The following is a 43458-nucleotide window of genomic DNA, read 5'->3' on the forward strand; positions in this document are numbered from 1 at the left end:
ATGCTCCAGCGCGCCTTGCCTGGCGTTGTCGAGAACGCCGAGGAAGGTCGCGAACTGAATGTCTGGATTCATTTGCGGCCGCTCCGAAAACAGCTGCGCCGCCGCCGACAGCCTGTCGTACTCGGCCTTGTCGCTCCATAGCCGCCTGACCGCGGCGACCCAGTCGTCGAGCGGTGCGTCATAGTCAAGTACAACGCCGCCGGCGCCGATCGCTTCCGGCAAGCCGCCGCGGCGGGACCCGACGACCGGAATGCCGCTGCAATGGGCCTCGGATGCCACGCGCCCCCAGGCCTCTTCCCATTTGCTGGGCGCCAGCAGGATCTTGGTGCGGCCATAGACCGTCTTCATGTCGCTGGTACGGCTTTCCAGCCTGACGTTGCGCAGCGGCGCGATGGTCCGTTCGATCTGCGCCCGGTGGTCGTCGTCGAGCTTCCAGCTTTCGACGAACAGAAACGGGATTTCGGGGCATTGGCCGGCGATGCGCACGGCGAGTTCGAACCCTTTTTCATTGTAAGGGTTGATCAGCGTGACGAATTCGCCGGTCGTCGGGGTGCTGTAGAGCCCGGGATTGATGGTCGGCGGAATCACGGTCGAGTCGATGCCGAACCTTTCCTTATAGGTGCGCGCGGTGAATTCGGAGTTGGCGATATAAAGCGCCGAATGCAATTCGCGCAGGTCGCCGGCCAGCTCGTGGAATTCGACGTTCCGCAGATAGACCACCAGCGGCACGCCGAGCGCCTGCAGCGCCTTTCCGATCGGCACCGATTTGTGGCACTGCACGACGGCGACATCGGGATCGAGCCGTTCGACCGCGAAGCGCGCCGCCTCCCAGGGAAACCACGCCCGCACGACCGGATAGCCGGGATAGCTGTCGATGACCGCACGCTGGCGAAGCAGTTTCATCTTGGCGCGCGCCTTGAAGCCGAACATGCCATCACCGAACAGTGCCGCCAGGACCGAGGCGTCATGACCGTGCTCGCGCAGCTGCTCGACCAGATGGTGCGTGCTCGACTGAACGCCACCGCTGAACTGCGGCGTGTAGCCGTTGCCGCCTGCAAACAGAACTTTCATGGACCTGGCTCCTTGCTGGACCGCCCTATCGTCACGCCGCCATTCTGCCGATGCTGTGGTATTCGATGCCGTGGCGGGCGATGACCTTGGGGTCGTAGAGGTTGCGTCCGTCGAAGATGACGGGCGTGGTCAGCGCGTCCTTCAATGCATCGAAGGACGGCGCACTGAAGCTCTTCCACTCGGTCACGATCAAGAGCGCGTCGGCACCTCGCACAGCGGCCTCTTTGGTGCCGCACAGCTGCAGGTCGTCGCGCAACCCGTAGATCGCCTGGCATTCCTGCATCGCCTCGGGATCGTAGGCCTGCACATTGGCACCGGCGGCCCAGAGCGCCTCCATCAGCGTGCGGGACGGGGCTTCGCGCATGTCGTCGGTATTGGGCTTGAAGGCCAGGCCCCACAGCGCAAAGGTCTTGCCCTTGAGATTGCCCTTGAAATAGCGGTCCACCTTCTCGAACAGGACCGACTTCTGCTGGTTGTTGCGCTCCTCGACGGCACGCAGCAGCTTGGCGTCGAACTTGATGGCTTCGGCGGTCTTGATCAGGGCGCGCACATCCTTCGGGAAGCACGAGCCGCCATAGCCGAGGCCCGGATAGATGAAGTGGTAGCCGATCCGCGGGTCGCTGCCGATGCCCTTGCGGACCTCCTCGATGTCGGCGCCCAGTTGCTCGGCCAAATTGGCCATTTCGTTCATGAAGCTGATCTTGGTCGCCAGCATGCAATTGGCCGCGTATTTGGTAAACTCGGCACTGCGCACGTCCATCACGATCATCTTTTCGTGGTTGCGGTTGAACGGCGCGTAGAGCTCGCGCATCACCGCCTCGGTGTCCTCGTTGCTGGTGCCGACGATGATGCGGTCGGGCTTCATGCAGTCGCTCACAGCGGACCCTTCCTTGAGGAATTCCGGATTGGAGGCGACGTCGAAAGCCAGATCCTCGCGCCCGCGCGCCCTCAGCGTCTCGGCAATCCTGGCCTTTATCCTTTCGCAGGTACCGACCGGCACGGTCGACTTGCCGACGACGATCTTGGGCGCGTCCATCTCACGACCGATGGCCTCGGCGACGGCCAGCACATATTTCAGGTCTGCCGAACCATCCTCGCCCGGAGGCGTGCCGACCGCGATCATCTGGATCTGGCCATGCTTGATCGCCGCGGCGGCGTCGGTGGTGAACTTGATGCGGCCGGCGGCATGGTTCTCCTTGACCATGTTTTCGAGCCCAGGCTCGAAGATCGGGACATGACCCTGGTTGAGCCGCTCGACCTTTTTTGCATCGATGTCGACGCAGACCACCTGATGGCCGACTTCGGCAAGCACCGCCGCCTGTACAAGACCGACATAGCCGATTCCAAAGACAGTCAAATTCATTCGGTTTCATTCCTGTTCAAGGCTTCGGGGCCTGTTCGAGCTTCGGGCTCGGACCACCTTCGGCCCGGCGGGTTCAGATGCGCTTCTAGTTCGTTTTGCATGCCAGCGATTCCGGGAATTGGCAGGGCTGGCCGAGTGCGGTGAATGCAACGCGGTCCACTTGCATGGCGAGCTTGCGGCCCGGATCCGAGAACGGCCCCATCCAGCCCTTCATCGTATCGCTGCCCCACAGGCTGAAATAGATTCTTTGCGAATGGGTGGGCAGCTTCGCCGGATCGGTGATCTCGTGGACAAGCTTGCCGTTGACGTACCAGCGCAGCCGGTCCTTTTCCCAGACGAAGGCGTAGTCGTTGAAGGCCTTGTCGGTGCCCCCGGCGACGTCGACCAGCTTCTCGTTCTTGCCCTTGCCGGCTATGTAGGCGTTGACCTGGACCTTGGACGTGTCCTTGGTCAGCACCTCGAAGTCGATTTCATCATGCGGCTGCTTGTCGGCATCGCCGACGAAGCTGAAGAATGCCGCGTTGACGCCGGAGCCCGTGTCGGTCTTCATCCGCGCCTCGTAGGTGCCGTAGCCGAAGCGCTGCTTGGTCTGGATCTCGGCGCAGGCGAATTCGCGATCCTTCAGCTTGCGCTTCTCGAAACCGAGCGTCAGCATGCCGTCGGAAAGGCCGATCAGGCTTTTGGACCAGGTGCAGTTCTGATGCTTGCCGTTCGTCCAGCCGTCGGAAATGTACCAGCGCGCGCGACTGAGGCTGGTGAAATCATCGACAAAGGACGGCGCGGTTGGGAGATCCTGGGCGCGGACGGGCACCAGGCCCGCAACCAGGCTGCCGAGAACGATCAGCAGAAACGCGCCGTCTGAACGGAGCCGCCGCAGCTTGCCTGGGATCGGGCGCGTGAACGGGGTGCCGCCGGTTGCCGGGGTGGACGTGCTTTTAGGATCTGCGTTCATATCAAACTCACCTTTGTGCTGTGCGCCCCCAAAGCGATCGTTCGAACCGTGACGAAACAAGCTAATCTTGACCTCTGTCGCTCCTAGGCTCCGTGTAGCGTGCCCAAAACCATTGCGCCGACTCCGGGATATTCGCTCAACCTGTGCCGGGACCGGCGGGTTTCACAAAATCGGTCCTTATGTCTGGGCCGTTCTGCCGATCCTCCTCGAAGATTTCATCCAGCGAATGACGGAGATCCTTCATCATCTGCTTCTGGCGCGAGAGCGCAGCGATGCGCCGCTCGCAATTCAGGATCGACCTGGTCAGTTCGCCAACTTCGGAAGACCTGCGGGAGGAGACCGCCCCGTTTTCCATGGCCTCGACCAGGAAGGCGGCATTGGTGGCCGTTGTCCTGTAGCGGTTCTCAAGTCCGTTCTTCTCCGCCTCGACCTCGGCCGCGATCTGGTCCAGCAGCTTCGCCAAGCGATCGAGTCGCGCGGTGTCGGTCTGCGTGTCGCGCGCCGGATCTCTCGATCGGAAGCGAAAGATCGAGGCCATGCAGTCAGCGCCCCATCATCGTCGAGATGATGACCGGCCTTGGCGCCCGTCCACGTTCAAAAGACATTTCTCGCATCGTCCAGCTCCTCTGACAGGGGATGTCTCGGGCCAGTTCGGTTGGCCGTCCAAAATTGCTGCACCGCAACATAGATTGCCATTCCCCGCGCGCATAGGCAACCACCTAGATCGTAAACTCATAAATCGCGTCGAAATGGTGCGAGCCGACCGAGGTAAGGCGATCGCCACGTTGACGAGCCTAGCTTTCGCCGGCTGTGCTGGTTCCGGCCATGAGGAAGCGCAGCGGCGGCACATGCTGACGCTTAGCGGCGAAGCCAGCGCGGCGAAACAGCGCATCCAGCTTGTCGGAGGCAACGCCGCGGACGACGGCCGTGAGGTTGGACGAGCCGGCCAAGGCATAGGCCACAGCCGGCGCCAGCCCGCGCTCAGTCTTCACGTCTAAGAACTTCCGCAACCGGTATTTGTCGCGAATGTGCCGCTCGTGCCTTCTCAGCGCAGCCTTCGATGCCTCCGGCAAACTGTCGATCGCAAGCAGTGCCAGGTCGGCATCGGCCAGATGCTTCAGATCCTGGGTGTTGTGCCGTCCGCTCAGCGAATCGGCGCGCACGATCGCGCCGTAGCCACAGGATTTGATGACCTTGAAGCGCGCGCCATGCGCAACCGCGCGCGCATAGAGTTCATAGTCTTCGCCAAGGCGCAGCTTCTCGTCGTAGCGCAGCTCATGCCGATCGAGGAAGGCGCGGCTGATCACGGGTTTGAGGAAGCCCAGTTCCCCTCGTTGCACACGGCGCCTGGAGATGTTGGCGTCGATGAAACCCTCGAAATCGAGGAATTCCGGCTCGGGCGAAAACGGTGGAGCGACGATTTTCGAGACGTCGGTTGCCGCGTCATCCCTGACAAGCATGATGTTGTCTGCCGCGAAATCCCAATCGGTGCTGGCGAACAGTCTGTGAAACCTGCCTTCGAAAAAGAAATCATCAGCGTCCAGGATGCTGATGAACGGCGACCTGGAACCGGCTATCGCGGCGTTGCGGGCAAAGGAGGGGCCGCGATTGACGTCGAAGCGGATGACGGAAAGGCGGCCCGTGCCGTCGTCGGCTGCATGGGCGACTTTCGCGGTATCGTCGGTGGACGCGTCGTCGACGACGACGACTTCCGCAACCTCCGGCTCGCGCAATGCCGATGCAATGGCAGCCGGGATTGTCCGCGCCGCGTTACGGGCAGCGATGATCACGCAGACTTGGGATGATGTCATGGACATGCCTCTCGATTGCAGAAATCGTTGCGGATTTCCTCGCCCTCCCCGCTCAATGCCTCACCGCCCGTCTGACATGCATCGGCCCAAATGCCTATGCTGCAAGTGCGAAGCAAGCATCGCCAAAATCATCGGCGCCGTCCAGTTTTTCATTTGGCTGGGTGTCATGACGCGGCTGGGCAGGCGGCGAGCCGCAATCGGGATAGCTCCCGAAAGGCGCCGCTTGGCAGAGCCGCTCCTGCACGGCCCGGATCAAGCCACTGGCGCGCTCAGTTGGCCAACCAGTCACTGCCGAGTAGGTCGTGGCGATGGAGAGCGGCCGCTTGGTGGAGGCCGGGAGCATCGAGGAATTGAAGAAACGGGATGCCGACTTGCGGCGTGTTGCTGGAGGCCAACGCCCGAAATCAGTGAAGGCCTCTCCTGGCGCTTAATTTCTCGCCTTCGGCCGCTTCGTTCGAACTCAGCTTTCGTTCTGCGTCGCGAATTTTGTCGGCCGAGGTCGGGGCATTTCTTGCGACCATGGCAAAGACCAGCAGAAAATAACCGAGTTGGATGACTATGGCGCAGCCGATGACGCGAAAAAGCGTCGTGCCGAGCGAGGCGCCGCCCAAATAGGACCAGACGACCACGATCGCCAGCGCAAAACACATTCCGATAATGAACTTTGGCAGTGACATACCCGATAGCCCATCAACCGGCTCGGGAAAAAATGTCGACAAGCCCACCCCGAGCACCTCCCTTAAACTCTGCGAGCTTGTTTAGGTTGCCCGCTTCTGGCCGGTTGCTTCCGGCCTTGCCCAATCTGTCCATACTCCGACAGAAACAATTTGCAACTCTATTGAGGCGAGCAATAGGCGGCAAGGGCAGCTACGGAATAATTTTAAGCGAATCCTCAGGATCGCCTCTGCCATGGTGCAATGCACACGTCGGCATCACCACTGATTGACGGATATCGACTCGCTCCAGTAAGATTTATAATATTGACCAGTATCTTATCATAACATCAGTCGATATTTTGAACTTCTAAATGACGGCAAAGCTCCATAACCGGGTATAAAGAGCGATTCGCCCAAAATCAGCCCCAAAATTGGACTAGATTTTCCAAAATTGCCCATAATCTGTCCCCTTTGCGACATAAAGGCAAAATTTTGTGCAGGACGAGTTCATTATTTAGTCAGTTCATGACGCGACTATTACAGCCGGCTGAGAAATTGTGTGTTGCGCTGCAACATTTTTTTGGTATCGTGCGCTAAACCATCCGTTCAACGTATGGAGTTTACGCATGAGGGACGTAGCCAAGCCGGCCGACGCGGATTTTTCGCAGGCCGGCGTCGATTTTCCGCCGCCGATCGGCGGCCTGCTCAAACGCAGCTTCGATATTGCCGGTTCGCTGATCGGCCTGGTCGCTCTCAGCCCGCTGTTCGTGATGATAGCGCTGCTTGTCAGGTTTTCCGATGGCGGGCCGATTTTCTATGGTCATAGCCGGATCGGCCGCGGAGGACGGATTTTTCCGTGCCTCAAGTTCCGCACTATGGTTCCAGACGGCGAGCGGGTGCTTGCTGCCTATCTCGCCGCGAATCCGGAGGCCAACGCCGAATGGATAGCGACCCGCAAGTTGAAGAACGACCCGCGGATCACGCGCGTCGGAGCGGTGCTGAGGAAGCTCAGCCTCGATGAGTTGCCGCAGATCATCAACATCCTGCAGGGGGATATGAGCCTGGTTGGGCCTCGTCCCGTGGTACGCGATGAGTTGGAGATCTATGGCAATTCGGCCGTCTATTACCTGAAATCGCGCCCCGGCCTGACCGGGCTCTGGCAGGTTAGCGGACGCAACGATGTTTCCTACGACAGCCGCGTCGCGTTCGATCGACACTATGTCGAGAACTGGTCGATGTTCGAAGACATTCGCATCATCATCAAGACCGTACCTGCGGTCTGGATGTCGCGAGGCTGCTACTGACGGCCGCTTGCTGGCCGTGCATCGAGGAGCGACTGTCCAGAATTCGAGCCCGGAACTCAGGCCCCGGGACTCAGGCATCGGGCGGGGCAAACCAGATCGGAAACGCTCAGTTGAAAGCAGATATAATCGATATCTTTTGCACCGGCATTCTCTCCAGACGCATGCGGCGAGTACGACTTTTGACGACTTGCCTCACGCTGGCGACCGGCCTGTCGCTGGCCCTGCCGCAGTTTGCCTTCGCCGATGACTATCGGCTTGGAGCACAAGACAAGCTAACCATCCGCGTAGCGGAATGGCAGACCGTCGAAGGCACGTTCCGTGACTGGTCGGCCATCAATGGAGAATACACGGTCGGGCCGGCAGGAACCTTGTCGGTGCCGTTCGTCGGCGAGATGCCCGCATCCGGCAAGACGACCTCGGAGATCGCGGCATCGCTCGGCGAGGCGCTACAGCGTAAGCTCGCCCTGGCTGACAAGCCCGAGGCTTCCGTCGAAATGGCGCAGTACCGGCCGTTCTATATTTCTGGCGAGGTGCAATCGCCCGGACAGTATCCTTGCGTGCCTGGGCTGACGGTGCTGAAAGCGATGAGCATTGCCGGCGGAACGCGGCGGAACTCGGAGAGCGGGCAGCGCTACGACCGCGACCTGATCAATGCCAAGGGCAATTTCGACGTACTTCAAGACCAACAGGTCAGGCTGATCGTCAAGCGCGCCCGCATCGAAGCGGAACTGGCGAACAAACCGTCATTCGAAGTGCCGAAAGAAGTGGCCGACGATCCGAAGCTGCCCAGCATCGTTGCCGATGAGACGGCGATCCTGGCGGCCGACCAGAAGAAACTCAACCTACGCTTGCAGGCGCTCGACGACTTGAAGGCGCTGCTGCAGAGCGAGATCGATTCGCTGCAGAAAAAGATCGTCAACCAGCAGAAGCAGGTCGATCTGGCGAAGGAGCAGCTCAACGGTATCGGCTCGCTGGCGCAAAAAGGCCTGGTCGTCAACACCCGGGTTTTGAATTCCCAGCAAACCATCGCCGACCTCGAAGGCCAGATACTGGATTACGAAACGGCGATTCTCACGGCCAAGCAGTCGATCAGCAAGGCCACTCAGGACGCTATCGATCTGGAGAACACCCAGAACTCCACCCTCGCGACCGACCGGCAACAGACGGAAGCCGACCTCAACGAAGCGACGCTGAAGCTGAATATGGAAAAAGGCTTGATGACCGAAGCCCTGTCGGGCAACCCCATGCCGCAATTCTATGGCAACAACGAACCAGCCGCCATGTCGTTTTCCCTGGTGCGGGTGGTCGACGGCAAGACCAGCGAAATCACCGCCGACGAAGACACGCCGGTGCTGCCCGGGGACGTGATCAAGGTCAAACCGGCGCCCCTGGCCATCCAGTAGCTTCTTTCCACCGGAGCGAAGCACCCACCTCGCAGGCGGCGGCCTGCGGGGTTTTGGGCTTCGTATTTTATGGATCAGAAAACAAGGCGGCCTTTGGGCGACGAACAGCCCGGATCGGCCCGCTCTAGCCTCGCACGGCGTCCGGTTCCTCGAGATGGTTCGCGGCGCTCCACCGGGAACGGGCGACGGACGGCACCTTCACCAGCTTGAAGTAGCTGTAATACAGCAGGAACGATCCCATGATGTAGGGATTGAGGGTCTCGACCTCGACGAAGGAGCGGATGAACAAAAGCACCATGACGCCTGCGAGAATCACAGACTCGGCTTGCCATGTCCTGAATATCAGCGCCGAGACGTGCCCCCAGAGCGTGCGCAGGATGATCAGCGACAGCAGTGTCGCTCCGACGAAGCCGAGTTCCACCAAGGTCTCGATGTAGGTGTTGTGGAAGTGGAAGCCGCTTCGGGCGGCGATGTAGAATTCATTCCACAGCCGCTCGGCCTCGGAGAAGCCCTGCACCCAATACGCCGCGTAGCCGACGCCGAGGATGGGCGATTGCTGCGCGGCATTCCAGCCCTGCTGCCAGAGGTAGGTTCGTCCGGTGAGCGTCGAATCCTTGCCGAAGAGGCCAAGGACAAAGTCCATTAGCCCGAGATTCAGCGCAATCACGGTGCAGGCGACCAGCCCGCCTGCACCGATCACGAAAATAACCCGGCGATGGCGGAGCGAAAGCAGCTTGCCCATGGAAAGCAGCGCGACCAGGGCGAGAACCGCCGGGGTCGATGCCATCGAAGTGGCCGAATGCGACACGACCAGCAGATAGCCCGACAGAAGGACGATTGGTACAATCAACAAAAAACCTATGCGGCCGCGCCTGAGAAAGGCCAGGTAGACAACGCAGAAATAGATGCCAAGCGATGCGACAAAGCCGATCTGGTTCTTGGAGCTGAAAGCGCCGACGAAATTGTATGTCCCGTCGAGAACGTCGTAGGAATAACTCGCGACCTTGAGCGAGTAGAGCAGGACGACGAAAATCCCTATTAGGGCGCCTATGGTCAAGGTCCGGACGCTGACCGTGCGCGCGGCAATGTAGGCGCATGCGATATGGGAACAATATTGCACGGCCGTCCTTGCCGTGGTGCCGGGAGCTGCCGACCAGAACACCGAGAAGCAGACATAGGCTGCAAACGCCAGCGGAAGCCAGGCGCTGGAAGCGTGCCTTAATATTTTCCGGTAGTCGACCAGGATGAGCGGCAGCCAGACTGCATAATAGGCCAGGATCATGGCCTGGCCGAAAATGGTCGAGTAGGAGAACGCCCAGATCGAGACGGCAACGGCAAAGCTGCCATAGACCGTGTTCTTGTCCGGATCGATCAACAGAGATTTTGGAATCTTCATCTCGGTATCGGTTTTCCGCCCTTGCAGCTCAATGCCGATTTCATGGGCCGCTCATGGGTCGATTCATTGGATCGATGGGAGCCTCGCCTGCAGGCGCTCGCATTGTGCAGTGCAATATAGCGCATCCGGCGCCGCATGTCACCTGGATGAACAAACTGGGCGAAGTCGTTCCTGCAGTTCTCCCATGCCGGACGAGACGATTTGGCCAGGAGGCAGTGCCGTTCAATTGCCTGGTGCTGGCCCATCACGAAGCTGTTCGGAGGCTGCAAGTCCGCGCTTGAACTTGTCCGCCGTTGACTTCACATTCGCCGCCGATTGGGAGGAAGACCACATGCCGATGAGTTTCGCGGGACGATTTGCCGGACGATCTGCTGTTATCACCGGCGGCGCCTCAGGCATCGGCCTTGCCGTCGCGCAAAGGATCACTAAGGAAGGCGGGCGTGTTTCGGTCTGGGATCGCGATGCCGCCCAGATCGAGCAGGCCAAGGCCATTGTTCCAGGCCTGCACAGCGTCACCTTAGACGTCGCCGACCCCATAGCGGTCGAAGCCGCCGCCCGAGAGACGATCGAAGCGATTGGCGCAGTCGATGTCCTTGTCACCAGCGCTGCCATCACCGGACCGAACATGACGACCTGGGAGTATTCCGTAGAGGATTGGCGCCGGGTCATCGACATCAACATCAACGGCGTCTTCTTCTGCAACAAAGCGCTGGTCCCGCATATGCTCGAACGCAATTACGGCAGGATCGTCAACATCGCCTCGATTGCCGGCAAGGAAGGTAACCCGAACGCCTCGGCCTACAGCACCTCCAAGGCCGCGGTGATCGGCATGACCAAATCGCTTGGCAAGGAACTGGCCAAGACCAGGGTAACGGTGAACTGCGTCACGCCGGCGGCCGTGCGCACCGCGATCTTCCAGCAGATGAGCCAGCAGCACATCGACTTCATGCTGTCCAAAATACCAATGGCGCGGTTCGGCGAGGTCGAGGAGGTGGCGGCGCTGATTTGCTGGATCGCGTCCGAGGAATGCTCGTTCACGACGGCGGCCGTCTTCGACGTCTCCGGCGGCCGGGCGACCTACTGAGGCCGGCCGGACGCAAACCGCCCGACCGGATCGCGGCGCCTCAGTCGTGGAGCTGCCGCGAGATCGGCGGGCCGATCGAAAAGTCGCTGAATGTGACCTCGAAGCCCTCGCGCTGCGGCGAACAGCACATCATGCCGACATCGACCGTTTTCGAGGGTGGGAAATAGGCAAGCCGCACCGGCTTCCAATGCTTGTCGGACGCGTCCAGATACTGGACACGGATCGTCTCGGCATGACGCGTCAAGCGGATCCTGACGCCGTCCGGGTCGGCCGGAATATTGGCCAGCGACCAGTCGGAGGCATCGTTGGTGACGACGACGGAAAAATACATCAGCCCGTCGGTGTATTCGATGCCGGCCTTGATCCAATGGGTCTCGCTCAGGCGGACCATAAGCCCGGCTTGGTCGTAAAGCACCTCATAGTGCCCCTTGACCGTGACTTCGGCGCTGAAATCGCCCTCGACCTCACGATAGAGGAAATGGCCATTGTCACGCCAGAAGCCGTAGAACGTCTCTCGCCAGAAGTCGGTCTCCTTGCCGGTCCGCACATGCACCGTATTGTCGCCGAACTCGTGGTGCGGCGGCGGATTGAGCCAGGTCAGGTCCGTATTTTCAGATGCCATCGATTTGCTCGCCTGCCTGGCTGGTCCCGGATGAGTGCCGCCGTGATCAGCCAGCGAATGTATAGGCGGTCTTCACGGTGGTGTAGAATTCCGCGGCGTAGCGGCCCTGCTCGCGTGGGCCATAGCTCGACCCCTTGCGCCCGCCGAAAGGCACGTGGAAGTCGACGCCCGCCGTCGGCAGGTTGACCATGACCATGCCGGCTTCCGAATTGCGCTTGAAATGCGTGGCATGCTTGAGGCTCGAGGTGCAGATGCCGGACGTCAGCCCGAACGGCGTGTCGTTGGCCACCGCCAGCGCCTCGTCGTAGTCCTTGACGCGGATGACGTTGGCGACAGGTCCGAAAATCTCCTCACGGGAAATGCGCATGGCGTTGGTGGTTTCGGTGAACAGCGCCGGTTGCAAATAGAAGCCGCGGGTTTCGCGATCGAGCCGCCCACCGCCGAAAGCGAGATCGGCACCTTCCTGACGTCCGATGGCGATATAGTCCTCGTCCTGTTTGAGCTGGCTCTGGTCGACCACCGGCCCGATCTGGGTCTTGGCATCGAGAGCGTCGCCGATGACCAGCTTGCCCAGGCGATCTTTCATCGCCTCGACGAAGCGGTCATGGATGCCGTCCGTCACCACCAGGCGGGACGACGCCGTGCAGCGCTGGCCGGTCGAGAAGTAGGCACCGTTGATGGCGCAATCGACGGCGACGGCAAGGTCGGCATCATCGAGCACGACAAGCGGGTTCTTGCCGCCCATTTCGAGCTGGAACTTGCGCATGTGCTCGACGCTGGCAGCGGCGACGCGCTTGCCGGTGCCGACCGAGCCGGTGAAGGTGATGGCGTTGAGGTCAGGGCTGTCGAGCATGGCCTGGCCGACCACCGAACCTTTGCCCATGACCAGGTTGAGCACGCCCTTCGGCAGGCCGGCGCGATGCAGGATGTCGACAATGGTCCAGGCGCTCTCCGGAACGAGTTCCGCCGGCTTGAAGACGATGGTGTTGCCGTAGGCCAGCGCCGGAGCGATTTTCCACGCCGGAATGGCGATCGGGAAATTCCAAGGCGTGATGATGCCGACCACGCCGACCGCCTCCCGGGTGATCTCGACACCGACGCCGGGCCGCACGCTGGGCACCAGCTCGCCCGACAGGCGCAGCGTCTCGCCGGCGAAGAAGTCGAATATCTGGGCGGCGCGGACAGTCTCGCCGGTGCCCTCGACCAGCGTCTTGCCTTCCTCGCGCGCCAACGCCCGGCCGATTTCATCTTTCCGCGCGGTGATCTCGTCCGACGCCTTCCTCAGCACCGCATGGCGTGCCAGCAGGCCCGATCGGGACCATGCCGGAAATGCCGCCTTCGCCGCCGCGATGGCCTGCCGGGCGTGCTCGGCGCCTCCCGATGCATATTCGCCGACCACGTCGTCGAGATTGGACGGGTTGATATTGCGGGAGCCGGCATCGCCCACCCACTCGCCATCGATGAGGTTCTTTCGAAACGGGATCATGTCGCTGTCTTCCTTGTCGTCCTTCGATCGCCGTCTATCTGGACCACCGACCGCCACACCGCAAGGCCGAAAGGCGGGCAAACTTCTCCTCCTCGACAGGCATGTGATAGGGGTCGGGCTGGAAAAGATGATTCCAGTATGGTGCGTCGTGGATCGCACGGGAGGAAAAGTATCATGTCCGACAACGCGTTGCCGCTGGTGATCAGCGCACCCCATCCACGCACGCTCGACCTGATCTTCACGCCGGCTGCGCTGACGAAATTTCGGTCGAAATACCGCATCGTCGAAACATCGCCCGAAGGTGTCGCGGCGCTGCCGGCCGATACCCTTGGCGAGGCGCGCTACATTGTCGGCCAGCCGCCGATCGCGCCAGAGACACTGGAAAAAATGAAGGCGCTGCGCTGCATCTTCAATGTCGAGAGCAACCTCATCAACAACATGCCATATGAGACGCTGTTTTCGCGCGGCATCCATGTCGTCACCACTGGGCTGGTCTTTGCCGAACCGGTGGCCGAGCTCGGCCTTGCCATGGCGCTCAACCTTGCCCGCGACATCGTCGATGCCGACCTCGCTTTTCGTCAAGGCAAGGAATTGTGGGGCGGCGACGGCAACCGGACGGCGCGGCTTCTTTCCGGCGCGGATGTCGGCATCATCGGCTTCGGCGATCTCGGCCGCGCGCTCAACCGGCTTTTGACGGGTTTTCGCACGCGGACAAAAGTCTTCGACCCGTGGCTGCCGCCGTCGATCCTGATCGAGAACGGCGTTGAGCCGGCCTCGCTCGATGAAGTCCTGTCGAGCAGCGATTTCGTCTTCGTCGTCACTTCGGTGACCAGCGAAAACCAGGGTTTCCTCGGCGCCGAAGCCTTTGCCAGGATGCGCGAGGGATCCGCTTTCATCCTACTCAGCCGGGCTGGCGTGGTCGATTTTCCGGCACTGATGGATGCTGTCCGCAGCGGCCACATCGTCGCCGCCAGTGATGTTTTTCCTGAGGAGCCGCTGGCCCAAGATCACCCGGTCCGCACATTGCCGGGGTTCCTGCGCTCCGCCCACCGGGCCGGCGCACTCGACATCGCTTTCAAGCGGATGGGCGACATGGTGCTGGAAGACATGGACCTGGTCGACCGCGGCCTGCCGCCGATGCGTTCGAATCGGGCCGAGCGTGAGACCGTTTCGCGAATGCGCTCAAAGCCGGTCGACAAGAATTAAGCCGTCTGTCCCGACGGTCGCACATGCTCAGATCGTGAAGGACCAAAACAGGCAGGCCAGTGTCGCAGCGGCGAAGACGACGAAGAACAGGCTTCTCAACAGGATGTTGCGCCGCAGTTCGTTGATGAAGAGATGGCATCCGACGATGGCTGCGACAAACAGGAACCGCCAGTTCAGCAGTGCCGAGAGCACATCGTGCTGACCGAAAGCAAATCTGGCGGCGAGACATCCAACGATGACCGCGAACAACACGATGACCGTCCAGAAGATTGCATCGGCGGCATGCGTCAGGACGATGCCGGCGAGCCTGATCGGCAGAACCATCATCAGCAGTGCGCTGAGGAAGTAGACCGCCGCGAGCGGAATGAATGCCCCTGCATCGGCGACGTCACTCAAGCGCTTGGCGCCGATCGCGCCATAGGGATAGCCATGCCTGGCCACCGCCAGGCTGAGCGCCATCAGCAAAGCCGTCAGCACGGCCGCAAGCGCGAATGAGGTCAGGGCTTTACTCATGGGGCTCCCGTTCCGAACGAATCGAAGTCAGAACGGTGGTAGCCTATGGTTTGTAAATTGCTAGTAAGCATCATGCAGCGGCGCGGCAGAGTTCCTCGGCGCATTCACTCTGCAGCTTGCAGACGCCGCCCGTCGATAATGGTCTTGATCTCGGCGCGGCAGGAGCCGCAATTGGTGCCGGCGTGAAGGGCGGCGCCGATTGCCGCGACGCTGGTGCAGCCGCCGCGCACCGCTTCCGCGATCTGGTTGGCACCGACCCCGAAACAGGCGCAGACGATGGCGCCGCGGTCGACGCTCTTGCCGCCAGGCCTGCCGGCGACGATCGCCAGCCGCGCCTGCCGATCGGCATGGTCGGCACCCAGTTGTTCGGCCGCCCAGCCGCGCGACACCGCTACCGGGGTAGGCGCAAGATAGAGCGCGCCGACCAGCCGACCGCCCGCGAAACGGGCGAAGCGATGGTGCCCGCCGGCGATGTCGTGATAGGCGAGCGCCTCGCCTTCCGGGCCGAACAGCGCGGCGGCAAACCCGGTCCAGTCGCGGCTGTCCTGCAGCGCAATTTCAAGGCGCCAGCCGGCGGGGCAGCGGGCGAGGCTCCAATAATCGGCGTCGATGGATGCGGGCCGTTCCGCAAGCACCGCGAAGCCGAAGGCCGTGGCGGCGAACCGCTCGATTCGGGCGGCAACGTTCTTTGAAGCCGGCTGGCCTGAAATCGCATCAGTCGTCGGCGCGACCAGGGCATCGACGCGCGCGCGCGCGGAAAACTGATCGGTCCAGTGCATCGGCACGAACACAGAGCCTTGGCGTTGGCGCCCTGTCACCAGCGCGCGGACCACGACCTCGCCATAAGCTGTCGAGACGCGCACAATATCGGCATCGCCGATGCCGTAGTGCTGCGCATCAGCCGGGTGAATTTCGACGAAAGGCTCGGCCATGTGCTGCGACAGGCGCGGGCTCTTGCCGGTTCGCGTCATGGTGTGCCAGTGGTCGCGCACGCGCCCGGTGTTGAGCACCAACGGGTAGTCCAGGCTGGTGCGGGTTTGGGCGGTTGGGCGGATGGCAATAAAGCGTGCCTTGCCGTCGGGTGTGTAGAAATTGCCGTTGGCAAAGAAGCGGGTGCTTTTGTCCTCCGGCTGGCGCCACGCACCCCCCTCTGGCCTGCCGGCCATCTCCCCCTCAGGGGGGGAGATTGGCAGTTTTGCCGGCACCGCCTTTTCAGCAATGGTAACGATTGGCGAAACCGGTGGCGACATCCAATCTCCCCCCTTGAGGGGGAGATGGCCGGCAGGCCAGAGGGGGGTGCCTTGGCTCGGCGCTGGCCATTGGAATGGCGCCAATTTCTCAAAGGTCCCTGAATCAATCGCGCCATACGCGCCTATATCAAAATCGCGCGCGCCGTCATTCTCGAAACCCGACAAAGCCGCATGCTCGGCGAAGATGTCGGCCGCCGACACATGCGAAAAAGCTTCGGCAAACCCCATCCGCCTGGCGACTTCAGCGATAATCCACCAATCTGGCCTTGCCTCGCCGGGCGTGGCCAAAAAAGCCCGCTGGCGCGAGATGCGGCGCTCCGAATTGGTGACGGTGCCGTCCTTCTCGCCCCATGCCGCCGCCGGCAGCCGGACCTGAGCATGGCGGACCGTGTCGGTCTCGCCCAGCACGTCCGAGACAACGACAAACGGGCAAGCCTTGATCGCCGCCTCGATGGCATCGGCGTCCGGCATCGAATCGACCGGATTGGTCGCCATGATCCACAGCGCCTTGATGCGTCCGTCGGCCACCGCTTGGAACATCTCGACCGCTTTCAGGCCGGGTTTTTTAGCGACGGCTGGAGCATTCCAGAAACGCTGCACGCGGTTGCGGTGCTCGGGGTTCTCGATCTCCATATGGGCGGCCAGCATGTTGGCCATGCCGCCGACCTCGCGGCCGCCCATGGCATTGGGTTGGCCGGTCACCGAAAACGGCCCGGCGCCGGGCTTGCCGATGCGGCCGGTGGCGAGATGGCAGTTGATGATGGCGTTGACCTTGTCGGTGCCCGAAGACGACTGGTTCACGCCCTGGCTGTAGACGGTCACCGTCTTCGCCGTCGCGGCAAACAGGCTGTAGAAGCGGGACAGTTCGTCCTCACTGAGACCCGTGGCACCCGCGATGCCGGCAAGGTCGAGCGCCGAGGCAGCGAAAAGGGCTTGCCCGAATCCGGTCGTGTGCGCCGTGATGTAGGTACGGTCCAGCGCGTTGTGCTGGCCGAGATAGGCAAGCAGCCCTGTGAACAAAGCGACGTCGCCATCGGGGGCGATCGCCAGATGCATGTCAGCGATATCCGATGTCATGGTGCGGCGTGGGTCGATCAGCACCACCTTCATCTCGGGCCGCTTTTCCCGGGCAGCGGCAATGCGCTGGTAGAGCACCGGATGACACCAGGCGAGATTGGAGCCGACCAGCACGATCAGGTCGGCAAGTTCCAGATCCTCGTAATTTCCCGGAACCGTGTCCGAGCCAAAGGCGCGGCGGTGGCCGGCGACCGACGAGGCCATGCACAGGCGCGAATTGGTGTCGATATTGGCCGAGCCGACAAACCCCTTCATCAGCTTGTTGGCGACGTAGTAGTCCTCGGTCAGCAACTGGCCGGAAACATAAAAGGCGACCGAATCGGGGCCGTGTTCGGCAATGGTTTGCGAGAAGGTCGAAGCGACTAGATTGAGCGCTTGGTCCCAGTCGGTACGGCGACCGTGGATTTCCGGATGAAGCAGCCTGCCGTCGAGATCGATGGTCTCGGCCAGTGCGGAGCCTTTGGAGCAGAGGCGGCCGAAATTCGCCGGGTGGTCCGGGTCGCCACGAACGGTTATTTCACCGTCCGCGGCGACCTTCGCCAGCACGCCGCAACCCACCCCGCAGTAGGGGCAGGTGGTCCTCACCTCGCGCGCTTCATCAATCTGCATGGTTCACGCCGCGCGGCTGGCCAGCGCTTCCAGCGCAATGAACAGCCGCTCGCCGTCGATCCGCACCGGAATGGTGCGCACCACGCCCTCGTCGGCGCCGAGCGCCTTGCCTGTCTCGAGCGAGATCACCCAATTGTGCAAAGGACAGGTCACCGCCGTGCCATGGACGATGCCCTGGCTGAGTGGCCCACCCTTGTGCGGGCAATGGTCGTCGATGGCGAAGACTTGATCGTCGGCCGTGCGAAAGACGGCGATCTTTCCTTCGGGTGTGGCGACGCAGCGCGCACCGCGACGCGGAATGTCCGAGAGCGTACCGATGGATACCCAATTCATGTGGCTATTCCTCTTTTGCGCGTGTTCTTGTCCGGAAACCGCATTCCACTTTTCGGGAACACGCGCCTACTCCGCCGCCTGCGCAAAGCCGACCGAAGCCATCGGCCGGAATTCATGCTTGTCCTTGCCGGAAGCACGTTCCGACCACGGGTCGACCTGGGCGAATTTCTGCGAGAAGACGAAGCGCGCGAAATAGGCCTTGCGCTTCTCGCCATCGTCCATGATCTGGCGCTTGATCTCGGCGATGCCGACGCGCTTGGCCCATTTGTAGATACGCTCGAGATAGCGGCCCTGCTCGCGATACATCTGCGTCAACGCCACGATATGCTCCAGCGCCTCGTCCTCGGTCTTGACCAGGCCGAGCACTTCGGTGCCCTTGATGTCGAGCCCGGCGGCGCCGGCGAAATGGATCTCGTAGCCGCTATCGACGCAGATCACGCCGACATCCTTGCAGGTCGCCTCGGCACAGTTTCGCGGACAGCCCGATACCGCCATCTTGACCTTGGCAGGGGTCCACGAGCCCCACATGAATTTTTCGATACGGATGCCCAAACCGGTCGAATCCTGCGTGCCGAAGCGGCACCAGTCGGAACCGACGCAGGTCTTTACGGTGCGCAGCCCCTTGGCATAGGCGTGGCCGGAGACGAAGCCAGCCTGGCCGAGATCGGCCCACACCGCCGGCAGGTCTTCCTTGCGGATGCCGAGCATGTCGATGCGCTGGCCGCCGGTGACCTTGACCATCGGGATTTCGAACTTGTCGACGACGTCGGCGATGGCGCGCAATTCGGCGGCATTGGTGACGCCGCCCCACATGCGCGGCACCACCGAATAGGTGCCGTCCTTCTGGATGTTGGCGTGGACGCGCTCGTTGATGAAGCGCGACTGGTAGTCGTCGGCGTATTCGTCGGGCCAGTCGCAGACGAGATAATAGTTTAGCGCCGGCCGGCATTTGGCGCAGCCGCAGGAGGTCTTCCATTCCAACTCCTGCATGACGGCGGGAATGGTCTTCAGGCCCTTGGCCTTGATCAGCCGGCGGACCTCGTCATGGCCAAGCGCGGTGCAACTGCACATCGGCTGGACCGCCGCGGGGTTGTATTTGTCGCCGATGGTCAGCACCATCAACTTCTCGACCAGTCCGGTGCACGAGCCGCAGGAGGCAGACGCCTTGGTGTGCGCGCGCACGTCGTCGAGCGAGGTCAGGCCCTTGGCCGTGATCGCGCCGGTGATCTTTCCCTTGCATACGCCGTTGCAACCGCAGATTTCCGCATCATCCGGCAAGGCTGCAACGGCCGCCATAGGGTCCAGGGGGGCGCCTCCCTGGTAGGACTGGCCGAAGATGAGCGTATCGCGCATCTCGGATATATCGGTCTGCTTCTTCTTGAGGTCGTTGAACCAGGCGCCGTCGGCCGTCTCGCCGTAGAGCACTGTGCCGATGATGCGGTCGTCCTTGAGCACCAGGCGCTTGTAGACGCCGGCCGCCGCATCGCGCAGCACGATCTCCTGGCGGTCATCGCCCTCGGCGAAGTCGCCGAGCGAGAACAGCTCGATGCCGGTGACCTTGAGCTTGGTCGGCGTGTCCATATGGACGAAAGCCGCCGCCTCGTTGCCGGCCAGATGGCTGGCGGCGACGCGCGCCATCTCGTAGAGCGGCGCGACCAGTCCGTAGACCTGGCCGTTGACCTCGGCGCATTCGCCGATTGCGTAGATATCGGGATCGTTGCTGCGCATGCCGGCGTCGACGACGATGCCGCGATTGACCGCAATGCCGGCTTCTTTTGCCAGGACCGCGTTCGGCCTGATGCCCACCGCCATGACGACGAGCGTTGCGGGAATGACAGTGCCGTCGGCAAGTTCCACCCGCTCGACCTTGCCGTTGCCGGTGATCGCCTGGGTGTTGGCCTTGGTGATGACCTTGATGCCGCGCTGCTCGACGGCGCGCTGCAGGAGATATCCGGCGGCCGGATCGAGCTGACGCTCCATCAGCGTCGGCATGACATGCAGCACGGTGACGTCCATGCCTTGCGCATTCAAGCCCGCTGCTGCCTCGAGCCCGAGCAGGCCGCCGCCAATGACCACAGCCTTGGCCCGCGACTGGGCGGCAAGCATCATGGCCCGGACGTCGTCCAGATCGCGATACGTGAGCACGCCCGGCAGGTCATGGCCCGGCACCGGAATGATAAACGGCACCGAGCCGGTGGCGATGACGAGTTTGTCATAGGGCTCGGTCACGCCATGATCGGAGGTGACGGTCTTTGCCTGCCGGTCGATGGCGACGATCTTGTGGCCCTTGTAGAGGGTGATGCCGTGCTTGATGTACCAGCCGTCGCCATGGATGATGATCTCTTCATAGGCCTTTTCGCCCGACAGAACCGGCGACAGCATGATGCGGTCGTAGTTCACGCGCGGCTCGGCGTTGAAGATGGTGACCTGGTAGCGCCCAGGCGCCTTTTCCAGGAGGTGCTCCAGCATGCGCCCGGGGGCCATGCCGTTGCCAATGATAACGAGTTTCTCGGTCATGTCCTGATCCACTCCGGTCTCACTCAGCCGCGTAGGAAAGGCCTGAAGCTTCGTCAGACGCCGTGCGCTCCATCCGCCGGATGGAAAAATGCATCCAGGCAAAGCAGGTGGCGACGATGACGAAGAGCAGCATGAAGCAGCTCGACCAGACGCCGGTGAGGTCGTTGAGCGCGCCGAAGACGATTGGCAGGATAAAGCCGCCGAGCCCGCCAATCATGCCGACAACGCCGCCGACCGCGCCGACACTCTGCGGATAGTAAGCCGGGATGTGCTTGTAGACGGCAGCCTTGCCAAGGCTCATGAAGAAGCCGAGCACACAGGCAACGGCTATGAAGGCGAGCGGGCCGACCTCGAAATGGAAGGCGATCGGCCCGCTGACACCGCGCACGACGTAGTCTGCCGAGGGGAGAGACAGAACGAGAGTCGCGGCGGCACTGACAGCGAAGGTCCAGTAGAGCACGGTGCGGGCGCCGATCCGGTCGGAAAGCACGCCGCCATAGGCGCGGAAAATACTTGCCGGAATTGAATAGGCCGCGCCGATCATACCGGCGGTCGCAAGCCCGAAGCCGTAGACGCCGATCAGGTAGCGGGGCAGCCATAGCGAGAGCGCCACGAATGCACCGAAGGCGAAGAAATAATAGAAGGCGAAGCGCCAGACCTGCAGGTTCTTGAGCGGCGCGAATTCCTGCCAGAAGCTTCTCGAGGGCGCGGCCTTGCCGGCGCGGCGCTCGCGGATGACCGGATCGTCGCCGGTCGTGAACCAGAAGACGGCGGCCATGACGACGAGTGCTGCCGCCCAGATCAGCGCGACCGACTGCCAGCCCCAGGAGAGAAGCACGAACGGTGCCAGGAACTTGGTGACCGCGGCGCCGACATTGCCGACACCGAAAATGCCAAGCGCCGTGCCCTGCTTGCCGGCCGGGAAGAAGCGCGAGACATAGGCGACACCGACGGCGAAGGAACCGCCAGCGAGCCCGACGCCCAGCGCAGCGACCAGCATCTGCCCGTAGGTGTGCGCAAAAGCGAGCAGAAAGGTCGCGACCGCCGCCGCAAGCATGGTCGCGGTGTATACCAGCCGTCCGCCAAAACGGTCGGTCCAGACACCGAGCACCATACGCACGAGCGAGCCGGTGAGGATCGGCGTGCCGACGAGCAGGCCGAACTCCGTCTCGTTCAGCCCCAGCTCCTGCTTTATGCGCACGCCGATGATTGAAAAGATCGTCCACACCGCGAAGCAGACGGTGAAGGCGATGGTGGACATGACAAGCGCCTGCCGGGGAGCACTGTCCTGGCTGGGCGCGGCTGGGAGATTTGCGGTCATTTTCTGGCTCCGGTTAGCGGCGTGGGAAGCACCGCCCTTGTGCTGTTCGTTCGCGACTGTCAGCGGCGCGGCATCGCCCGCAGCGCGCTGACGGCGAGAAAATCGCGGCGCGTGAAGTCCGCGAGGGACGCGCCAGTTCCGATCCGTTTCGTCATCGTCGTCTCCGGTTGGGCGCCGCTTGGGACCAGCGCCGTCGATTGCGTCAAAACAAAAAAGCCGCCGGCCAGGTCTTCGCGTCCGGAGTTCCGGGAGCGCGTGTGGACCTGAGCGGCAGCTTTGCCTGTAGCGCCCGCCATTGGACGCCGTGTCACTTGGCCCTTGCGGACCTACATTTTGAAAAGCAGGAAGCGTGCCAAGTCGACAGCGCTCTGAATTACCGAATGAAATCAATGTGAACTGCAGCCGCGCGACTCTTGACCAAGCTCGGCAGCGGATCAAAGATTAGTCAGAATGCCTTGCACAGCAGCATAATATTTGTGCAATGCGGCAGATTGCCCATTGCCGATGCAGATTGCCAATGATGATGACGAGTTTTCCGGTTATTGCCTTACTCCGCGGCTTCGACGAAGCGGTGGCGTTCGTAGAGGAATTTCAGCACCGCCTCGCGGCAGCGCAGGAAGGTGCGGTCAGAGGAAAGCTCGATCCGCCGACGCGGCCGGGCCAGCGGCACGGGAAGCACCTCGCCGATGGTGGCCGCCGGGCCGTTGGTCATCATGACGATGCGGTCGGACAACAGCACCGCCTCGTCGACATCGTGGGTGATCATGATCGTCGTCGAGCCGAGCCTCGAATGGATATCCATCACCGCGTCCTGAAGATGGGCGCGCGTCAGCGCGTCGAGCGCGCCGAAGGGCTCGTCGAGCAGCAGGATCTTCGGCTCCATGGCCAGCGCCCGGGCGATGCCGACGCGCTGCTTCATGCCGCCCGATATCTCGGCCGGACGTTTATCCTTGGCATGCGCCATCTGCACGAGATCGAGATTGCGCATGATCCAGTCATGCCGTTCGGCCCGGCTCCTGCTCCGGCCAAAGACCTTTGATACTGCCAAATTGATGTTTTCGTAGACGGTCAGCCATGGCAGCAGGCTGTGGTTCTGGAACACCACGGCGCGTTCCGGGCCGGGACTATCGACCTCCTTGTCCTCGAGCAGAACGGCGCCGGCCGAGACCTTGGTCAGGCCGGCGATCAGGTTGAGCAAGGTCGACTTGCCGCAGCCTGAATGGCCGATGATCGAGACGAATTCACCTTTGTCGATGGTCAGCCGGATGTCCTTCAGCACGTCGCTGACCTGGCTGCCGCGGGCGAAGGATTTGTCGATGTGGTCGAGTTTCAGATAGGCCGTCATCGTCCCTCTCCTCACTTTGCCGTTGTGCCGCGGGTGACGAAGACGCCGACCGCCGCGACCAGGCGGTCGAGGCAGAAGCCGGTGACGCCGATATAGGCGAGCGCGACGATGATGTCGGGCAGCCGCGATGAGTTCCACGCGTCCCAGATGAAGAAGCCGATGCCGACGCCGCCGGTCAGCATTTCGGCGGCGACGATGGCGAGCCAGGACAGACCGATGCCGATGCGCAGGCCGGTGAAAATGTAAGGTGCAGCTGCCGGCACCATGATCTTCACGAAGAATTCGAACTGGTTGAGCCTGAGGATGCGGGAGACGTTGCGGTAGTCCTCAGGGATGTTGCGGACGCCGACCGCGGTGTTGATGATGATGGGCCAGATCGAGGTGATGAAGATGACGAAGATCGCCGACGGGCTGGAATCGCGGAACGCCGCCAGCGACAGCGGCAGCCAGGCGAGCGGCGGCACCGTGCGCAGGATCTGGAACACCGGATCGAGGCCGCGCATCGCCCAGATCGACTGACCGACAAGCGCGCCGAGCGCAACGCCGACGATCGCCGCAAGGCCGAAGCCGACGGCGACGCGCTGCAGCGAGATCAGCACCCGCCAGGCGAGCCCGATATCCTGCGGGCCGTTGTCGAAGAACGGATGGGCGATCAGGTCATAGGCCTCGTTCCACACCTGGCTTGGCGGTGGCAGGCTGGCTGTGGGCGACGAACAGGCGACCTGCCAGACGACGAGCATGATGGTGATGACAATGACCGGCGGCACCAGCGTGCTGGCCAGCTTGCCGGCGATCGCGGCCGGGTCGAAGCGGCGCCGCGCCCTGGCGGTGAAAGCGATGACCTCGGCGGGCTTGGCCGGCGCGGGGAACGGCTTCACCTTGCTGTCCTCGATGGCTTGGATAGACATTTCTCGAAAACTCCTTGGCAGCACATGCACAACGGGCGGCGTTGCCAACGCACTGTCGCGCATCTATGTCGGGCTCAGGCCGACGCCTTGATCTTCAGGCTGTCGAGATAGGCCGACGGTTTCTCCGGATCGAAGATCTTGCCGTCGAAGAAGGTTTCGGTGCCGCGCGACGAAGACGCCGGAATATCGGCCGCGGCGACACCAAGATCCTTGGCCGCCTCGCGCCACAGATCCTCACGGTTGACCTGGCCGACCAGTGCTTTGATGTCGGTGGTCGGCGCGAACTTGCCCCAGCGGATGTTCTCGGCGAGGAACCAGCTGTCGTGGCTCTTGAAGGGATAGGACACGCCGCCCTGCCAGAACTTCATGTAGAGATCGGTGCCGTTGGCGACGCGGCCATTGCCGTAGTTGATGTCGCCCTTGAGGCGGCCGATGATGTCGGCGGTCGGCACGTTCATCCACTGCCGCTTGCCGATGATGGCGGCCATCTCGTCCTTGTTTTCTTTTGCCTCGCACCATTGCTGGGCCTCCATGACGGCCATCAGGATCGCCTTGGTGGCGTTCGGATATTTGTCGATGAAGGCGGCGCGCAGGCCGAGCGCCTTTTCCGGATGGCCCTTCCACAGTTCGCCGGTGGTGGCGGCGGTGAAGCCGACGCCCTGATGGACGAGCTGCTCGTTCCATGGCTCGCCGACGCAGAACACGTCCATGTTGCCGACCTTCATGTTGGCGACCATCTGCGGCGGCGGCACGACGATGGTCGAGACATCCTTGTCGGGATCGATGCCGCCGGCAGCCAGCCAGTAGCGCAGCCAGAGGTCGTGCGTTCCGCCCGGGAAGGTCATGGCGGCCTTGACCTCCTTGCCCGCGGCCTTCTTGGCGGCGAAGGCTTCCTTCAGCTTTGAGGCATCGAGGCCGACGCCGGTGGCGGCATATTCCTGGGCGACGGAAATGCCCTGGCAGTCGTAGTTGAGCCGGGCCACGATCGCCATCGGCAGCGGCTGTTTGTTCTGCGTCACCTTGCCGGTGTGCATCAAATAGGGCATCGGCGTCAGGATATGGGCACCGTCAATGCCGTTGGCTTCGCCGCCGAGCACCAGATTGTCGCGCGTTGCGCCCCACGAGGCCTGCTTGAGCACCTCGACATCGGGCATGCCGAATTTCTCGAACAGGCCTTTTTCCTTGGCAATCATCAGCGGTGCCGCATCGGTCAGCGCAATGAAGCCGAGCTTGGCGCCGGTGACTTCCGGCGCGGCGGGTGCCGCATAGGCCCCGGAGGGCAGCAGCGCACGCGCCGCCGCCAGCGTTGCCGCGGTGGCCGCGCTGATCCTCAGGAAATCGCGGCGGCTGATCGCCGGTTGGGCGGAATGGCTATTGGTGCGTTTCGTCATCGTCATCTCCGGTTGGGCGCGGCTTGGGATCGGCGCCGTCGATTGCGTGTTCGACCAAAACAAAAAGCCGCCAGCCAGGCCGCGCGCGTCCGTCATCCGGGATCGCGTGTTGACCTGAGCGGCAGCTTTGCCTGTAGCGCCCGCCATTGGACGCGTATTCCGTGACCCCGAGAAGAGTCTGCCTATTGCATTGCAGGAACCGTGCCAGTTTTCGGAATGGATGGCAAACATCAATGAGATCAATGACATACCACAATCGTCGGCGCGCCGGCCCGCTGGGCGCGCAAGCTAAGGATTATTCATTAGCGCAGTTGCACGCACATTTTTTGTGCAGTGCACAAGAATGGCGCGGAAATGATCAGGCTTCGGCGCGCGCCAATTTCTGGCCGGCAATGTAGGCGTCGATCTCGTCGGGATCGAAGATCTGGCCATCGAAGAACCCGTCGGGACCGAGCACCAGGCTTGCCCCCGCCGAACCAACTGGAGTCGCGGCCTTCAGCGCGCCCTCGACCTTGGCATTAGCACCGGGAAGTGCCACGCCAAGCGGCTTCAACGCCGAGCGGTAGAGATCGGGGCGGTAGCAGTCGCGGGCAACAGCGAGGTTTTCCGGCGTGTGCGCGACATGCCCCCAGCGCACCATCTGCGTGTAGAACCACAGCGCATGGCTCTTCCACGGGAAATTTGCCGCCTTGTCGAAGGGCAGAAAGAAGTCGCCGACGCTCAGTTCGGCGCCGCCGCCGAGCGCAAGATGACCGCTGAGGATTGGCATCTGCAGCGCTGGCGCGAGGCCGAGGAGGGCCGGCTGCGCCATCAGGGCCGTGAGTTCGCCGCGGTTTGCCGGATCCTGGCACCAGCGCGCCGCATGATGCAGCGCGCGCAGCAGGGCCGAAAGCGCGTCCGGCTGTTTTTCCGCCCATGCCTTGCGCACGCCGATGACTTTCTCCGGGCTGGTCTTCCAGATGGCCGCCTTGACCGTGGCGATATGGCCGGTGCCGGCGACGACAGAGGCGCTGTTCCAGGGTTCGCCGACGCAGTAGCCGTCGATCCTGCCGGCGGCGAGCGCGTCCGCCATGAAGGGGGGCGGCACGATGACGATTTCGATCTCATGCGACGGGTCGATGCCGCAGGCGGCGAGCCAGTAGCGCAGTTCGTAATTGTGCCCGGAGTGCGGATGGACGACGGCGAAGCGAAGCGGATCGCCGCCGGCATTCGCCCGTTTGCGGATCAGCGCCCCCAACGCCCTGCCGGCCCGCGCCGGATCGAGGTCGGGTCGGGCGCCGTGCGCGGCCATGCCCGCCCAGACCGCGTTCGAAACCGTGACGCAATTCCCGCCAAGGCCGAGCGAGAACGGCACGACCGTGTCGGAGGCGAGCGGCGTCAGCCCCAGATTGCAGGCGATCGGCATCGGCCCCAGCATATGCGCGAGATCGAAATGGCCGATGGCGATGCGGTCACGGATGTTGGCCCAGGATGTTTCCCGGTTGAGCGTCAGATCGATGCCTTCGCGCAGCGCGAAGCCGATTTCCTTTGCCGCAACGAGGACAGCGCTGTCGAAGAGCGGCATGAAGCCAGCATTGATCCGGTGCTCGGCCGCCATCGTCAACTCTCCTCGGGATCCAGAAGGCCTGCCGCCGTCACCAGGCTCTGGGCGATTTCGCCGATCTTGCGGTTCTGGTTCATGGCGGTCTTGCGCAGCAGCGTATAGGCCGCGTCCTCCGACAAGCCGCGCGACTTCATCAATATGCCCTTGGCGCGATCGATCACCTTGCGGCTTTCCAATTCGCTGCGGGCCTCCTCCAGTTCGCGCGCCATGCGCGAAAACGCGTTAAAGCGGCTGATCGCCATGTCGAGGATCGGCTTGACCCGCTCCTGGCGCAGGCCGTCGACGACATAGGCCGACACCCCGGCTTCCACCGCGGCTTCGATCGAAGCCTGGTCCGAGCGGTCGACGAACATGGCGATCGGCCGCTTCACCACGCGCGAAAGCTGGAACATGTTTTCGAGCATGTCGCGGTTTGGATTTTCGAGATCGATGACGATCACGTCGGGTTCGATCTCGGCGATCCGCCGCGCTATGCCGGTGACGTCATGGATGACCGTGACCTGCTGATGCCCGGCCTCCCGCAGTCCTGCTTCGATTATCGAAGCGCGGATGTGGTTTTCATCGATCACCAGGACAGTGAGGGATTTGCGGATCATGCCGCATTTTGCGCAGGCGAGGCGATTGTGCAATGCGGTATGGCGAGATTCACGGAAACAAAGCCGGCGTCCAGGCGCCGCCTGAGGCATTAGATGCAACGGCCGCAGCGACCAACTTGATGCCGCGGGCGCCGGCACCAGCCTTCACCTTGAGCCGCACCGGCTTTGACCGCCTTCTCTATGCCGTCGGCGACAACGAGGCGGATCGCCAGGGAGGCGAGGCAAGCGAGGGAAGGCAGCGTCACGTCGAGCCAGAGATTAAGAAGAACGGAGCCATCGCGGCATAGGCGTCTGCCTCCGTGGGTATGGACGGATTCACTCATGCGCAATATGGATGGGGAGGCCTGCCGTGGCGTTCACATTTTCGCCGCGTCGCTAAGGCAGGTGACGATCGTTCAATGACGCTACGCAGGGCGGGTTGCCGCCCGCAGAAGTGTCGATATCAGGGGATCTGGTCGATGACCGACAACAAGCCAGACGTTACCAAGGATTGGCAAGCGACGCAGGGCCAGAAGTCCTCCGCCACGCGTCTTCGCCTTTTCGCCGCACTCTCGTGGATCGTCGCCATTGGCGGCGAGATCTACGGGGTTATTCTGCTTCGCCAGAACAAGTTCGACCAGGGACACCTGCCGCTGATCATCGGCCTTCTGGTCGGCATCGCGATTTTCGCAATCGCCGGCAACTTGCTGTGGAAGGCGGCCAACAGGCACGATCCGGCCCGTGCATCCGACGCGGCCAGGTTCTTCTTCCAAAACCAGCTCGGCGCAATCATCACGCTGATTGCCTTCCTTCCGCTGGTTTTCCTGATCCTCACCGACAAAAACATGGATCCGCAAACCAAGAAGGTTGCCGGCGGCCTCGGCGCTGCGCTGGCCGTGCTCGCGACGGTCATGGGGATCAGTTTCAAACCCCCATCGGTCGAACAGTACACCCAGGATATGAACGCATGCGCAGCTCAGATCAAGTCGGGGCAGCCCACCACCGCCTGTTCGCCCGATGTCGCCGCTCAGGCGCAGGCGATCGCGACGGACACCGCCGCGGTGGCGGCGGCGACGCGGGACGCGAGCCACCCCGCCGGTCAGGATGTCGTCTACTGGATCGCGCCCGAAAACGGAGCCGCGAAGTCCACCGAGCCGCATGTTTTCCACCTCTGCGCAGGCGTGAGTCCGCTGAAGGACAAGACCGTGAATAGTGGCTCCGTGACGGAGGCCTACGCACAGAACGCCGTCCGCATCACGAAGCAGATCGATATGGAACAGAAGCAGTGCGGGTTCACCCCCACAACCAGCACCAACTGAACCCGCCTGCGCTCGATCGCGTCCAGCCGTTGGTCTTGTCGAGAGGGATGACGCGTAAGCGCAGGCTCAGTATTGACTCGCCGAAGCAACGCTAAATACCGGGATCGCCCCGGCTGGCCATTATTGTCCAGCTGCAAACTTATCCGCTGCGGGCAATGACTGGGCGTCCTTCCGCACGGCAGCTTCCGGCCTGAGCGCTTCGAATGGAGAATGACGTTAATGCGGCGCAAAGCAGACTTCACCCCGGCCTGATCCAGCGGCGCTTTCTCAGCGCGCCTGCCCCGCCGCTTCACCCCACGGCACGCCCCTGCTCCGCCTCCGCCGCATTCGGATCGCCCGGTGCCGTCGCCCAGGCGAGCTCCACCAGCGTCACCGTCCGCCGCCCGACCCCGTCGAGCTGGCACACGATCAGCCCCTGCTCCTCGATGTAGGTCAGCAGGCGCCGGGCGCGGCGTAGCGAGTGCGAGCCGTAGGCACGGGCGATCGCGGCATCGCTTGGGCAGGGCCAGCCCTCCTTGGCGGCGCGGGCGATCATCATGAACACGCCTTGCATGTCCTCGGGCAGCAGCGAGGCGCGCGCCGAGACGTCCTGCCAGGCGTCGTTGCCTGCCATGTCGGAGCCGAGCCCGGCGCGGGCGCGGGTCAGCATGCGGCGAAACTCCGGCAGGTCCGGCACGACCGCGGCGAGGCCCTCGATGCGGCAGCGGACCACGAACTCCTGATAGAGCACGCCGATGACGCGGAAGCCGGCATCGGGTTGCGCCAAGAGGCGGCTGATGGTGTCGGGACTGCGAGCAGCGCGGCATTCGCGGTCGGCTACGAAAGCGGGATGCCGAAGAGGCGAGAGGCAGAACCTTGGCCGCAGCATGAGCAGGCCGTGAGCAGCGATGAAGCCGGCAAAGGTCATCCTCAGGAGGCTAAGCGGTCGGCCGGAAATAGCCGATGTCGCGCTTGCCTTGCCGGGAAATATACCGTCCGTCAGGTCCCTCCATAGCGCCAATCATCGCGCACGTCCTCCCGATCAGCGCGAAAATCAGCGTGGAGCGATCTCTGCGACGAGATCGTTCGTCGTCTTGACCCCAGCCATGAAGCCGGCGGCATTGAATTCGTTCATGACGAAGAAAGCGCCGACGCCGCGTGTCGGTGCAATCGCAACATAGAGAAACATCCCTTGCAGGCCGCCGCTCTTCTGGAGGATGAGCGGGCGATGCTCGTTAGGGAGCATGATGACCCATCCGAGACCCATGGCGTCCATCGGCCCGCCGTCATCCAGCCCCATCACCGACGCGAGCCCGTCCCGGTACAAAAAAGCCGCGTGGTTCAAAAGGCGCAACTCGGCGTCGGCCGCGGAAGGCTTGTTGTCGACATGCCAGTTCATCCAGCGCAGCAGGTCGTCCGCGGTCGAGTACAATCCACCGGCGCACTCCATGGCTGTGCTCGTCGGCACGATTGGCATGGGGCTGCCGTCGAAGTTATGGCCCTGCATCAGGCGCGGCTCGTCCTCCGGTCTTGGGTTGAAAGCCGTGTCTTTCATGCCGAGGGGATCGAGGACACGCTCTCGAAGGACCTCGGCATAAGGCTTTCCAGAGACATTCGCGAGCGCCGCTCCGAGGAGGTCGTATCCGAAGTTCGAATAGAGAACGGCGGTGCCCGGCGCGAACAGCAGCGGATTGTCCTTGAGGGCGGCAATCTGCGCCTCTTTGGTGTTCGTAGAGAAAGGGTCTGAGGGGGGCGCCTCGGCCACTGGCACCTCCCGCGGAAGGCCGGAAGCTTGCGCGACGAGATCGATCAGGCGGAGGGCGCGGCCGTCCTTCTCCGGGAGCGTGACGTCCCAGCCAAGGCGATCCTGCAGCCGGTCGGTGAGTTGTACCTTGCCGTCGATCGCCAGCGAGGAAAGCACACCGCCGCAGAACACTTTGCTCACGGACGCGATGCGGAACATTGTGTCGCCGTCGGGCACTTTTTCACTCCCGTCGGCAATCTTGCCGAAACCGGCCAAGGCCGTCTCGCCGTTGCGGACGGCGCCGAAGATCAGGCCAGGCACCTTGGTGGAGAGATACAGGATCGTACCGTTGAACTGCACCGCTTCCGTCAGCAGCTTGTCCTCGGCATGTCCATAAGAGGGAAGGGTGACGGCTGCGATTGCCGTCAAAGCGATGGCCATAAGTCGGCGCGATCGAGACAAACGCATTGCCAAAATCCTTTGATAAAGCTGCAGAATAAAATCTTCGGAAAAAGGGCCGCGTAGTATCTTACCATCTCTCCAGAAGCAGGAGATGTCAACAGAATGAACCGAAGGGGTAATCGGCGGAGGTAGCGTAGGTTCGGCGGATATTTGCGCTACAGTCCTGCCGTATTTCTTGTCTTCGTCAGTTGATCGCGGCTGATCTCTTCATTGGCAAACCGACCCGCTGATAATTTAGAAGATATGTAAAGCGCCGTCGGCAAGAGGGAGTGCTGTAGCGTCGAACAACTTACAATAGCGGATCTGCGTCGCGCCAATCGTCGTCGTATGATGAAGACCGCGCTCGGCCGCCGCCTCACCCCACCGCACTCCGCTGCTCCGCCTCCACCGCATTCGGATCGCCCGGCGCCGTCGCCCAGGCCAGCTCCACGAGCGTCACCGTCCGCCGTCCGCCCCCGTCAAGCTGACACACGATCAGCCTCTGCTCCTCGATATAGGTCAGCAGGCGCCGTGCGCGGCGTAGCGAGTGCGAGCCGTAGGCGCGGGCGATCGCGGCGTCGCTCGGGCAGGGCCAGCCTTCCTTCGCCGCGCGGGCGATCATCATGAAGACGCCTTGCATGTCCTCGGGCAGCAGCGAGGCGCGCGCCGAGACGTCCTGCCAGGCATCGTCGCCTATCATGTCGGAGCCGAGCCCGGCGCGGGCGCGCGTCAGCATGCGGCGGAACTCCGGCAGGTCCGGCACGACCGAGGCGAGGCCTTCTATGCGGCAGCGGACGACGAACTCCTGATAGAGCACCCCGATGACGCGGAAGCCGGCATCGGGCTGCGCCAGCACGGCGCGCAGCACCCGGTCGACGCGCTCGCGCCGCTCCGCCAGATCCTCGGCGCTGATCGGCGGCTCCACCGGTTCGGGGCGGATTTCCAGCGCCGCCGATTTCGCCGCCATCAGCTGATCGAGCAGGTCCGGCGACGAGCGGCGCTGCGGCCGGACGGTTTCCGGCGGCGGCGCCGCCAGGATGATGGCGCGCGCATCCTCCAGCGCCGATTCCGGCAGCGGCATCAGGCGCGGGGTCGCGTTGCGCGGACTCGTATCGGTCGGGCCGATGCGCAGACCGAGCGGACGGCGCGACAGCGCCGGGCCGAGCGCCATGAACTGCCCGCGCTCGAGGTCGCGAAAAGCTTCCGCCTGGCGCCGCTCCATGCCGAGAAGATCGGCGGCGCGCGCCATGTCGATGTCCAGAAAAGTCCGGCCCATGAGGAAATTGGAAGCCTCGGCGGCGACGTTCTTGGCGAGCTTGGCCAGCCGCTGGGTGGCGATGATGCCGGCCAGCCCGCGCTTGCGGCCACGGCACATCAAATTGGTCATGGCGCCGAGCGAGAGTTTGCGCGCCTCGTCGGAAACCTCGCCGGCAACCGCCGGCGCGAACAGCTGCGCCTCGTCTACCACCACCAGCATCGGATACCAGTGGTCGCGGGCGACCTCGAACAGCCCGCCGAGAAAGGCGGCGGCGCGCCGCATCTGGTTCTCGGCGTCGAGCCCCTCGAGATTGAGCACCGTGGAGACGCGGTGGATGCGCGCCCGCTCGCCGGCGCTCTGCAGGCCGCGCTCGGTATGCTCCTCGGCATCGATCACCAGATGGCCGAAACGGTCGCCCAGCGTGACGAAGTCGCCTTCGGGATCGATGATGGTCTGCTGTACCCAGGGCGCACTCTGCTCCAAGAGCCGGCGCAGCAGATGGGATTTGCCGGAACCCGAATTGCCCTGCACCAGAAGCCGCGTCGCCAGCAGTTCCTCAAGATCCAGCGCCGCCGGGGCGCCCGCGCTCGTCTGGCCCATCTCGATCGCAACGGTCATGTCCGACTCTCCTTGGGGAGAGGGCTTATCAACCGCATCACAGCCCGTCGAGCGCGCCATGGCCGGCGCTCCGTGTTGCGCACAGGCTGGATGCTGCTAGGGTCAAAGATACGAAACGTACCGTTTCGATTCGAGACTGCCGCTAAGGGGTGGATTCTTGTCCATCGCATCGGCAACCGGATCAAACCGATCGCCCAAAGCCTTCATTGACGCGATGGAGATCGAGCGGCCGAAGCCGGTTTTTTGCGGACATTTGCCCGCTCCTCCAGGTCTCGCCAGAAGCCAAGCACTGTCGCCACGATCGCTTCCGGCGCGTCCTCCTGCATAAGATGCTTCGCGTTCGGCACGACATGGAAGGAAGCACTCGAAATGCGGCGCGCGAGCTCGCGACCGTCATCGATGGGAATCCACTGGTCGTCCTCGCCCCACAGGATGGCAACGGGGCAACGAATCTCGCCGTAGCGCCACTCGACCTCTTGCGAGTATTTGTCATCCATCTGAGCGACCTGGCGCCAGAAGGCTTTTTGGCCTTCAGCTCCCAGCCACGGTGCGAGGTAGAGCGCCATCTCTTCCTCGCGCAGCGCATTCGCTACGGCGCCGCCGATGTAGGCGCGCAGGATTGCTTCATGAATGTAGTGCGGAAGGCCGGAAAAGACCGCCTCGTGTTTCTTGGCGGCCTGAACAAGTGGTGAGCCTTGCGGGCTGATTGCGACCGGATCGATCAGCACCAGCGACCGATAGTCGAGCCCATTGAGCAAATGACCGCGTAACGCTGTTGAGCCGCCGAAATCATGCGCGACGACATCGGGGGCACGCAGGCCCCAATGATCGTAAAGGGCCGCGAAAAGCTCGTTCTGCATGCCACGAGACACGTCGCTATCGGGTTTATCAGATCGACCATAGCCGAGCATGTCAAAGCAATAGATTCGCCTCTGTTGGCCGAGCAAAGGCGCAATTCTGCGCCATGCCGACGATGAGAAAGGCGTGCCATGCAGCAATACCGCGGGTGAGCCCTCGCCCATCGCGCCCCAGGCGATCGAGTTCCCTTGAAAGGTGAAGCGTTCAGGAAGAGGCCAGTCCGCTGTCGCCATCAGTCTCTCCTCCGATCCTCGCGCAGCCAGAGACCTACCCAACGGCAACTCATGGATCAGGTTCCAATGGTCCGCCTTTCACCGGCTGGCCTGCTTGGCCCTCGGCGATCCGGCGCGCGCAGCCGCTGCAAGAATGCTCTCCATCAGGTCCTTTTCGCGCAGCGGTTTGCCGAGCAGCGGCACGTCGGGGGGCCGGTCGGCGATCGCGTCGGCGTCGGCATATCCGGTTATCATCACCGCCGGCCAATCGGACCGCAGATTGCGGGCGAACCGGATGACTTCGAGCCCCGAGACGAGCGGCATGGCAAAATCGGTGACGATGACATCGAAATCGTACGGCGCCCGCTCGATCATCGCCAGCGCTTCCGCACCGCCCCCGGCGCAGGTAACCGCAAAGCCATGTTGGCGAAGCGATTGCGCCGTCAGTTCCCGCAGTACATTGCTGTCGTCAATCAGCAGGACCGACGGATAGTCCTCGCCGGCATTCACGACGGTGTTGTCGGCATCGGACTTGTCGGCGATTTCCACCGGGCGCTCGATTGAACGCGGCAGCCAGAGCTGGACGGATGTTCCACTGCCGACGGTGCTCTCAATGCGGAGCGTGCCGCCCGATTGCTTGACGAAGCCATGCACCGTGCTCAGACCGAGGCCAGTGCCCTTGCCGACCGGTTTTGTGGTGAAGAACGGTTCGACGACCTTGGCGAGAATGTCGGCCGGTATGCCCGACCCCGTATCCTTGACGGTGACCACGACATAGTCGCCCGCCGAAATATCCTCGGCTGCACTGCCTAGCGTTCGATTTTGCGCCTCCACGATTATCGTGCCGCCGGACGGCATGGCATCGCGCGCGTTGAAAACCAGGTTCATCAGCGCCAGCTCCAGCTGGCCGGCATCGACATGCGCCGGCCACACCGTGTCGTCGACAAGCCAATCGAAACGGATCAGGCCGCCCAGAACCGGGGCCACCAACCCGTTCATGGTGCCGCCAAGCGCAGCGAGGCGCACGGCCTGCGGCCTCAGTGTCTGGCGGCGCGAGAACGCAAGCATGCGGTTGACGAGCTCGGCGCCTTGTTTTGCCGACCGGCGCGTCAGTTCCAGAACTTGCCTGGCCTGTCCATCGAACTCGGCGTGGCGCTCGAGCAATCCCAATCCGCTGAGAATTGCGGCAAGCAGATTGTTGAAATCATGCGCCAGGCCGCCGGTAAGCTTGCCAATCGCGTCGAGGCGCTGCGATTGCAGCAGCTGGTTCTCAAGCTCGCGCCGCTCGGTAACGTCCAGCAATGTGCCGAGGATCTCGGGCCTCTGGCCATCGGAACCGTTCGACAGGACGCCCTGGTCGAGGAAAATCCGGTAATTGCCGTCGGCGCATTGCCAGCGGAATTCGCAGGTGTAGGAGCCGATGGCCTTGGCTGCGAGCAGGGCTTGCCTCACTCTCGGCAGATCGTCGGGATGAACCCGGCTTAGGCCGAAGCCTGGATCGGAGGTCAGCCGTTCGGCAGGAAAGCCGGTCAAGCGTTCGACCCCTTCGGTGACAAAGCTGGCGCCGAACGGCGGCTCCGCCGCCCTTGCGTGGAAGCAGACCGGAAGAGAGCTCAAAATGGCATGCTGCCGCTCCTGGGCGCTACGCAGCGCCCGCTCGGCCTCGAGTTTTTCCTGCTGCGCCTGCAGTGCCTGGGCCAGCAGCCGTTGCTCGGCAGCCGCCTTTTGCTGGATTTCGAGCGTCTTCTCATGAAGTTCGACGAACACGGCTACCTTGGAACGCAGCATGGCCGGGTCGAAGGGCTTGAACACGTAATCCACCGCGCCGGCGTCATAGCCGCGCAGCATGTGGGCGTCTTCCTTGTTGATGGCGGTGAGAAAGATTATCGGCGTTCGCCTGGATTGCTCGCGCTGGCGAATCAATCCAGCGGTCTCGTAGCCGTCCAGCCGAGGCATCAGCACATCCAGCAGGATGACTGCGAAATCCTCTTTCAGCAGAGCGCGCAGCGCCTCTTCGCCCGACTGCACGCAGACGACTTCGCCGACAGGGGCCAGAACCTCGCCGATCGCCAGCAGATTGCGCTCGTCGTCATCCACGGCCAGGATGCGCGCCTTTGCCGGCCCTGTCGCCGGGGCCATAACCTCCAGCTTCCTCGCTCCGTTTCTCGACAGTTTCTGCATCGAGCGGCCGTCAGTTCACTGCCATGAGCGTCTTTTCCGGACGATGGACACGGGATCGCGAGCGGCCGATCCAGACACGCAGCAAGGCCAGCAGCAGGTCGAGGTCGACCGGCTTGGCGATATAGTCAGAGGCGCCGGCGTCGAGGCACTTCTGCCGGTCGCCCTTCATTGCCTTGGCGGTAACCGAGATCAACGGGATATGGGCGATTGCCGGCATGCCGCGGATCTGCCGCATCGTCTCGTAGCCGTCCATCTCCGGCATCATGATATCGATCAATGCGGCGTCGATATCCGGGCTCTGCTCCAGAAGCGCAATACCTTCCCTACCGCGCTCCGCGTGCAGCACCTGGATGTCATAGGTCTCAAGTACGCTGGTGAGCGAATAGATGTTGCGGATGTCGTCGTCGACGATGAGGACCTTTGCGCCGGCGAGGTCGAATTTATCCGGCTGTTCGGCTGCCGAACTGTCGTGGCCTCGCCCCGGGAGCGTTGCGGATATCAGGAGAGCCAGCTGCGCGAAATTCTCCGCCCGCGGAACGTCCGCCAATGCCGGATGCAAGGCGAGCGACTGTTGCAGCGCTTCCGGATGCGGCGCGAAGAACAACAGTCGCGACACGGACTGCCCGAACAGGACGGCAATCTCATCCAGCATCTGGGCGTTGTCCTTGGCCGAGCGGCCAAGGCCGAGCACAACGGCATCATAGCCGGCGATGCCGATGTCGTCGGCATTCGCCGCGACGCGGCCGATCGCGGTGACCGAGGTGACGCCGTCGCGGATCGCCTCGATCAACGAGAGACGGCGCTCGGGATCGGTATCGGCAATCAGAACGCGGCGCTGGACGCGGAGCTTTCTGGAGTGAATGTCCTGGAAGACCTTCATCAGTTCGTCCGCCGACACGGGCTTGGTTGAAATGGTGGATGCGCCCTTGCGGGCAAGCACCTCGATATCTTCGGCACCCGAGATGACATGGACGGGAATGTCCTTGGTTTTCGGGTCATGGCGAAGCAGATCGAACAACACCCAGCCGTCGATATCCCATAGTCCGAGATCCAGCGTGATCGCATCGGGAACCAGCTTGCGGGCCAAAGCCAGCGTGCCAGAGCCCGCGGTCGACAGGACGCCCTTCAGCCCGGCCGAACGCGCCAGGCCGAGCAGCAAACCGCCAAAGGTCGGGTCGTCCTCGACGATCAGCACGACCCTATCTTCCGGTGAGATCGTATCGCGGTCATCAAGCAATTCGGAGGATGGCGGGCTCGGCTGCGCCGTCGTCGCGACCACCTCCATCGCCGGCAGCAAGGCCGCTTGCGGGGCCAAGGCCATCCGAGGTCCGTCGAACGGGATGACCAGCGTGAACGTCGAACCCTTGCCCGGCGTGCTCTCGACCCGCAATTCGCCGCCGATCAGCCGGGCGATCTCCCGGCTGATCGAGAGCCCAAGCCCGGTGCCGCCATATTTGCGACTGGTGGTGCCGTCGGCCTGCTGGAAGGCCTCGAAAATCAGCTTCTGCTTGTCCTGCGCAATACCGATGCCCGTATCGGTGACCGCGATAGCGAGCGCTTCCATCGGTTGCACCGAGCCGTTGTGACGGCCAGTCTTTTCGGCCCGGAAATTCAAGCTGACTTCGCCCTCGGAGGTGAACTTGAACGCGTTCGACAAGAGGTTGAGCACAATCTGCTGCAAGCGCTTCTCGTCGGTGCGGACGGTCTCCGGAAGCTCGGGATCGACGTTGATGGCGAAGCCAAGCCCCTTGTCGGTCGCGAGCTGCCGGAAGGTTCGCTCCATATGCTGGCGAAGATGCACCACCGGCATGTCGTTGATATCGATCGAGACGGTACCCGATTCGATCTTCGACAGATCGAGGATATCGTTGATGAGGCTCAAAAGGTCGGTGCCGGCCGAGTTGATGGTGCGCGCGAACTCGACCTGCTTGTCGTTGAGATTGCCTTGCTGGTTGGTTGCGAGCAGGTTTGAAAGGATGAGCAGCGAGTTCAGCGGCGTACGCAGTTCGTGGCTCATATTGGCGAGGAATTCCGACTTGTATTTCGAGGTAAGCGCCAGCTGCTCGGCCTTCTCCTCCAGCGCACGGCGCGCCATCTCGATTTCGAGGTTCTTGTTCTCCACCTGCTTCTTTTCGTTCTCGAGCAGCTGCGCCTTTTCCTGCAGCTCCTCGTTGGTGGCGTGCAGCTCTTCCTGCTTTTTGGTCAGCTCGGTCTGACGCGCCTGCAGCTCCGAGGTCAGCAGCTGCGACTGCTTGAGCAGGCCTTCGGTGCGCATGGTGGCGGCGATGGTGTTGAGAACGATGCCGACGGATTCCATCAGCTGGTTGAGGAATGACTGGTGCGTGTCGCGGAATTCGCTGAACGAGGCGAGTTCGATGACGGCCTTCACCTCGTCCTCGAACAGAGCCGGAAGAATGATCACGTTGGCCGGCGCGGCATTGCCAAGGCCCGACGTGACGCGCAGGAAATTCGGCGGCACATTGTCCAGCATGATGGCGCGCTTGTCGGCGGCACTTTGCCCGACAAGGCCTTCGCGCAGATCGAGGCGTTGCTTGATCTCCGCCTTGCTTTCGGCGCCATAGGAGGCGGCGAGTTCCAGATAGAATTCATCCTCGTCGCGGTTGGTCACGTAGAACACGCCATATTGCGCATTCACCAGCGGCGCGAGTTCGGACATGATGAGACGCGAGACCGTGGCCAGGTCGCGCTCGCCCTGCAGCATGCGCGAGAACCGGGCGAGATTGGTCTTCAGCCAGTCCTGCTCGGCATTCTTCAGCGTCTGGTCCTTCAGATTGCGGATCATCTCGTTGATGTTGTCCTTCAGCGCCGCGACCTCGCCGGAGGCCTGGACGCTGATCGAGCGGGTCAAATCGCCCTTGGTCACCGCCGTCGACACCTCGGCAATCGCGCGCACCTGCGTGGTCAGATTGGCGGCGAGCTGATTGACGTTGTCGGTCAGGTCGCGCCAAAGGCCGGCAGCGCCGGGCACACGGGCTTGGCCGCCGAGCTTGCCTTCGATGCCCACTTCGCGGGCGACGTTGGTGACCTGGTCGGCGAAGGTCGCAAGCGTCTCGATCATGCCGTTGATGGTGTCGGCGAGCGAGGCGATCTCGCCCTTGGCATCGACCGTCAGCTTGCGCTTGAGATTGCCTTGCGCGACCGCGGTCACGACATCGGCGATGCCGCGCACCTGGTTGGTCAGGTTCGTCGCCATCAGATTGACGTTGTCGGTCAGGTCCTTCCAGGTGCCGGCGACGCCCTCCACCCGTGCCTGGCCGCCAAGTTTGCCCTCGGTGCCGACCTCGCGGGCGACACGCGTCACTTCGCCGGCAAAGGAGTTCAACTGGTCGACCATGGTGTTGATGGTCGATTTCAGCTCCAGGATCTCGCCCTTGACGTCGACGGTGATCTTCTTCGATAGGTCGCCGCGCGCCACTGCGGTGGTGACCTCGGCGATGTTGCGAACCTGGCCGGTCAGGTTCTCGGCCATCGAATTCACATTGTCGGTCAGATCTTTCCAGGTGCCGGCAACGCCGCGCACCTGCGCCTGGCCGCCGAGCTTGCCCTCGGTGCCGACCTCGCGCGCCACGCGCGTCACTTCCGAGGCAAAGGAATTCAGCTGGTCGACCATCGTATTGATGGTGTCCTTCAGCTCGAGGATCTCGCCGCGCACGTCGACCGTGATCTTCTTCGACAGATCGCCAAGCGCCACCGCAGTCGTCACCTCGGCGATGTTGCGCACCTGCCCGGTCAGGTTGGCGGCCATCGCATTGACGTTGTCGGTCAGGTCCTTCCAGGTGCCGGCAACGCCGCGCACCTGCGCCTGGCCGCCGAGCTTGCCGTCGGAACCGACTTCGCGCGCCACGCGCGTCACCTCGGAGGCGAAGGAATTCAGCTGGTCGACCATCGTGTTGATGACGTCCTTGATCTGCAGGATCTCGCCCAATGCATCGACCGTGATCTTCTGGGTGAGGTCGCCGGTCGCAATTGCCGTCGCCACCTTGGACACGTCGCGCAACTGCACGGTCAGATTGCCGGCCATGGCATTGACGTTGTCGGTCAAATCTTTCCAGGTGCCGCCGACACCCTCGACATGCGCCTGGCCGCCGAGCTTGCCTTCCGATCCCACTTCGCGCGCCACACGCGTCACTTCCGAGGCGAAGGAATTGAGCTGGTCGACCATCGTGTTGACGGTGTCCTTGAGCTCCAGGATTTCGCCCTTGACGTCGACGGTGATCTTCTTCGACAGGTCGCCGCGGGCCACGGCGGTCGTCACCTCGGCAATGTTGCGCACCTGGCCGGTCAGGTTGGCGGCCATCAGGTTGACGTTGTCGGTCAGATCCTTCCAGGTGCCGCCGACGCCCTTCACCTCGGCCTGGCCGCCGAGCTTGCCTTCGGTGCCGACCTCGCGCGCCACACGCGTCACTTCCGAGGCGAAGGAGTTCAATTGGTCGACCATCGTGTTGATGGTGTCCTTGAGCTCGAGGATTTCGCCTTGCACGGCGACGGTGATCTTCTTCGACAAGTCGCCCGAAGCAACCGCGGTCGTCACCTCGGCGATGTTGCGGACCTGGCCGGTCAGGTTCTCGGCCATCGAATTGACGTTGTCGGTCAAGTCCTTCCAGGTGCCGGCAACGCCGCGCACCTGCGCCTGGCCGCCGAGCTTGCCCTCGGTGCCGACTTCGCGGGCGACGCGCGTCACTTCGCCGGCAAATGAGTTCAGCTGGTCGACCATGGTGTTGATGGTTGATTTCAGCTCGAGGATCTCGCCCTTGACGTCGACCGTGATCTTCTTCGACAGGTCGCCAAGCGCCACAGCAGTGGTCACCTCGGCGATATTGCGCACCTGGCCGGTCAGGTTCTCTGCCATGAGGTTGACGTTGTCGGTCAGGTCCTTCCAGGTGCCGCCGACACCTTCGACGCGCGCCTGGCCGCCGAGCTTGCCTTCTGTACCGACCTCGCGCGCAACGCGCGTCACTTCCGAGGCGAAGGAATTGAGCTGGTCGACCATCGTGTTGATGGTGTTCTTGAGCTCGAGGATTTCGCCCTTCACATCGACGGTGATCTTCTTCGACAGGTCGCCGGAAGCGACGGCGGTCGTCACCTCGGCGATGTTGCGCACCTGCCCGGTCAGGTTCGTCGCCATGGCGTTGACGTTGTCGGTCAGGTCCTTCCAGGTCCCGGCCACACCTTTCACGCGGGCCTGGCCGCCGAGCTTGCCTTCGGTGCCGACCTCGCGCGCCACGCGCGTCACCTCCGAGGCGAAGGAGGCCAGTTGCCCGACCATGGTGTTGACGATCTTGCCGATGCGCAGGAATTCGCCGCGCAACTGCCGGCCGTCGATTTCGACCATCATCGTCTGCGACAGGTCGCCTTTGGCGACCGCGCCGATGACGCGCGCCACTTCGGCCGTCGGCTGAACCATGTCCTCGATCAGATCGTTGACGGAACGGACGCTCGATTCCCAACTGCCGGTAGCGTTGCGGACACGGCCGCGTTCGCCGATCCGGCCATCCTTGCCGACGACCTTGCTGAGGCGTTCGAACTCGCGCGTGACCTGATCGTTGAGTTCTACGATTTCGTTGAAGGTGTCGGCGATCTCGGAATCGAGGCCGGTGTAGACATTATCGATGCGAACGGAGAAATCACCGCTCCGAAAAGCCTTCAGCGCGTTCAGTATTTGACGGTGGTCCAATTGCCTTGTGGATGCAAGCACGCTCACAGCGCCCCTCCCAGCTCACGGATTTCTTGAATGTCCTGGTGAAACTGTCCCCTGCGGCCGACACAACTCCCCGCAAGCGCAATAACGCGGCATGCTCGATTTGGTTCCAGACGAAATTGCCGCTATGCGGCAGGAATTTCGCAGCCGCATTCACGAAACGACGAGCAACAAAGATCCATAATGGTTTATCGATCACTATTTATGCCAAACGGAACATCTCGAAAAAACTCTCGTTGGGTATAGATCGCGATAGAACGATGCAACTCGATGGAGACACTAAGATGATGAAAATTCTCTCTGCATTCCTACTTGCTATCGGCCTGGCCACATCTGCCATGGCACAATCGATGGGCTCCGGGACCGGTAGCGCCGATGGCAATACCGGCGTCAACACAGGCACTTCCGGCGGCAACATCGGGACCGGCAGCGCAACTACCCCGAACACCATCGATCCGAACGCAACGAACGCCACCACGCCGCAGACAAACGGTATGGAGGACCGCTGCAAGGATACGGCGGGCAGCGATACCGACAACAATACCCCCAGCGGCGCCATGACGTCGGATATGCAGAACTGCAACAAGTAACGGAGTTTTGCTCAGCGGTCATTTCAGCCCGCTGCCTGGTTCAGACCCGGCGCTCGCGGTTCAAACCACAGCCAGAAAAATGCACTGACCGGGCACGGGCTCACTACTTTTGGACCGGCGAGCCCAAGCCGGGCGGCCGACTACACTAGTCTCAGCTAGGTTCCGCGATAGGCGGCGGGCAGCCCGGGAGCGCAAAGAGTGGGGGAGTCATTTCCAAGCCAGTTATATGCGACGATGGCTTAGTCCAATTTAATGGACGATTTCGGTTAAGCGCTGCAACTGATAAAACAGTTAGGAAACAGTTCGCACTCTCGCTGAAAACAGCGGCGGAACAGTGTCCGATGCGCACTGAAAACAGTGAAGGAACAGCGACCCGGGCAAGAGAATTTCATGCCTGAAAACAGACCGGAAACAGACGGGACGCGACCCTGGATTCTGGCGCACTATATCCAGACTCCAATAGCGCGCGACGAATGGGATTCGCGACCAGTACGCGCGCCAGGGGGAGTTAGCTCAAAGAACCTGTATTAGGTGGCAGTTAGATAGTGTCTCAGTTTGAAATTTTGCCGGTCGCCGCTCGTCTGTCGCACCGCGCACGGCGCACGACCGGCCGAACCAAAGAAGAGGCGCGCTCCCTTGTTTCGCGCCGTATCCCCATCTCTCATGATTGCTGACAATGGCCTTTGACATAAGCTGCAGCCCGCCGATCCGATCGGCGGTCGAGGCACTTGTACGGCGGATAT

Annotated in this window: 31 protein-coding genes and 1 pseudogene (1 of these 32 cut by a window edge); 7 read left to right on the plus strand and 25 right to left on the minus strand. The window is 62.5% G+C overall.

The annotated features are described in order from the left end of the window. The 6 genes from NKI01_RS22050 to NKI01_RS22075 form a co-directional block, all read right to left on the minus strand. Nucleotides 1–1071: the 5' portion of a glycosyltransferase gene (locus tag NKI01_RS22050; RefSeq protein ID WP_023717986.1), read on the minus strand. Its footprint begins 9 nt before the window's first position; the window shows 1071 of its 1080 coding nt (coding positions 1–1071); the start codon lies at nucleotides 1069–1071; its stop codon lies off the left edge, out of view. Nucleotides 1072–1102: 31 nt separating this feature from the next. After that, a complete protein-coding gene (locus NKI01_RS22055; protein ID WP_352964599.1) occupies nucleotides 1103–2434 on the minus strand; it encodes a UDP-glucose dehydrogenase family protein in 1332 nt (443 codons plus the stop codon). A gap of 85 nt (nucleotides 2435–2519) precedes the next feature. Beyond that, on the minus strand, nucleotides 2520–3386 hold the full coding sequence (gene exoK, locus NKI01_RS22060; protein ID WP_352483971.1) for an endo-1,3-1,4-beta-glycanase ExoK: 867 nt from the start codon (nucleotides 3384–3386) through the stop codon (nucleotides 2520–2522). A gap of 136 nt (nucleotides 3387–3522) precedes the next feature. Continuing rightward, nucleotides 3523–3924: a hypothetical protein gene (locus NKI01_RS22065; protein WP_023717989.1), complete on the minus strand. Its 402-nt coding sequence runs from the start codon at nucleotides 3922–3924 to the stop codon at nucleotides 3523–3525. A 256-nt stretch (nucleotides 3925–4180) separates the two neighbouring features. Beyond that, a complete protein-coding gene (locus tag NKI01_RS22070; RefSeq protein WP_352483969.1) occupies nucleotides 4181–5203 on the minus strand; it encodes a glycosyltransferase family 2 protein in 1023 nt (340 codons plus the stop codon). Nucleotides 5204–5601: 398 nt separating this feature from the next. Then, the gene (locus NKI01_RS22075) at nucleotides 5602–5874 is read right to left on the minus strand and encodes an exopolysaccharide production repressor protein (RefSeq protein ID WP_023717992.1); all 273 of its coding nucleotides are present in this window, start codon (nucleotides 5872–5874) and stop codon (nucleotides 5602–5604) included. A gap of 605 nt (nucleotides 5875–6479) precedes the next feature. Between NKI01_RS22075 and NKI01_RS22080 the strand changes: the two genes are divergently transcribed. Together NKI01_RS22080 and NKI01_RS22085 are read left to right on the plus strand one after the other, a co-directional pair. Beyond that, complete coding sequence (locus NKI01_RS22080; RefSeq protein ID WP_023717993.1) at nucleotides 6480–7157, plus strand: sugar transferase; 678 nt, start codon at nucleotides 6480–6482, stop codon at nucleotides 7155–7157. A gap of 161 nt (nucleotides 7158–7318) precedes the next feature. After that, nucleotides 7319–8560: a polysaccharide biosynthesis/export family protein gene (locus tag NKI01_RS22085; protein WP_156948041.1), complete on the plus strand. Its 1242-nt coding sequence runs from the start codon at nucleotides 7319–7321 to the stop codon at nucleotides 8558–8560. A 124-nt stretch (nucleotides 8561–8684) separates the two neighbouring features. Here NKI01_RS22085 and NKI01_RS22090 read toward each other — a convergent pair whose 3' ends face one another. Then, nucleotides 8685–9956, minus strand: coding sequence for an O-antigen ligase family protein (locus tag NKI01_RS22090; protein ID WP_352790656.1), 1272 nt, complete (start codon nucleotides 9954–9956; stop codon nucleotides 8685–8687). A 331-nt stretch (nucleotides 9957–10287) separates the two neighbouring features. Here NKI01_RS22090 and NKI01_RS22095 point away from each other — a divergent pair, with 331 nt between their 5' ends. Then, nucleotides 10288–11040: an SDR family NAD(P)-dependent oxidoreductase gene (locus NKI01_RS22095; RefSeq protein WP_352483967.1), complete on the plus strand. Its 753-nt coding sequence runs from the start codon at nucleotides 10288–10290 to the stop codon at nucleotides 11038–11040. A gap of 40 nt (nucleotides 11041–11080) precedes the next feature. On the opposite strand, the gene NKI01_RS22100 is transcribed toward NKI01_RS22095, so the two are convergent. After that, the gene (locus NKI01_RS22100; protein WP_352495740.1) at nucleotides 11081–11662 is read right to left on the minus strand and encodes a DUF1349 domain-containing protein; all 582 of its coding nucleotides are present in this window, start codon (nucleotides 11660–11662) and stop codon (nucleotides 11081–11083) included. A gap of 46 nt (nucleotides 11663–11708) precedes the next feature. Then, nucleotides 11709–13145 (minus strand): aldehyde dehydrogenase family protein, encoded by a 1437-nt coding sequence (locus tag NKI01_RS22105; protein WP_352964614.1) that lies wholly within the window; start codon nucleotides 13143–13145, stop codon nucleotides 11709–11711. A gap of 177 nt (nucleotides 13146–13322) precedes the next feature. Between NKI01_RS22105 and NKI01_RS22110 the strand changes: the two genes are divergently transcribed. Further along, complete coding sequence (locus NKI01_RS22110; protein WP_352964602.1) at nucleotides 13323–14354, plus strand: hydroxyacid dehydrogenase; 1032 nt, start codon at nucleotides 13323–13325, stop codon at nucleotides 14352–14354. A gap of 27 nt (nucleotides 14355–14381) precedes the next feature. On the opposite strand, the gene NKI01_RS22115 is transcribed toward NKI01_RS22110, so the two are convergent. From NKI01_RS22115 to NKI01_RS22160, 10 genes are all read right to left on the minus strand, one after another. Next, nucleotides 14382–14867, minus strand: a complete 486-nt coding sequence (locus NKI01_RS22115) for a hypothetical protein (RefSeq protein WP_023717999.1) — start codon at nucleotides 14865–14867, stop codon at nucleotides 14382–14384. Nucleotides 14868–14971: 104 nt separating this feature from the next. Further along, nucleotides 14972–17803 (minus strand): nitrate reductase, encoded by a 2832-nt coding sequence (locus NKI01_RS22120; protein ID WP_352964605.1) that lies wholly within the window; start codon nucleotides 17801–17803, stop codon nucleotides 14972–14974. A gap of 3 nt (nucleotides 17804–17806) precedes the next feature. After that, a complete protein-coding gene (nirD, locus tag NKI01_RS22125) occupies nucleotides 17807–18136 on the minus strand; it encodes a nitrite reductase small subunit NirD (RefSeq protein WP_352483963.1) in 330 nt (109 codons plus the stop codon). Nucleotides 18137–18202: 66 nt separating this feature from the next. Beyond that, complete coding sequence (nirB, locus tag NKI01_RS22130) at nucleotides 18203–20653, minus strand: nitrite reductase large subunit NirB (RefSeq protein ID WP_023718002.1); 2451 nt, start codon at nucleotides 20651–20653, stop codon at nucleotides 18203–18205. A gap of 19 nt (nucleotides 20654–20672) precedes the next feature. Further along, nucleotides 20673–21974: an MFS transporter gene (locus NKI01_RS22135; protein ID WP_352483961.1), complete on the minus strand. Its 1302-nt coding sequence runs from the start codon at nucleotides 21972–21974 to the stop codon at nucleotides 20673–20675. 547 nt (nucleotides 21975–22521) lie between these two features. Next, nucleotides 22522–23319 carry an ABC transporter ATP-binding protein gene (locus NKI01_RS22140; protein ID WP_352483960.1) on the minus strand — a complete coding sequence of 266 codons (798 nt, stop codon included), beginning with the start codon at nucleotides 23317–23319 and terminating at the stop codon, nucleotides 22522–22524. 11 nt (nucleotides 23320–23330) lie between these two features. After that, the gene (ntrB, locus tag NKI01_RS22145) at nucleotides 23331–24227 is read right to left on the minus strand and encodes a nitrate ABC transporter permease (protein ID WP_352483959.1); all 897 of its coding nucleotides are present in this window, start codon (nucleotides 24225–24227) and stop codon (nucleotides 23331–23333) included. 74 nt (nucleotides 24228–24301) lie between these two features. Further along, on the minus strand, nucleotides 24302–25618 hold the full coding sequence (locus NKI01_RS22150) for a CmpA/NrtA family ABC transporter substrate-binding protein (protein ID WP_352483958.1): 1317 nt from the start codon (nucleotides 25616–25618) through the stop codon (nucleotides 24302–24304). Between the two features lie 358 nt (nucleotides 25619–25976). Further along, nucleotides 25977–27215, minus strand: a complete 1239-nt coding sequence (locus tag NKI01_RS22155) for a CmpA/NrtA family ABC transporter substrate-binding protein (protein WP_352483957.1) — start codon at nucleotides 27213–27215, stop codon at nucleotides 25977–25979. A gap of 2 nt (nucleotides 27216–27217) precedes the next feature. Further along, nucleotides 27218–27817: an ANTAR domain-containing response regulator gene (locus NKI01_RS22160; RefSeq protein ID WP_352548924.1), complete on the minus strand. Its 600-nt coding sequence runs from the start codon at nucleotides 27815–27817 to the stop codon at nucleotides 27218–27220. A 32-nt stretch (nucleotides 27818–27849) separates the two neighbouring features. Between NKI01_RS22160 and NKI01_RS22165 the strand changes: the two genes are divergently transcribed. After that, the gene (locus NKI01_RS22165) at nucleotides 27850–28104 is read left to right on the plus strand and encodes a hypothetical protein (protein ID WP_352964609.1); all 255 of its coding nucleotides are present in this window, start codon (nucleotides 27850–27852) and stop codon (nucleotides 28102–28104) included. 171 nt (nucleotides 28105–28275) lie between these two features. Continuing rightward, entirely contained in the window at nucleotides 28276–29115 is an 840-nt protein-coding gene (locus tag NKI01_RS22170; protein ID WP_023718009.1) for a hypothetical protein, read from the plus strand. Nucleotides 29116–29404: 289 nt separating this feature from the next. Here the strand turns inward: NKI01_RS22170 and NKI01_RS22175 are convergent. The 6 genes and pseudogenes from NKI01_RS22175 to NKI01_RS22200 all read right to left on the minus strand — a co-directional run. Continuing rightward, nucleotides 29405–29881 (minus strand): annotated as a pseudogene (locus tag NKI01_RS22175) (ATP-binding protein); the annotation flags it as partial. A gap of 267 nt (nucleotides 29882–30148) precedes the next feature. Then, complete coding sequence (gene ampH / locus NKI01_RS22180) at nucleotides 30149–31306, minus strand: D-alanyl-D-alanine-carboxypeptidase/endopeptidase AmpH (RefSeq protein WP_352911738.1); 1158 nt, start codon at nucleotides 31304–31306, stop codon at nucleotides 30149–30151. A gap of 349 nt (nucleotides 31307–31655) precedes the next feature. Beyond that, complete coding sequence (locus NKI01_RS22185; protein WP_352495732.1) at nucleotides 31656–33155, minus strand: helicase HerA domain-containing protein; 1500 nt, start codon at nucleotides 33153–33155, stop codon at nucleotides 31656–31658. Between the two features lie 203 nt (nucleotides 33156–33358). Further along, a complete protein-coding gene (locus tag NKI01_RS22190) occupies nucleotides 33359–34246 on the minus strand; it encodes an alpha/beta fold hydrolase (protein ID WP_352911742.1) in 888 nt (295 codons plus the stop codon). Between the two features lie 78 nt (nucleotides 34247–34324). Next, the gene (locus NKI01_RS22195; RefSeq protein WP_245278536.1) at nucleotides 34325–36364 is read right to left on the minus strand and encodes a PAS domain-containing hybrid sensor histidine kinase/response regulator; all 2040 of its coding nucleotides are present in this window, start codon (nucleotides 36362–36364) and stop codon (nucleotides 34325–34327) included. A 52-nt stretch (nucleotides 36365–36416) separates the two neighbouring features. Beyond that, nucleotides 36417–42122: a HAMP domain-containing protein gene (locus NKI01_RS22200; protein ID WP_352964615.1), complete on the minus strand. Its 5706-nt coding sequence runs from the start codon at nucleotides 42120–42122 to the stop codon at nucleotides 36417–36419. 44 nt (nucleotides 42123–42166) lie between these two features. Here NKI01_RS22200 and NKI01_RS22205 point away from each other — a divergent pair, with 44 nt between their 5' ends. Continuing rightward, complete coding sequence (locus NKI01_RS22205; RefSeq protein ID WP_352964610.1) at nucleotides 42167–42715, plus strand: hypothetical protein; 549 nt, start codon at nucleotides 42167–42169, stop codon at nucleotides 42713–42715. The last annotated feature ends 743 nt before the right edge of the window (nucleotides 42716–43458 follow it).

Origin of the sequence: Mesorhizobium sp. M0815 (assembly GCF_040319995.1) — a bacterium.
GTDB lineage: Bacteria > Pseudomonadota > Alphaproteobacteria > Rhizobiales > Rhizobiaceae > Mesorhizobium.

Bases quoted from the DNA above. Each gene is read 5' to 3' on its own strand.
- exoK (WP_352483971.1), bottom strand. From the start codon at position 3,386: ATGAACGCAGATCCTAAAAGCACGTCCACCCCGGCAACCGGCGGCACC.
- NKI01_RS22120 (WP_352964605.1), bottom strand. From the start codon at position 17,803: ATGCAGATTGATGAAGCGCGCGAGGTGAGGACCACCTGCCCCTACTGC.
- NKI01_RS22155 (WP_352483957.1), bottom strand. From the start codon at position 27,215: ATGGCGGCCGAGCACCGGATCAATGCTGGCTTCATGCCGCTCTTCGAC.
- NKI01_RS22140 (WP_352483960.1), bottom strand. From the start codon at position 23,319: ATGACGGCCTATCTGAAACTCGACCACATCGACAAATCCTTCGCCCGC.
- NKI01_RS22160 (WP_352548924.1), bottom strand. From the start codon at position 27,817: ATGATCCGCAAATCCCTCACTGTCCTGGTGATCGATGAAAACCACATC.
- NKI01_RS22195 (WP_245278536.1), bottom strand. From the start codon at position 36,364: ATGGCCCCGGCGACAGGGCCGGCAAAGGCGCGCATCCTGGCCGTGGAT.
- NKI01_RS22185 (WP_352495732.1), bottom strand. From the start codon at position 33,155: ATGACCGTTGCGATCGAGATGGGCCAGACGAGCGCGGGCGCCCCGGCG.
- NKI01_RS22170 (WP_023718009.1), top strand. From the start codon at position 28,276: ATGACCGACAACAAGCCAGACGTTACCAAGGATTGGCAAGCGACGCAG.
- NKI01_RS22085 (WP_156948041.1), top strand. From the start codon at position 7,319: ATGCGGCGAGTACGACTTTTGACGACTTGCCTCACGCTGGCGACCGGC.
- NKI01_RS22110 (WP_352964602.1), top strand. From the start codon at position 13,323: ATGTCCGACAACGCGTTGCCGCTGGTGATCAGCGCACCCCATCCACGC.
- NKI01_RS22055 (WP_352964599.1), bottom strand. From the start codon at position 2,434: ATGAATTTGACTGTCTTTGGAATCGGCTATGTCGGTCTTGTACAGGCG.
- NKI01_RS22090 (WP_352790656.1), bottom strand. From the start codon at position 9,956: ATGAAGATTCCAAAATCTCTGTTGATCGATCCGGACAAGAACACGGTC.
- NKI01_RS22075 (WP_023717992.1), bottom strand. From the start codon at position 5,874: ATGTCACTGCCAAAGTTCATTATCGGAATGTGTTTTGCGCTGGCGATC.
- ntrB (WP_352483959.1), bottom strand. From the start codon at position 24,227: ATGTCTATCCAAGCCATCGAGGACAGCAAGGTGAAGCCGTTCCCCGCG.
- NKI01_RS22150 (WP_352483958.1), bottom strand. From the start codon at position 25,618: ATGACGAAACGCACCAATAGCCATTCCGCCCAACCGGCGATCAGCCGC.
- ampH (WP_352911738.1), bottom strand. From the start codon at position 31,306: ATGCGTTTGTCTCGATCGCGCCGACTTATGGCCATCGCTTTGACGGCA.
- NKI01_RS22165 (WP_352964609.1), top strand. From the start codon at position 27,850: ATGCGGTATGGCGAGATTCACGGAAACAAAGCCGGCGTCCAGGCGCCG.
- nirD (WP_352483963.1), bottom strand. From the start codon at position 18,136: ATGAATTGGGTATCCATCGGTACGCTCTCGGACATTCCGCGTCGCGGT.
- NKI01_RS22095 (WP_352483967.1), top strand. From the start codon at position 10,288: ATGCCGATGAGTTTCGCGGGACGATTTGCCGGACGATCTGCTGTTATC.
- NKI01_RS22100 (WP_352495740.1), bottom strand. From the start codon at position 11,662: ATGGCATCTGAAAATACGGACCTGACCTGGCTCAATCCGCCGCCGCAC.
- NKI01_RS22190 (WP_352911742.1), bottom strand. From the start codon at position 34,246: ATGGCGACAGCGGACTGGCCTCTTCCTGAACGCTTCACCTTTCAAGGG.
- nirB (WP_023718002.1), bottom strand. From the start codon at position 20,653: ATGACCGAGAAACTCGTTATCATTGGCAACGGCATGGCCCCCGGGCGC.
- NKI01_RS22080 (WP_023717993.1), top strand. From the start codon at position 6,480: ATGAGGGACGTAGCCAAGCCGGCCGACGCGGATTTTTCGCAGGCCGGC.
- NKI01_RS22115 (WP_023717999.1), bottom strand. From the start codon at position 14,867: ATGAGTAAAGCCCTGACCTCATTCGCGCTTGCGGCCGTGCTGACGGCT.
- NKI01_RS22135 (WP_352483961.1), bottom strand. From the start codon at position 21,974: ATGACCGCAAATCTCCCAGCCGCGCCCAGCCAGGACAGTGCTCCCCGG.
- NKI01_RS22065 (WP_023717989.1), bottom strand. From the start codon at position 3,924: ATGGCCTCGATCTTTCGCTTCCGATCGAGAGATCCGGCGCGCGACACG.
- NKI01_RS22070 (WP_352483969.1), bottom strand. From the start codon at position 5,203: ATGTCCATGACATCATCCCAAGTCTGCGTGATCATCGCTGCCCGTAAC.